The following is a 57,671-nucleotide window of genomic DNA, read 5'->3' as shown; positions in this document are numbered from 1 at the left end:
CCCCTTTTTGTTGTATGATAGAACGTACGGTTTTATTTCGGAAAACAACCAGAAAGGAGGATGTCATGATGGGGAAAAGCGAAGTGATGAACTGCCGGCTCGATATGACACAACGGGCGCGCAAAGAAATCGGAAACTGGGCGATTGACGAAAACGAGCTCTTTTCCATGCAGGCAAATTACTCTGTATACATCGAAAAACTACCCGCAAAACAAGACAACATGACATTCTCCTTCTACTTTGGCCCAGAAGAAAATCCACAGCTCGCCAACCACTTAAACGAACGGGTCGCCGTCATGGAATGCGTCTACAAAAACGAAGGCTTCCTCGCGACAAGCTTCAGAGTGAAAGGGCGGAAAGAGCCTGTCCGGACGAATCGCCGACTTGGTGTCCGCTTGGCATTCGCAGTCAACCGGCGTACAGGTATTCCAATGCCGATCGAGCTATATACGAGCCTTCGGGAGCTTCCAATCGCTCAAGAGCGTTCAGCATATGTGGAAAAACGGATCAAAAGTTGGGAAGGATACTTACGGATTGAGGAGAAAAATGCAGATGTCGCGGATGTAACCGCCCATTTTTCACAACCTATCATCAATGACTCGTTCAGTCAGCTGACGATCATTTGCAGCGGATTGGAAGCGAAAGATTGGAGTGCGATCACCGGATTCAGTGCAAAATTGAAAGGTTCGAACGATGATCTTGGAACGGTCGTTGATGTAAATCGCGGAAGACGGTCGGTGAAGATCGAACTGAGCCGGAAATACCAAGCGATTGCTAGACGCAGCTCTTTATTGCCGAAGGATGCGAGAGAAATCACTTTCAGCAATTTCGCCGAGCTAAGCCAAATTCGTCGGCTGCGGAAAGGGTTCAAGGATCTGCAAGACGGATTTGCGGCAAACGCCAATTTGGAGAAGGTGCTGTTTGAGGAACGGCCTGTCGTCCAAATTACGAATAAGCGGCAGGAGCTCGAGTTCCATCATCCGTTGAATGAGTTCCAACGTGAGGCCGTCACTGGCGCGATGTCAGCACATGACTTGTATGTCATTCAAGGACCACCAGGGACTGGGAAAACGACTGTCATCTCGGAGCTTTGCCACCAGCTCATGATGGCGGGGCAACGGACGCTCGTCGCCTCGCAGTCGAATTTGGCGGTGGACAATGCGCTCGGCAGGCTGCTGTCCGATCCGGGCATCCGGATTTTGCGTTATGGGCGGACGGAGAGCATCGAAGAGGAAGGGAAGCGGTTCATCGAGGAAAATGTCGCTTCCTACTGGCGGGATGAAACATTGGCTGCGGTCAATGAGCAACGGGAAAAGCGAGCAACTCGAGAGCAGGAGATCGCTGAGGAAATCGGACGTCTCGAAGAGGAACTGCAGCGTCTGCAGGCGGAACAGGATGAAACGGACCGGCGCATAGCCGAGAAACAAGCCGCCGAGATGGAAAGCAAAAACCTGAATGGACAGCAGGACTCCTTGAAGAAGTTGCAGTCGGAACTTAAGGAGAGACAGGATTCGCTTGCCCGGCAATTGGAAGAAGAGACCGGGAATCTTGAAAAGCTGTCCAAAGAAAAGGACAGATTGCAACAGGAAAAGGAAGTTGCTTCAATTAGTCCGGAAATGCATGAAAAGATGGCTGAAGCAGAGCTCGAATTGGCTTTGAATCGCAAAAAGCTTCGTTATTTCCAAACGGTCGAAGCGATCGATTACGCGGAAATGGAAATCCGGAAATTGACGGAAGAAGCGGCAACGAACAGTTTGAAGGTGGGGTCGATGCCTCATTTCATCGAAGACTTATCGGACGTGCGGAAGCTGCAGGAGCTGGAAGGACTTTTCGCGGCACACAACATCGAACCATCGCTTCCGACGAGTCTTGAAATCAATACGCTCCGTCGTTTGCGTGTGGATATTCAAAACGGTACGTATCCGTATGCGCTTCTGGAATGGAAAGAAGTGGCGGAGCGGCTGATGAATGGCATCAAGCATGCGGAAAATCTGCTTCGGAAGCATCATTTCGCGGTCGAACAGGTCTGCAGCAAACAGGACGATACATACAAAACGGCTGAAGAAATGCATGACATGCTTGATAAAATTGGCCGATTCTTTGTGAACCCTGCGACAAAACGGATTTTGGCAGCGCCGGCAAATGCCGAAAAGGCGACTCTTTTGCATCGGCTTGCCGATAATCTCGCTTATTTATACGGCAAAGCGGAGGACGTGCGGAAAATCTCCGCGTCGATCAAATCATCATCCGATCGTGAAGCGGCGGGCCGATTCACCGCTTTGAAAAATGAAATAAAAGATGAAATGACTGCTCATATTCGAGAGATTGAAGAACAGGTGGCAGCCGCCGAACGAACAATCAAAGAACATGAAGAACAGCTTCTAGAGTTGAAGGAAGAAACTTCGGAGCTAGCTGTACTTGTTGACGAACAAGTTTATCGGCAGGATGTCGAGGACGAGATTGAAAAGCTCGAAAAGACGCTTGCCGACTTTGAGGAGCGAAAAGGTTTATTCCAAAGGATTGAGCAGGCTGTCGAAGAGAATTCCACTGAATCGATCCGTACTTCCAAACAGCTTGCAGCTTTACGGACTGACGAAAAAGCATTGCTGCTAGAGATAGCGGAGGCAGAAGACCGGATGAAACAACTTGAGCAGCGGATTCTTACTCTACAGGAAATCATCCTTTCCGAACCGGAAAAGCGGAAGAAGGAATTGATTGAGGAAATCGATCAGAATTCTGTAAAAGCCGCCGAATTACAGCAGGAGCGTGACCGGATGCCGGTCGCACGGCTGCTGCAAGATGAGTGGAGTGAAATGCTTGCAGAAGCAGGGGAGTTTGACTTGGATGAAATCCGCAAGCTGTATGTGAAGCATGCGAACGTCATCGGGACGACTTGTGTTGCTTCCGCGAGGCGTGATTTCATGGAGGATTATCCAGAATTCGACGTCGTCATCATTGACGAAGTGTCAAAAGCGACGCCGCCTGAACTATTGCTTCCGATGCTGAAAGGGAAGAAGATTGTCCTCGTCGGGGATCATCATCAGCTGCCGCCGCTTGTCGGCCGGGAGACGATGGAGGAATTCATCGAGGAGATCAAGGACGAGGCCGAAAAGGAAGAACTGAGCGGCATGCTGAAGGAGTCGCTATTCGAGCGGCTGTTTAGAACATTGCCGAAGCAGAACAAGACGATGCTTGGCATCCAATACCGGATGCATGAGGAGATCATGGAGACGATTGCGCCATTTTACGTGGATGGCCAATACCGTCTGCAGTGCGGTCTTGCGGATTCTGATGCAGCTCGCGATCATTTGCTATCTTCCGCCACTATTAAACGGAATGATCATCTTCTATGGTTTGATATGCCGAATGAGCCTGCGTACTTCGAAGACAAAGTGAAGGGCGGTACGAGTCTCTACAATGAGGCTGAGCTGAATAGAATCCGAGAATTGCTAGTGGATATCGAAGAAGCTACGTCGCTCGCGAAGCGGGAAGGCCGGATGCAGCCGAACGAGAAGAAAAGCGTCGGTGTCATCAGCTTCTACGGGGAACAGGTGAAGCGAATCGACCGGCTCATTGAACAGGAAATTAGGCCGGAGCATTTGCATTGTCGAACTGGCTCTGTCGATAAATTCCAAGGGATGGAAATGGACATTATCATTTTGAGCTTCGTTCGGAACCACGCGCAGCCGAGCGGCACTATCGGCTTCGCGGAGGATTACCGCCGCTTGAATGTCGCATTGTCGAGGGCAAGGGAATTGTTGGTCATCGTCGGCAGCTCGGATATGTTCACCAAACGGCCGAAGAAAGCCGGGACGAAGGCAATGTACGCACGGCTAGTTGAACAAGTGAAGCTCAAGGGCGGATTCAGGGAGCTAGTAGGTTCAGGAAGGAATGATTGAAGGAAAAGGGGGTGGATGAATGGATGCGTTGGAAAAACGGCTACGTGATGATTTGCTGCGCGACTTGAACGTGAAATTGCTCGAAACGGTGAAATGGTCATTGCCGATCCAGGTGATTGATATCGAGTACGAAACGGTGAAGCGCACGAAGATGGACATTTTGATGAAAATGCTTTTGGTCGCCTTCCGAACGTCGCAATTTACTTCTGCTGAAGAATTAAGCGAGATGCTCGTTGTCGAACCGTTATTCATTGAAGACATCATTGAACGAATGGTACGGGCAGGCATGATTGTGAAGAGCAACGGTGCTTATTCATTGACGGAAACGGGAAAACAACAGCTCGAAGCGGGTATTTACGTCCAGCCGCCGGAAATGGAGGAGTCGACCGTCCATTATAGCCCATCCCACGGAAGTTTCCTTGTTGGGGAGCCGACGGATGGCGAGAGGGAGACGTATCGACATGCAGTGGATTCCCGCAAGCTGAACCATTTCCGTGATGAAGAGTGGCGGGAAGCGCTCGATAAATTGGACGTCGCTTATACGGATGGTAATGTCCAACTCGTTGTCCAGGCGATTACGGCAGTCAATGAACTCGAACAAAAATCCGCCCCCTGCATTGAATTCCGTCTTCATCAAACCACCGACGACAGGCTGTATGCACGCGTTTGGAATATGATGACAGGCGAGTGGGACGAGACGCTTGAGAAGCAGATCATGGAATATGAGTTGGTGGAGTGGCGGGAGAAGTACTTTGCAAACTAATCACCACCTATGAAGTGGCCACCATTTTTTACTAGTTACTAAAACCTTTTTATGCAGCCAGTTGTCGGTATTGTACCGACAATTGGCTGTTTTTCATTTTCCTGCGCCTTTCATCACTACTAGTAGTTGAAAACTGATTTGAAAAAATGGAAGTTAAATTTATCAGAATACATTTGCTTTTTCGATATCACTGCACTATACTGACTTTATATATAACACTATGAATGACTATCGTTAAAATGTTGTTATGCGGGGCGGAGCGATTTCATACGTTAGGCAAAGGGGGATTTTACATGTCGGCTTTACACAATACGGCTGAAGAGGAACAGTTAGCACACTTCATGAAACGTATTGAGGCGGGGGAGAAGATTGAAGCAGATGATTGGATGCCTGAAGAATACAGACTGACATTGATTAAGCTGATTTCCATGCATGGGATGAGCGAAATAATGGGAGCACTCCCCGAGAAAGAGTGGGTCCCGAAAGCCCCGTCTCTTCAACGGAAACTTGGCATAATGGCAAAAGTGCAGGACGAAATGGGCCACGGCCAGCTGCTGCTTCGAGTTACAGAAGACTTACTAGCTCCCTATGGAAAAAATCGTGGAGATTTAATGCAGGACTTATTTAATGGAGACTTGAAATTTCATAATGTGTTCCATATGGAAACAAAAACGTGGGCGGATGCTGGAATCATAGGCTGGCTTGTAGATGGAGCAGCCATAATTACGCAGACAGATATGCTTGGGGCTTCTTATGGACCTTATGCAAGAGCGCTGCAACGCATTTGTGCGGAAGAAGTGTTCCATGCCCAACATGGAGAGTCAATTATCATGGCATTAGCAGAAGGAACGGATGAACAAAAAGCGATGATCCAAGAAGCTTTGGATCGCTGGTGGGAATCATTACTTATGTTCTTTGGACCGGCAAGTAAAGAAACGACGGGTTCATCGAAGCAAGACGTAACAATCAAATATAAAATCCGTACGAAAACAAATGAAGACTTCAGGCAAATCTTTTTTGACAAATACATTCCGCGTATTTTGTCGCTCGGATTAACAATTCCAGATCCGACTTTCCGCTACGATAAAGACAGTGGTTTGTGGTCATACAAACAACCAGACTGGGAAGAGTTTAAGAGAATTATTAAAAATAAAGGACCTCGTTCAGAAGCACGCCTTAATTTACGCAGATCTTCTTACGAAAATAGTGCATGGGTGCGTGATGCATTGAGTGCGACAGTCAACTAACGAAAGGAGTCAGAAGGAAATGGCCGAAGAGAAAACATTTTATCAAGAATATGAAGTTTTTAGCAAACGGACGCCAACTTCGACATTCCAATACCAATTCAGCTTATTGGCTCCAAACGAAGAAATGGCACTCGTTTTGGCTCAGGAGAATTTCATGCGCCGTGAACCGGTTACTGATATTTGGATCGTGAATCGAAAGCATATTAGGAAGATGAATGCAGAAGAAAAATTGATGCTTCGCAGACTGGACAATAAAGATTATCGTACGACAAAAGGCTACGGCTACTTAAAGAAAAAGTGGCGTCACTATGAACAGGAAATCTTGGATGAAAAAGAAATCTTGTCATGGGGAGGAAAACGGAAATGAGCAATATCGACAACGGAGTGACCGAGGCTGCGGAAAACAAAGAAGCGATAACGAGTTTGTTATTTCAATTGGCGGATGATGATTTCTTGTATGCCTATCGAGGATCTGAATGGCTCGGACTCGCTCCCCACATTGAGGAAGACGTCGCTTCTTCATCAATTAGCCAAGACAGTATGGGCCATGCAGCTATGTACTACAAACTTCTTGAAGAGTTAGGGGTGGGAAATGCAGATGACCTGGCTCATTTGCGTCCAGCACATGAGAGAAAAAACAGCATTGTAACAGAGCGGGTAAACGGTGAAGGCTACTATATGGAAACACCTAATTATGATTGGGCCTATCAAGTTGTCAGAAGTTATTTTTACACACAAGCCAAAAAGGTGAAAGTAGAATCTTTATGTAAAAGCTCGTATCGACCAGTTGCTGAAGCTGCAGTAAAGGTGAAAATGGAACTTTATTATCACAGGCTACATTGGGAAACTTGGTTTAAGCAATTATTGAGTTCCACCGATGTTGCAAAAAAGAAAATGAATGATGCCATTACGCTCGTTATGAATGACTTTGGAGATATGTTCTCTTTTGGGAATCAAAAACAAGCAATTGAAGAATACAAACTAATAGACAGTGAGGAAAAATTGAAAGAAAACTGGATAGCTAGCATTGAACCAGTGTTTGCTGCACTTCGACTTGATGTACCGCCGATTCCGGAAAACCCTGCGAATAACGGGAGGAATGGAGAGCATACAGTAGATTTGGACGAAGCTCTGCTTACACTTTCTGAAGTTTACAAAGTAGACCCGGTGGCTTCTTGGTAGTGGATAGGAAAGAGGTGAATTTATGGCTATTTCTGAAAGCGTTTCCATTGATCGCGTCTATAAAATACTGATGAACGTGAAGGACCCTGAAATTGATTCGGTTAGCATTATTGACCTTGGCATGGTTGAAAAAGTCACTCACTCGGGGAATAGCGTAAAAGTAGTTTTACTTCCGACTTTCTTAGGATGCCCGGCCTTAGAGATTATCAAAAAGAATACGATTGATGCAATCAAACAACTGCCCGAAGTGGGAGAAGTCGAAGTGGAATTCGTTTTTCATCCGCCGTGGACGTCAGATCGTATTACTGCAGAAGGGCATGTGAATCTGCGTGCGTTTGGAATAGCCCCACCTCCCCGACATTTTGAAGAAGATGGCTCCTGGCATGTGGATTGCGCCTATTGCGGATCCACTTATGTGACGATGGAAAACATTTTCGGACCGACAGCGTGCAGAAGTATTTTGTATTGTAAGAGCTGTAAAAACGTATTCGAAGCAATGAAACCTGTTTCAACACTACTGTAAAGTGAGGAGAATACTACATGGCTAAGTTAATCGCGTTATACAAACACCCGGAAAACAAAGAGGAATTTGATAATCATTACTTCAACGTTCATGCACCGATCACAGCGGAAATCCCTGGACTTCGTGAAATGAAAGTTACGAAATTCACAGGATCTCCGATGGGGGGGGAGGGTAAATACTACCTCATGTGTGAGATGTGTTATGACAGCTTGGAAGACTTGCAGCAGGGGTTACGTTCACCTGAAGGGAAAGCATCCGGTAAAGATTTAATGGGTTTTGCGCGTGATCTTGTGACATTAATGATAGGTGAGGACGCGTAATGGATCGATTCGACTTCATTGAAACTTCCATGGAGGAAAACGGCGTAGCAGTCATCTGTTTAAATCGTCCTCGTCAGTTAAACTCATTGAATCGAAAAATGGTTAGAGAAATTGTTGTAGCAATGGAAGAATATGATCGAGATGAGAACGTTCGCGTCATTGTGCTTACAGGCCAGGGTCGAGCTTTTTCGGCGGGAGCGGATATTGATGAAATGAGGAATGATGACCCAATCAGCCTTGAGTCGTTGAATCAATTTGCGGATTGGGACCGTTTAGCTCTCATTAAAAAACCAATTGTCGGTGCAGTAAAAGGTTTTGCCTTCGGAGGAGGATTCGAGCTTGCCCTTTGTTGTGACCTAATAATCTCAGCTAGCGGAACAGAGTTTTCATTTCCGGAAGTCTTTCTTGGCGTCATGCCAGGTGCAGGAGGAACGCAGCGGTTGACGAAGCTTGTAGGTAGAACGAAAGCGATTGAATGGCTATGGACAGGAGAGCGTATTTCTGCGGAAACGGCTCTTATGCACGGAATCATTAACAAAATCGTTGCTCCTGAAATGCTAATGGAGGAAACGATGAAGTTTGCAAATCGGCTCGCTAAACAACCGCCGCTTTCGCTTCGCCTCATTAAAGATTCGGTCAATAAAGCAGTGGATTATCCATTATATGAAGGAATGCAATATGAACGGAAAAATTTCTATCTACTATTCGCTTCACAAGATCAAAAAGAAGGTATGAATGCTTTTGTGGAAAAAAGAAAACCAGATTATCAGGGGAAGTAAGGAGGTTGCTGAATGTTTGAGACGATTCGCTATGAAGTTGCAGATGGAATTGCGTGGCTCTATTTAAATCGACCTGACAAATTAAATGCATTTATCGCACAGATGAACCGGGAAGTGAAAGACGCAGTCAAATCCGCTTCGAATGACGATGAAGTTCGTTGCATCGTCATAACGGGCGAAGGACGTGCATTTTGTTCCGGACAGGATTTATCGGAAGTCGATGAGAACATGGATCATGGTCAAGTGTTACGAGACCATTATGGACCGATGGTGAAGCAACTGAGAGCTTGTGAAAAACCGATTATTGCAGCTGTCAACGGAGTTGCTGCTGGAGCTGGATTTAGCCTTGCCCTAGCATGTGATTTCAGACTGATTTCAGAACGCGCAAGTTTTGTAAACGCGTTCATCCATGTGGGACTTATTCCGGATTCCGGCAATCTCTATTATCTGACACAACTCGTAGGACATGCCAAAGCAACGGAACTAGCCATGTTAGGAGAAAAAGTATCAGCTGCTGACGCCGTGGAAATGGGACTTGCGAATCGACTGATTCCAATTGATACATGGGAAGAAGACGTTACCGCATTCGCAGCTCGACTAGCCGCTTTGCCAACAAAAGCACTAGGGCTGATCAAACGTTCAATGAAGGCAACAACCTTACTCTCTTTTGATGATTATCTAGAGCAAGAAGCTCAAGGACAGCGAATAGCGGGTCTAACAAAAGATCATCGTGAAGGTGTCAACGCATTCATGCAAAAAAGAAAACCTGTCTATTCAGGGCAATAGGAGGAATCATCCAATGACGACAATTCAAGAAGGAACGACAGAGCGAGAATCAATGAAGCGTGACTACTACAAACTGTTCATTAACGGTGAACAAGTCGATGGCAGCAGCGGAGAGCGCACAAAGATTTATAATCCCGCGACAGGTGAACTACTGGCTGAAGTAGCTAAAGCGACGAAAGAAGACGCTGAAAAAGCTGTTCGGGCAGCGAGAGATTCATTCGATAATGGGAAGTGGAAAATAACTCCCGCAGGACGTCGTGCACGTGTCCTGAACAAAATTGCAGCCATTATGGGCGAACGCTTTAATGAACTTGTGGAATTGGAAATTTTGAATACAGGAAAATCACTTGCAGCTGCGAAAGGACAGATCGCTCAAGCCATTGAAGACTTTGAGTTTTACGCAGGCGCTATCGTAGCACACGGTGGATCTGTAAATAACGTACCTGGACAATTCCACAACTATACAGAAAAAGAACCGCTTGGTGTGTGTGCGCAAATTATTCCGTGGAACTATCCACTGATGATGGCTGCTTGGAAAATTGCTCCGGCTATTGCTGCAGGGTGCTCGGTCGTTATTAAGCCGGCGTCACTCACGCCACTGACGGCGATTATTCTAGGGGAAATCTGTCATGAAGCGGGCGTACCGGCAGGCGTGATAAACATTCTACCTGGATCTGGATCCGAGATTGGCAACTACTTGGTAGAACATGAACTAGTGAATAAAGTTGCTTTCACAGGATCTACGTCCATTGGTAAAGACATTATGACAAGAGCAGCAGGAACAGTAAAACGCGTAACACTAGAACTTGGCGGGAAATCTCCAAGCCTAGTTTTTGAGGATGCAGATATTGATGCAGCCGTCGATGGCTCACTCTACGGTGCATTCAATAATACGGGCCAATCTTGTGATGCACGTTCACGAATCTATATCCATGAAAATGTATACGATGAGTTCGTTGAAAAGTTTATTGCGAAAACTGAAAAACTAGCAATTGGAGATCCATTCAGTAAGGCAACGCATATGGGCGCAGTTATCGATCAAACTCAGTTAGACACTGTGAAAAGCTATGTTCAATCTGCAATCGACGAGGGCGCTGAGATTCTAACGGGCGGTAAAGAATTGAAACCGGAAGGCTATGAAAACGGCTTTTGGTATGCGCCAACTATTATCGGTAACGTCACACAAGACATGAAAGTTGTGCGTGAAGAAATCTTTGGACCCGTTGTCGTCGTATCGAAATTCAAAAACGAAAAAGAAGCAATTGCCTTAGCGAATGACTCGGATTATGGGTTAGCCTCTTCAATCTGGTCAACAAATACGGCAACGACAACACGTGTTGCGAACCAAATTCAAGCGGGAATCGTAATGATCAACACACCGTTCTCCGCATTTCCAGGCACGCCATTCGGGGGCTTTAAACAATCCGGATTCGGCCGTGAGCTGTCAGCCGGATCACTCGATCTTTACACTGAAACGAAAAGCATCATGTCCTACTTCGGCAGCCGCCCAGTCAACCCATTCGGGCTTTAAGAAAAAAACGTATATCTATTAGTAAAAATTTGCGGACAGGGATGTATGATCTCCTGTCCGTATTCGTTCATCATAAAAAGGAGGAATACGGATGATTCAGCATATAGTTGTGGTTGGTTCAGGCGTGATGGGTAGAGGAATTGCCTATGTTGGTGTCCTTGGTGGATACACAGTTACACTTGTCGATATAAATGAAACTGCACTACAAAATGCTAAGAGTGAAATTGAAGTTATTTTTGAAAAAGGGCTGAAGTATGGAAAAGTCACAGCGGACGCAGCTGAAAAGGCGCTCCAAAAATTAACCTATGAAAACAATCTGGAAAAAGCAGCAGGAAATGCAGATTTAATCATCGAAGCCGTGCCTGAACTGGCATCTATTAAAAAACAAGTGTTTGAAGAAATAGAACAATATGCTTCAAGAGACTGTTATTTTGCAACAAATACATCGACGATGAGTCCGACAGAAATCGCTTCTTTTGGCAAACGTCCGGATAAAACAATTGCTATGCACTTTTTCAATCCGGTACATAAAATGCCACTTGTTGAAATCGTCCGGGGGTTGGAAACAAGTGATGAGACGGCAGAAGTCATTAGAGAAGTGGCCGTAAATATGGGGAAAGAGACGGTCGTTATTAATGAATTTCCTGGGTTCGTCACAAGCCGAATTAGCGCACTTGTTGGCAATGAAGCATTCTACATGCTGCAAGAAGGACTTGGAACGCCAGAAGAAATTGATAAAGCGATTAAGCTTGGGTTGAACTACCCAATGGGCCCGTTTGAACTCGTCGATTTGGTCGGACTTGATACACGGCTGAATAATTTAAACTACTTACATGAAAAGCTAGGAGAGAAATATCGCCCCGCGCCTCTATTGGAGCAATATGTAAAAGCAGGCCGCCTTGGCCGGAAAAGCGGGAAAGGCGTCTACGACTATACCTCTGGAAAAGAGTTGGTTCCGAAATGATAGAAGTCGTCATAGTGGATGCTGTCCGTACACCAATCGGAAGATATAACGGTGCGTTAAAAGACGTCCGTCCAGATGATCTAGGCGCTGTCGTTATTAAATCGCTCGTCGAACGGAATCCGAGGCTGCCGGTAGGGGAGATCGAAGAAGTAGTCTTAGGAAATGCGAATCAGGCTGGAGAAGATAACCGTAATGTAGCTCGAATGTCCAGTTTACTAGCCGGGCTTCCTGTCGAAGTGGCCGGCACGACGATTAACCGTCTTTGCGGCTCGGGGCTTGACGCTGTTATGTACGCTGCCAGGGCAATCGCAGTTGGTGATGGCGATATTTACATTGCAGGCGGAACAGAAAGCATGACGCGTGCACCCCTAGTCATGGCAAAGCCTGATCTAGCATTTCCGCGCGGCAATATGGAATTACAAGATACAACAATCGGTTGGCGCTTTACAAATAAAAAGCTAAAAGAAATGTATGGTGCAGATACGATGCCACAGACGGCTGAAAACGTCGCACAACGGTATCAAATAACACGAGAAAATCAGGATGTATTTGCTAATGAAAGCCAGCAACGTGCGAAAAAAGCGATAGCAGAAAACCGTTTTGCTGAAGAAATTGTTCCGGTTATTTATCAAGACCGTAAAGGGAACGAAATCATTGTGGATCAGGATGAACATCCGCGACCGGATACAACGCTAGAAAAGCTTGGAAAACTGAAACCGATATTTGAAGGTGGCACCGTAACTGCAGGCAACGCCTCGGGTGTCAATGACGGTGCGTCCGCTTTACTTCTTATGAGTGCAGAGAAAGCGAAAGAACTGAACCTCACCCCCCTTGCGAAATATGTTATCGGGGCAACAGCTGGACTAGAACCAGCCGTCATGGGCCTTGGTCCAGTTTACGCCTCAAGAAAAGCACTTGAACGATCAGGGCTCACTACAAATGACATCGGACTTGTCGAATTAAATGAGGCTTTTGCGTCCCAAGCACTTGCATGTATACACCAGTTAGAATTAGACGATAAAAAAGTGAACGTTAACGGCGGAGCAATCGCTTTCGGCCACCCATTAGGAGCAAGCGGCGCCCGAATCCTAACAACACTTCTCTACGAAATGAAAAGACAGAACGTTAAATACGGACTAGCAACGATGTGTATTGGAGTAGGTCAAGGGATTGCGGCAATCATTGAGAATATAACTGAGTAATAGGTTTTCTTTTATTGATATAACGATATAATGGAAGGCAGGGAATATTATGATACATCTTTAAAAAAGAAAGAGTGAAGTTAATTGGCAAATGCACAATCAATGATTTTTACAATATACGGAGATTATATCCGTCATTATGGCAATAAAATATGGATTGGCAGCCTGATAAGATTAATGAAGGAATTTGGTCATAATGAACAATCAGTTCGTGTTGCTGTTTCCCGAATGATGAAGCAAGGATGGCTTGATTCTGAGAAGAAGGGAAATAAAAGTTATTATTACCTGACACCTCGTGGAGAAACTCGTATGGAAGAAGCGGCCGTCCGTATCTTCAAATTAATGCCGCACGAGTGGGATGGTAAATGGCGTATGCTTATGTATACGATTCCAGAAGAGAAGAGGCAGATCCGTGATGAACTTCGTAAAGAACTACTATGGAGTGGATTTGGCAGTTTTTCAAACGGGTGCTGGATTACACCGAATAATCTCGAAAAAGAAGTGAACCTGCTCATTGATAAATATGACATCCAAGGGCATGCCGATCTATTCCTGTCCGAATATAGAGGACCACAAGCAGACAGAGAACTTGTCGAAAAAAGTTGGCCGCTTCAAGAAATTGATGGGAAATATAAAGAATTCATTTCGACGTATAGTAATAAGTACATCATTCATCAAAGCCTGATGAGTGATGGGCAAATGACGGATGCCGAATGTTTCGTGGAAAGGACAAATCTAGTTCATGAATATCGTAAGTTCCTCTTTGTAGATCCTGGCCTACCGAGAGAGTTGCTGCCGGAAATATGGAACGGCAATCATGCAGCTCATTTGTTTGAACAACATTATAAGTTGCTGGCGCAATCGGCCAGCCGTTTTTTCGAAGAAGTCTTTCAAGAAGATAACGATATGAGGCGAAAAGATAAATCATATGATGCGGATAATCATCCGCTAATTATCGAATAAGATAGGTCTCAAGGCAATTCAAGGCGATGCCGAAAAAGGAGGGATTAATTTTCATCCCTCCTTGGCCATGTTCGTTACTCTAAAACATGGTGCGTCTTTCTATCTTACTTAACTTCTTCGTCTTTAAAAATCTCTCGGTAGTCATATCCTTTTTCAACGTATGAATCTATCGATAGTTGAATAATCTCGAAATCCTTCTCGTTCAGTTCCCGCACTACTTTTCCTGGTGAACCGACAACGAGTGAACGGGGAGGGATTTTCTTACCGGGTGGTATTAGCGTATTTGCACCAATAATGCACTCTTCACCAATTTCTGCATGGTCAAGAATTGTAGATCCCATACCAATAATCGTGCGTTTTCCGACTTTACAACCATGTAAGATAACGTTATGTCCGACCGTAACCTCATCTTCTACAACAACTGGAGCACCTTCATATAGATGGATTGTCGAATTGTCTTGGATGCTACATCTTTTACCTATCGTAATCGGTCCTTCATCTCCCCGCAGTACAGTATTAAACCAGATGGTAGATTCTTCTCCTACTTGAACGTTCCCAATCACTTTCGCTCCAGGAGCAACAAAAACAGTAGGATGCAACTCGGGTTTATCCCCTTTATAAGGCACTAACATATAAATCCCCCTCATTTTAAGTAATCTAAATTGTTATTCTATTGAATCTACTATAACATAATTTTGCGGAGGTGTATAAAAATGAAATATCTATGTGAAAAGTTACAAATTGACTTCCCGATCATCCAAGGAGGTATGGGGAATATAAGCAATGCACAACTCGCTGCTGCTGTTTCTGAAGCAGGGGGACTTGGCACGATTGGATGCGGCACTATGACGCCAGAGGAAGTAGAAACAATAATCCTTGAAACGAAACAGCGAACGAAAAAGAACATTGCGGTTAATATTGCAGTTGGTGTATCCCCTTATGTTGACAAAATGATTGATCTCGTCATTAAACATAAAATTCCAATCGTATCCCTATCGGCAGGAAATCCAGCTCCATATATACCTAAACTTCACAACCATAACGTAACCGTACTTGCAGTCGTAGCTTCAGTGAAGCATGCACAAAAAGCGGAAGCTGCCGGAGCGGATGTATTAGTCGCAGAAGGGTTTGAAGCAGCAGGCATTAACTCCAACTTGGAGCTGACAACATTCGCGTTAATTCCACAAATCGTGAAGCATGTAAATATCCCTGTTCTTGCTGCAGGAGGAATCGGTGACGGTAAAGGATTGGCGGCTGCCCTTTTGTTAGGAGCGAGTGGTGTGCAAATAGGTACTCGTTTAATTGCAACGAAGGAAGCGCCGTTTCATGACAAGTACAAGCAAAATCTTGTGGAAGCAAGTGATACGGAAACGTTAATTATCGGACGAAGCGTTGAACGGCTGAGAAGAGTTCTAAAGACACCTTATACAATGAAACTTAAAGAATACGATAAAGCGGGTATGACACTGGAACAATACGGAGAACTAACGTCAGAAATCCAGCATGTTAAAGGCGCGATCGAAGGTGATATGGAAAACGGATTCTTAAATAGCGGACAGATTGCAGGGTTAATAGAAGACATTCCAACTGTGAAAGAATTGTTGGATAGTATGATGGAAGAAGCGGGAAGTCAGTTGGAGAAATCCACAGAGGAATTTAGAAGAGTAATGAAGAGATAAAGTATATAAAGAGGTTTTTTCCTCTCAGCTTTATTTGACTGCCGCAGCCTTTATGGTTGCGGTTTTTTTTCGGCCTGCCCCGGGCACCAGCTCAGTAGGTTATCCATCAACCTATTCCGAAATTACGGAGTTTTCCAACTATAATATTGACTTTAGTATTACAAGTCGGTAATATTACGTATAAATAGTGTTATATGAATTCGGTTTAGTAAAGCATAAATGTAAGCGCTCTCATTCAGCCGCTTAGTTCGTGATGAATTTGCAGTAACAATAGTAGTTTATAGGTGAGAATCATAGGATACAGGGGGGACGCGATGAAGCAGGGGATGGAAGTTGGCAGATCAGAAACGATTGAAATAATAGTGACTGAAGACATGTTTGCTACGTTTGAAGGCGAAATTGTGCACCCCGTCTATTCAACAGTAGCGATGACTTATCATATGGAATGGGTTTCCCGGAAAATTATTCTTCCCTTTTTGGAAGTACATGAAGAAGGAATGGGGGCGTCTGTTCAGCTACAACATCTAGCACCTTCCCCGCTAGGTTCAAAAGTGACGCTCACCGCAGTGTTAGTCGAATTACGGAATAATGCTGTAGTTACGGAAGTTACCGCGCACAACCACGTAGGGTTAATCGGTCAAGGTATTGTAAAACAAATCATTCTTCCAAAAGAAACGATTGCACAAAAGTTGAGGGATGCTTCGTTATCTTCCTAGGAAGAGATGCTATTTAGTAGGTTGACAGCAAATGCTCAGGGGGCAAAATCTATGAAAATTGAAGAAGAAAGAGTTTCAGTGACAAGTAATTTCGATCTCTTTGAAAAAATGGCCGGGCATGAACAAGTCGTATTCTGTAATGATCCATCGACAGGTTTACGTGCGATTATAGCAATCCACAATACAACACTTGGACCTGCGCTAGGCGGCTGCCGCATGCATCCTTACGAAAGTATGGATGCAGCGCTGGAAGATGTACTTCGTCTATCCAAAGGGATGAGCTACAAATGCGCCGCTGCTGATGTGGATTTTGGCGGCGGAAAGGCGGTCATCATCGGAGATCCCAAAACGGATAAAACGCCCGAATTGTTCCGTGCATTTGGTCAATTCGTAGAAACTCTTGGCGGCCGGTTTTACACCGGTACCGATATGGGAACGACCTTGGAGGATTTCGTCCATTCAATGAAGGAAACGAATTGCATCGTAGGTACTCCTGAAGCTTATGGAGGCGGAGGGGACTCTTCCATTCCGACAGCAGAAGGTGTTCTGTACGGGATAAAAGCGACAAATCTAGAGCTATTCGGAAATGATGAGTTAGGAGGGCATTCTTACGCTGTCCAAGGTTTAGGTAAAGTGGGATTCAAAGTTGCAGTTGGACTACTTGAGGCAGGTGCCCACGTCTATGTAACGGATATTAATGAAAAGAATCTGCTGGCCATCGAAGAAAAAGCGGCCACAACAACCGGTACCGTGAAAGTCGTTGCAAGCGGGGATATTTATTCACAAGAAGCGGAACTATTTGTTCCTTGTGCACTCGGCGGAATTATTAACGACCAGACGATAAATCAGTTCAAAGTAAAAGCGATTGCAGGTTCGGCGAACAATCAGTTACTACATGAAGACCATGGGAAAAAGCTACAAGAGAAAGGCATTCTCTATGCTCCGGATTATATTATCAATTCCGGCGGTCTCATTCATGTGGCGGATGAATTGTACGGCTTCAATCATGAGCGGGTACTGGCAAAAACAAAACATATATATGATGCGATTTTAGAAGTTTACAAGCTGGCGAAAATGAGTGGTACTTGCACAATGGAATCAGCTAATACAATGTGTGAGAAAAAAATGGAAAGTAGAGGTGGGCGGAACAGCTTCTACACCCCATCCATAAAACCGAAGTGGGCGATCCGCAAATAATCGTGAGTGGGGGTACTGTAGTTGAAAAATCACTTTCCCATTAAGAAAGTAATGGACGATGAAGGAGTTTTACTAGATTCATTCTACGAGAAGCAGATTGATGAGCAACTTGTCAGAGATTTTTATTACAACATGGTTCGAATTCGAACATTCGACAGAAAAGCGATTAACTTGCAGCGGCAAGGACGTCTCGGGACATATGCTCCATTCGAAGGGCAGGAAGCTTCACAAGTTGGCAGTGCACTTGCATTAGGAACTGATGATTGGATTTTCCCGACTTATCGCGACCACGGTGCGACGTTGACATACGGTGCTGATATGGTGAGGACCTATTTGTATTGGAATGGTCGAGTTGAAGGGTGTGTCCCTCCGAAAGGGAAGAAAATCTTTCCTCCGGCCGTCCCTATTGCGACGCAGATTCCACATGCAGTAGGAGCTGCATGGGCAGAGAAGAGGAAAGGGACCAGAAATGGATCAATCGCTTACTTTGGTGACGGTGCGACTTCAGAAGGTGATTTTCATGAAGGGCTCAATTTCGCAAGTGTATTCCAAGTGCCTGTCGTCTTTTTCAATCAAAATAATGGTTATGCGATTTCAGTCCCGATGGAAAAACAGATGAATTCTGCAACAATTGCTCAAAAGTCAGTCGCATATGACATTCCCGGGGTTCGACTTGACGGCAATGATTGTTTTGCCGTCTATTTTGAAACGAAAAAGGCATTTGACTATGCGCGGAACGGGAATGGCCCGACGTTGATAGAAGCGGTCACATGGCGGACAGGTGCTCATACGACTGCGGATGATCCATCTAAATATCGCCCTGAAGAACAAGGAAAACATATTGTCGATCCGCTAGTCCGTTTGGAAAAATTCATGCGGAATTATGGCTACTGGGATGAAGAATGGGTCGCAGAAGTAAAAGACAAAACAGCTATTGAAATTGAAGCGGCAGTAGAAGAAATGGAGCGCTTCCCAGCTCCAAACGTCAGAGATCTTTTTGATCATGTCTATGCAGAGCTGCCAGCAGACCTGGCTGCACAAAAAGAGTCCTATCTCGCACAGTTAGGGGGCCAGTGACATGGCGATTGATTTTAAAAAAACAGCCGGGCGTACAGAGACGACTAAACTAATGACGATGATCCAAGCGATCAATAGTGGGATGGAAACAATGCTCGAAGAAGATGAAAGATTAATTCTTATGGGGGAAGACATCGGTAAAAATGGTGGTGTGTTTCGAGCGACCGAGGGGCTTGTGGAGAAATTCGGGGAAGATCGTGTGGTGGATACACCACTCTCAGAAGCTGGTATTATCGGGACGTCCATCGGTCTTGCCGTAAATGGCTTCAGACCAGTGGCGGAAATTCAGTTTCTTGGTTTCATCTACCCTGCATACGAGCAGATTATGACGCATGTTTCTCGTATCCGAATGCGGACGATGGGGAATTTCACGGTACCGATGGTCATCCGTGCACCCTATGGAGCAGGCATTCGAGCCCCAGAAGTCCATTCGGACAGTACAGAATCCTTGTTCACGCATATGCCAGGAATCAAGGTAGTCTGCCCATCAGGACCTTATGATGCAAAGGGTTTATTGATTGCTGCAATGGAAGATCCTGATCCAGTGCTTATGCTGGAACCGATGAGGAATTACCGTGCACAAAGAGAAGATGTACCCGTAGGTAAGTATACAGTTGAAATCGGTAAGGGGAAAATCGTGTGTGAAGGTACCGATGTGACAATCATCGCATGGGGTGCAATGGTTGCAGTGGCAGAAAAAGCAGCCGAGCAGGCAGAGGAAATGGGCATAAGCTGTGAAATTATTGACCTTCGAACGTTGTACCCGATCGACCGTGAAATCATAGCACAATCCATACAGAAAACGACAAGGGCGGTCATCGTCCACGAAGCACATTCAACTGGAGGACTCGGCAACGATATCGTTTCAATTATTAATGACACCTCTTTCCTTTATTTGCGTGCTCCGATTGAACGGGTGACAGGGTTTGATGTGCCAGTTCCGTTGTTTGCGCTAGAAAATCATTATCTTCCAACACCTGCACGGGTCGTAAAAGGGATTGAAAAAGTTGTCCATTTTTAGGGGGGAATGAAGTGCTAGACGTAAAATTGCACGATATCGGTGAAGGGATGACGGAAGGAGAGATTCTCCAATACCTTGTACAGGTCGGGGATCAAGTAGCGGTCGACCAACCGCTTGTTGAAGTACAAACTGACAAAGTAGTAGCAGAACTTCCTTCGCCTTGCTCCGGGATTGTGAAGGAAATCATAATTGAAACGGGCGAAACCGTCCAAGTTGGAACTAGCCTTCTTTCCATTGAGGAGGAATTCAGTGCGGAAATCGGGAATAAGCCACTACCTAAAAGAGAAGCAACGAACGAAGTTGCGGCGACTGTCAGTGAAAAAGTGGTGAAACCTTCGCCAACTCCATTTAGACGTGTATTAGCTGCACCTTACACACGTAAAATCGCACGTGAAAACAACATTAACATTGAGGATGTCCCATCTAGTGATCCTTCAGGACGAGTGACTGAGGAAGATATCTACCGTTTTATAGAAGGGAAACAGGCTGTCATGGAACCAATTATTGAAGTACAGCCTGTATCGTCATATGAAAACCCTCCCCATGAACTCCCTTTCAGAGGAATCCGAAAACAGATTGCTAAGAAAATGACACAATCCTATTTTACAATTCCGCATGTAACGCATTTCGATGAGGTGAACATGACGAGATTAATTAACATGCGTGATGAACTGAAAATGGCGGGGGAATCAGTGTCTCTGTCCGCATTTTTCATTAAAGCGCTCACGATTGCATTGAAGGAATTTCCGATTTTCAACGCGGAGCTTGATGAGGATAACGATCGTATTTTGCTCAAGAAAAATTATCATATCGGCATCGCGACGAACACGGATAATGGACTGCTAGTTCCTGTCGTTCATGATGCGGATAAAAAAACAATTAAAGAGATTCATCGGGTGATTAAAGATTTGACCGAAAAAGCCATCACTGGGAGATTGAAACCGTCTGAAATGCAAAACAGTACGTTTACGATGAGCAATGTCGGTCCACTTGGCAGTACGGGTGCAACACCAATGATTAACCACCCTGAGACGGCGATCATTGCATTCCATAAAACAAAAAAACAACCCATTGTCAACGAGCATGATGAAATCGTTATCGGTCATGTTATGACACTGTCCATGTCATTCGATCATCGCGTTGCAGATGGAGCAACGGCCGTTGCATTTACAAACCGCTTTTCCGGTTTACTTGAACAGCCACATAATTTGTTGTTGGAGATGATATGACATGGTTGTGGGGGAAATCAGTCAACAAAGAAACCTCGTTATTATAGGCGGCGGGCCGGGTGGCTACACTGCCGCAATACGAGCGGCTCAATTAGGGCTTACCGTCACGTTGGTTGAACAGAGCAGCATGGGCGGCATCTGTTTGAACGAAGGGTGCATACCGTCTAAAATTTTTACACATGCGGCAGGGAAACGCTCTGAAACAGTTCATTTGAGAGAGATTGGAATTGGCGAAGGCGAGGACACGTTCAATTTACAAACGTTGCAATCCTATAAAACAAAGGTAATCGATGGGCTCAGAGCCGGCGTTGAACGTCTATGCCAGGAAAATAAAATTGAAATCATCCGTGGGAAAGCTACATTCACCTCTGTAGATAGAATCGGCGTAGAAAATGGGCATCAGTTCGACATTTATGAATTTAAACAAGCAATCATAGCAACTGGAAGTTCGCAGGTCCTGCCATCTATTTTGAAGGAAAAAGGAAATCGGATTCTGCTGTCCCGGGAGGTCTTCGAGCTTGAAGAAGTGCCGGAACATCTACTTGTGCTAGGACACGACACAATTGCACTTGAAGTGGCTTCCAGCTATGCAGCCTTTGGAGCGAAGGTCAGTATTCTTCTACCGGGAAATACTGGCCTTCCATTTGATGAATCAGTCAATAAAGAACTGTTGCGGATTTGTAAAAAGAGGAAAATAAACGTCGTCAAAGATGCAGATATAGTTACTGTAACTGAGCAGGATAACGGAATTACAATTGTATGTAAGACCGGGAAGGACGTGCATGAAACAATACATGGGTCGGATCTATTCATTTCCGAAGGAAGGAAACCAAATCTGGCTCCGTTAGGCATCAACCGCTTCGGAATTGAATTGACAGCTGAAGGTTTCGTCAAAGTGGACGGGAATATGCAATCGTCAATCCCATCCATTTATGCGATTGGTGATGTGACGGAAGGGCCGCTTCTTGCGGTTAAGGCAATCAAACAGGGGAAAGTGGCCGCCGAAGCAATTGCCGGAGGAAAACCGGAAGCTGATCTTACTTTCTTGCCAATTGTAGCTCATACACTACCGCCAGTTGCTTCCGTCGGTCTTACGGAGAAACAAGCACGTGATTTTGAAATCGATGTTCGCGTCAGTCAATTTGTACTTGGAGGGAATGGCTATGCGGCAATCACCGGCAAAAAAGACGGATTTGTCAAAGTGATTTCTGATTCAACGACAGATCTCGTAGTGGGGATTCATATGATAGGGGATGGAGCCATTGAAATGTCGGGCTCTTTTGTCCAGTTGTTGGAGATGGCGGCGAAAGAAGAAGATATAACATTTCCGACGTATGCACATCCGAGCTACAATGAAGGGCTGCTAGAAGCGGTGGAAGGATTAATCGGACAGGCGATTCATGCTGCCCCAGCCAAGAGAATACCACAAGATTTGTCAAGAAAGTGAAGGAGGGGCGGAGTGGCACGCTTTGTTCATAAAATGGACTCTGTGTACGCTCTGAAAGGGTAATGAAAAATTTAACTGTTTCAAATGATGGGATAATCATGTATTATATTCTGTAATATATAGCTTTACAAGTTGAAATATTCAGTCTAGTTAACCTTGGAGCAAAGGATGTCAGCCGCTTGGAAGACGTCTAGCGTGAAATGGTTTTAGACACTCGTTTGTTCAACTTGTATAGCGATGTAATTGATAATAGGGGGAGAAAGAATGAAGAGAAAATGGAACAAAGCGTTGGCTGCGATTTTTGGTGCTACCCTGCTTCTTTCAGCATGCGGCACCTCATCAGGGGGAAGTACGACCACTGCTGAAAAAGAAAAGACCTATAAAATCGGTGTCACGCAAATTGTCGAACACCCATCCTTGAACGCAGCATACGACGGCTTCAAGAAGGCGCTTGAAGATGCAGGAGTTAAAGCTGAATATGATGTTCAAATTGCTCAGGGAGATAACAGTGCAAATACGACAATTGCTACTAACCTCGTAAGTTCCGGAGTTGATTTGATCTTTGCAAATTCGACGCCCAGTGCACAAGCTGTAGCAGGCGCAACGCCAGACATTCCGATTGTTTTCACTTCGGTAACGGATGCTGTCGGCGCTGAACTCGTTGACTCAATGGAGAGTCCGGGCGGGAACGTAACGGGTACGATTGATAATCATCCCGATGCAATTCCGAATACAATGAAGTTCCTTAAAGAGGAATTGGGTGCAAAAAAGGTCGGCATGGTATTCAACTCTGGAGAGGCAAACTCCCGTGCCCAAGTGGATGCAGTAAAAGCAATGCTGAAAGACATGGATATGACTGTTGTTGAGGCATCTGTTGCTACGTCCGCAGATGTAAAGCAAGCGACAGAATCATTGATTGGCAAAGTCGATTCTTTATACATCATTACGGATAATACAGTTGTATCTGCACTAGAATCAGTCGTTCAAGTAGCCAATGAACAAAAACTACCAATGATGGTCGGAGAATTTGACTCTGTAAAACGTGGCGGTTTGGCTGCATATGGATTTGAGTATTATGACATCGGCTATGAAGCGGGTCAAATGGCTGCGAAAATATTAAAAGGTGAAAGCAAACCTGCTGATTTACCTGTCCAAGTTCCACAAAACTTGAAACTGATCATGAACGAAGATACAGCAACAGCATTGGGACTCTCCATTAAAGATGAGTGGAAAGTCGAATTTAGTGAATAAGTAGGAGATGATTCTTTATGTTTGCATCACTTTTTGGCGCTTTTGAACAAGGAATCATCTTTGCAATCATGGCACTCGGAGTGTATTTATCATTTCGAGTGCTGGATTTCCCGGATCTGACGGTGGATGGAAGTTTTGTCTCGGGAGCTGCAGTTGCTGCTACCATGATACTATTCGGCTATCATCCAGCCATTGCAACGGCAGTAGCACTTATCGTCGGTTTCATGGCAGGCTGTGTAACGGGACTACTGCATACAAAAGGAAAGATTAATGCGCTGCTTGCCGGGATCTTAATGATGATTGCTTTGTATTCCATTAATTTGCGCATTATGGGCCTTACAACTGAAAATTCTATTGGTCGCCCTAATATACCTTTGTTAAATGCGGAGACGCTATTTAGTAAATTTAAAGCGTTTCTAGCTCCACTGGGCATTGACAATGCACTCAATCAATTACTTAGTATGATGGGTGTCCGCTATTTACCTTCTACTTGGGCAACATTATTCATCGTGGCAATCATCGTTATAATCATTAAATTCATTGTAGATTGGTTCTTGAAAACAGAAGTGGGACTAGCGATTCGTGCAACCGGAGACAATAAAAAAATGATAAGGAGCTTATCAGCAAACACGGATACACTCGTCATCATTGGGCTTGGTTTCTCGAATGCGCTTGTCGCCTTTTCAGGGGCGTTATTCGCGCAATACACAAAGTCTGCCGATATTAGCATGGGAATCGGAATGATTATCATCGGTTTAGCCTCTGTCATTATTGGTGAAGCAATCTTTGGAACCAAGACAATTGTGCGAACAACGTTAGCGGTTATTGTAGGAGCAATCATTTATAGGATTGTACTAGCGCTTGCGCTGCGGGTTGATTTTCTTGATACAGGAGATATGAAGTTAATTACAGCAGCAATTGTCATCTGCGCTTTGATTTTACCTCAGTATTTTGAAAAACGGCGTGAAAAGGCGAGAAAAGCGAGGCGTCACGAAGAACGTTTGGCCGAACGCAATTTTTCTCTCAACAAGGAGGGGAATGCAATTGTTGAAGCTCGAACAAATAAATAAAATCTTCAATGAAGCAACTCCTGATGAAAAGATTGCGTTAGATGAAATCAATCTCGAGTTGAAATCCGGTGATTTTGTGACCGTAATCGGAAGCAATGGTGCTGGAAAATCGACAATGTTAAATATGATTTCCGGAGCCCTTACCCCTGACTTCGGGAATATTGAAATTGCGGGTAAAGAAGTTACAAAATTGCCGGAGTATGTCCGTTCACGAATGATCGGAAGGGTTTTCCAAGATCCGATGGCAGGTACTGCCCCTTCGATGACCATTGAAGAGAACCTGGCAATGGCGTATTCACGGGATAAAAAACGAGTGTTGCGGAGAGGTGTTGATAAAAAACGCCGGGAATATTTCCGCAGCTCGCTTGAAACATTGCATTTGAATTTAGAGAATAGGTTGAATGCAAAAGTAGGCATGTTATCTGGTGGAGAGCGTCAGGCGCTATCTTTGCTAATGGCGACATTCACCCAGCCGTCGATTCTGCTGCTAGATGAGCATACAGCCGCTCTAGACCCATCCCGTGCAGAATTGATTACAAATTTAACAAAACAACTTGTTGAAAAAGATCAATTAACAACGCTGATGATTACACATAATATGCAACAGGCACTGGACCTCGGGAACAGACTGATTATGATGGATAAAGGCCAGATAATATTGGAAGTGGGAGCCGAAGATAAGAAGGGACTCACAATTGATAAACTGATGTCTGAATTCCAACGCATTCGCGGTGAAAAATTAACGAGTGATAAAGCCTTACTAGTAGTTTGATTAACTAGTTCACGAAACTAATAAGGGGCGTCACAGAAAGTCAGATTTCATGGACTTTCCGGGATGCCCCTTTTTGCATCAGCTATCAGGACTTGCCTCGGTTTCATCCAATGGAATCGGTTTGTAGCCTTCATATTGTCTTTCAACCGCAATCGGCTCATTGTTGTGTTCTTTTTTCAGCTGCCCGTTGATATAAAGCAGCAAAGCGCCTTCCTGAACAGCATCGAAATACCGTTTCGCTTCGTTGTCGGAGAAACCGGCGTCCTTCAGCAAGCGACGTACGTTATGTTCGCCGGCAAGAAACCCCATGAAGTGATTGAAAAGGTTATACGGTGAGTCCTCACCTTCTTTCAGCGCATTGCTCCGCAGTTCGTCAATTGCCAAGTCATCCTTCATGACAATATACAAATCCTCTTCCTCCACACCTTCATGCTTCAACTCCACTATTTTAGACATCAATCGCTCGCTGTTCGGGAATGATCCGATGAATGTTTTATTCATATTGTTCCTCCTCTACTGTCTTTGTCTTCGGAAAATACCCTTGTTGGCGGAAAAGGAAACAAATATGATAATCCTTTCAAGTTAAAATGCGAACAATAGGCGGTCCTGACGACATAGTATAGGAGAAAGACTCGGTAGAGGAGCTTGCAATTTGGATAGTTCGAAGATTCATCATAGTGATAAGCCGACCGCTTTTCCGGCGAATCAAGATCGATTCGTCTGGAATCCGCATATGGAATTCATCAAGAGCCAAAGTGCGGTCAATGCGCAGCTTTTGACTGCGGTCGAAAAGTTGGAAAAAGTTTGTTGCAAAATATTAGATATTGTTTCTAACCAACAGCATGTCCATCGGAACCGCTATCTTCATTTGCGGGACAGGATTTGGGAAGTTCATGAAAAGTTGAGATCAGAATCAATCAGGCAGGAAGCCATACGTGAAGAGATCGGGAAACAAGGGCAAGCCGTTTTCCGCTTGCGCAAAAGCTTTCAAAACCACCGGATGTCGATGCGCCAATTCACGATCCACCAATACGATGATCTGCATGATGTGCTAGACATGCTCGAGCGGATTAATGCGAACCATGAGCAGATACTTGCAAACCAACAGTTCAATTCGGGCGACGAGTGAATCGTCCCCGAGTTGAACTTATTTTATGGTTCCCCCTCCAATTGTCTCGATTTCGAGAATTAATTAAGGACAACCAAGCACACGTCCTATATGTCGAGAAATTATAGTAATACAGTATAAGGACCCTTGAAAAACAGATGGGATTTGATAACGTCAAGGAGGTGAACAAGCCATTAGTTACACATCTGGTAAAAAATATTATAGAGAATCGGGCAGAGACAGCATCCTTGCCAATTTAATCCCTTCATCAAGCGGTCGAAAACGTAGTAACTACGCATCATCTCAACACGAAAAAGTGTCTCACCCCAAATTTAGACACTTTTAACACAGAAAAACCCGCAGAGTATTTCCACCTCTGCGGGTCCATATTGCTCCGCTTACTTAAAAGCGTTCGTCATCCCATTTCTTGCGCATCGTAAGCTCATCGACAAATTCATCTTGTACATCAACTTCACCTGATTGCTCAAAATGAGCTTCTTCGCGTCTAATGGTTTCATTTACTGATTCTGTATCTGCGACTTGTCGTTTTCCAACGACGATTTCCTCCGTAACATACGGCTTTTTAGTCACTTCCAAGCGTTCCTCAGTTATCGGGACGCGGATCGTTTCTTCATCCTGCATCATTTTGAATTCATCAACATCCGATTCGTACTCATTGACAGGACGGCGTTCAACGTAAACTTCTTCACGCATTACAGGGACATCGAAGGACTGTTCTTCTTCAACGACGTCCTTGTGAAGTGTGACTTCGCCTCTTTCGACCTCTTCTTTGTCCACGCTGAGTCGCTCTTCACGCAAGCGCATTTTTTCCTCTTGCATCTTCCTATCGAATTGACTCGTTTCATTTAAGTTGTTCGTATATCCATACGCGCTGTTCGGAGGTGTTTCATAGTCAGACTGGCTGCGCAGCGCTTCACCACCGACTCTCCCGAAAGTATCATTGGATCCTTCGTATAAATTGGAATCTTGGAATGCTGCAGATGTTGCATCATAGTGAGATCGATTCAATTCATTTTCCTCAAACTCGGAAACGCGGTTTGCGCCTAAGTTCGGATCGACGCCAACATCAGCAACGCCGAATCGTTCGCTACTATTCGTATGAAGTCGATTTAATTCGCCTTCATCGACATACAGTAGCTTCCCGCCATTTTGGATTTCAGTATAATAATTGTCCATGTCGCCATCAGCGACGCCGGCTTCATGCAACATGCTGCGGACATGATTTTCACCGGTCAGGAAATTCATGAAACGGTCAAACCATGATTCCGGGGCCGTCTGTACATCCCCGTATTTCATTCCTTGGAACATCGTCACATCTGAATCATCTTGCGCAATGACATAGATATTTTCTCCATCGATTCCTTGAGTTTTCAAGTCATCTATTTTCGTCATCAATTCCGAGTCGTTGTGATACATACCGATAAATTTTTTATCATTCATGTTATATCTCTCCTTCTCTATAATTGATGGTACAGTCTTTTAAATACCCATTCTGACAGGATGGAAACTTCCCTGAATGAAAGACCTACTATGCAATCAATTATGAATAGAATATTATTAGTAGAGCAGGGGGGAGAATTTTCATGCAGAAGAAAATAATAGCTTTCATAATGATATTTTGTTTATTCATCACTTTCAACGATCCGTCGGCGGCTAGAGTAATAGATGAATCGGGCACCAAGCAATCCGGAAAAGCCGCTCCAGTGCACTATGCAATCAGCGTTCCGGTGACGAACGTGTGGCGTGTGCCGAATAAGACACGTAAAATCGATGCGGTTTCCATCGTCGCGATGCCGGATATGGCGAAGTGGACGAAAGGTCTGACAGTTGCGGAGAAGAATTGGCTGATCGGTCGGACCGATACGCAAGCTCTATACGGGGATGAAGTTGAAGTGTTAAAGTCGAGCGGGGACTGGCTCTATATTGCAGTGGTCGACCAGTTTAATAAAGGCCAGGCGAAAGGCTACGAGGGTTGGGTGCCTAAATTGCATGTAAAAGCTTATTCTCCCGGTGAGGGCGGTTCGGAAATCGCGGTCGTCACTACGAAAATTTCTTCCTTATATAATAAACCAAAACTTTATGATAACTATAAATTCATCGATATCAGCTATACGACGATACTCCAAGTTGTGAAGGAGGAAAGGGAGTGGCTGCAAGTACAGACGAAAACTGACGGCTTGAAATATGTCCGCAAGAAGGAATTCAAAGTTTACAAGGACTTTGCATCCATTCCGAAGCCGACACAAAAGGAGCTTGTCGACAGCGCGAAGCAATATATCGGCCTGCCGTATTTGTGGGCGGGTGTATCAGCGTATGGATTTGATTGTTCGGGATTGATGTATTCGGTCTATAAAAATCACGGCATCCTCATCCCCCGCGATTCATCCGTCCAAGCAACACAAGGGACCGCGGTGAAACGTAAGGACTTGCAGCCCGGTGATCTCCTGTTTTTCGCGCATGATAAAGGAAAAGGGAAAGTGTATCACGTCTCGATGTATATCGGCGGCGGCAATATGGTGCACGCCCCGAACTCATCACGCAAAGTCGAAATTGTGAGCATCAACTCAGGCACGTATAAAACAAATTACGCCGGCGCCCGTAGATACTTGAAATGAAATGAAAAACGGCCCTTTCCGAACTGGAAAGGGCCGTTCCGCGCTCAAAGCGATAGGTTTCGCGCTCAAAACGAAAGGTTCCGCGTCCGAAGCACAAATCCGATTTGCTCTTCCAGTTCTACATTCCGGTGCTAAGCATTATAGTATAACAACGCCATGGGAGGGATGCTGTGTTAATTGATGGGGTATTTGCAGGTGGCGGATTGAAGGGGTTTGCTTTGGTCGGTGCGTATCAGGCATTGGAGGAGAAGGGGTATCGTTTCAAGAGGGTGGCGGGGACGAGTGCCGGGGCGATCCTCGCGTGCTTCATTGCCGCAGGATATACGGGCAAAGAAATCGAACAGATGATGCAGGAAGAGGATTTGAAATTATTGCTCGATCCCCGAAAGATGATTCTTCCAATACCATTCATGAAATGGCTGCTGCTCTATTTGCGCATGGGTCTTTATCAAGGAAATGCCCTCGAGGACTGGTTCTTTGAAAAGCTGTCGGCAAAAGGGATTTACAATTTTGCGGATTTGCCAGAAGGATCGCTTAAACTGGTGGCGTCAGATCTGACAAACGGAAAAATGATTGTACTGCCCGACGACCTCGTCCACTACGGCATCGAGCCGGGAATGTTTTCAATTGCGCGCGCGCTTCGGATGAGCTGTTCTATTCCGTTTTTCTTTGAACCGGTCCGTTTTAAGGCACCTACTGGAGAAACGATTGTTGTCGATGGTGGGGTGCTAAGCAATTTCCCGATGTGGATTTTCGATGATGCGGAAGGCAGGCGGGAGCGCCCATTGATTGGCATGAAGCTGAGCCATCGGAAAGATCAGATGGGCGGCAAGGAAATCAGCAATGCACTCAACTTGTTCGAAGCATTGTTTTCCACGATGAAGAACGCGCACGACGACCGTTATATTTCTCGGAAGCACGAAAAGGACATCATATTTATACCGGTCGAGCAATACAGCGCGACACAATTCAATATGGAGGACGAACAGAAAGATGCACTCATGTCGATCGGAAAGTCACGTGCAAATGAGTTTCTAAGAACTTGGCCACATTCAATGGAAGGAACCCGGAAATACAGAATGATTGTCTAAAGCGAAAAAAACCGCCTGCACGTTAGTGTGCAAGCGGTTTTGCTTATATTATAATCTTTTGAAGCTGTGGAATTTCGATTTCCAATAGCTATTGTTCAAGCTTACGACTTGAGATTGCTTTCCACCGGCATGGACGAACTTGTTGTTGCCGACGTAAATGCCGACGTGGGAAATCCCTTTACGGTACGTGTTTTGGAAGAATACCAAATCTCCCGGTTGCGGCTTGCTCACTTTTTTCGATTGCGCGTATTGTCCTAATGTATCCCGGGCAACCGATTTGCCGGATTGCTTATAGACGTATTGAACGAAACCGCTGCAGTCGAACCCTTTTGTAGTCGTTCCGCCAAAACGATAAGGAATGCCTGTCATTCCAGTTGCACGTTTTACAACTTTGTCTGAAAGGGCGACATTCGTATTGCTTTTCGCTACTGTTACTGATTGCTTTGTCAATAAAGTGCTGAGTGCCCAGCCTGTTTTGCCATTCACTTTTACTTGGTACCATACTTCTTTGCCGACTTTCTTTTCGCTGACGTAAGTGGCTTTTGTACCTTTTTTCGCTAATAAAACAATTTTATGGTTTGTTCCTGCTCCGGAACGGATATTTACATTGTAAGCTGTCGAATATGTTCCTGTATGTGCTGATACGGATTGTGATGAAGGAGCACTTGCCTCCGCATCTGCTGCCGTAAATCCAAATGCCAATGAACCTGCTACGAATAACGATAAAGCAACTTTCTTCACACTATTCCCCTATCTACCATTATCTCTATGGTTTAAGATTTTTATATTGTCCTGCTGATCACTATTCCAATTGTAGAGACCCAATGTTACAAGACAGGGGCAATGATATTACAAAAGTGTTACAGCGATATGACAGTTCCTTAATAAAAGTAGATAATAGAGATAGAGGTTAGTATTTCCACATATAATCCTCCGAAATAAAGAAAAGCGGCCAAATGGGTGATACATCCATTTGGCCTTTTTGGTTGAGGGATGAGAATGGATGCATTTTTGAAAGGGGTGCTTCATTTTAAGGGGCGGTCTTTTTGTGTAGGGCTCCGCAAAGTCCATTCTTTTTACTTTAGGTCCTATTCCTAAAATCAGCCTTAACTACCCTGAAATTAAATATCAAAAATAGTTTAATAATTTAAAAGGTAATTTCAAAGCTTCGTCGAATCTCTATTGGTAGCAACGAAAATACCATACCATTAATAGAGAGGATGAGTGATTGGATGAAAGTCCTGAAGTATGCGGCAGCTGCCCTGATGGCGTGCACATTATATTTTCAAGGGATAGGAGGGAACCCAGCATCTGCACAAACCGGCGATGATCCGACAATCCGCATCGGGGTCGTGCAGAGCGTCGGTTCATTGACTGTCGGCGGGCAAGGATCATTTGAATTGATTGACAAGTATACGGGCGAGGTTTTGTTTACCGGAAATGATGAAGAAGTGTTCGTGGAACTCGGCTCCGCAGCTACTGTTCAAACCCATTACCGATTGCAAGTTGCATTCACGACGAGTCAAGTATATTTAGATGATTGGCTTCGACGGGCGCACGCCGAAGGGTATCCGACGTACGTCGAAGACTATAACGGCGGTTGGCGTTTGTATCTCGGAGAGTTTCCGACGGATGCATCCTTTGCAGTACGGACCGCATTCAAAGATGAAGTAGTTGCCAAAGGATTGGCAGCAAGTGACGCATTTTGGAAAGTGGTGACGATTGCTGAAGGCGAAACACAATTGAAAGTGACAAAAAACGGAAAGGAAAAGGAAACTTCAAATCCAGTTCAACTCGTGGCTTCGTCAGGGTTTGTCACAATCAACGGGCAAACGTACCGGGGTCTCGCTGAAGTCGGTTTCAATAGTAGCGGAACGTTGGCGGGCATCAATGAATTGAGCATCGAGCATTATTTGTACGGTGTCGTCCCGCGTGAGCTTCCACCAGTTCCTTATGCGGAAGTCGAAGCGCAAAAAGCACAGGCGATTGCTGCGCGTACGTACGCTTTATCCAATATGGGCAAGCGGAGCGCGGACGGCTATGATCTTTTGCCGACAACTTCCGATCAAGTCTATGGCGGATTCGGAGCGGAACATCCGATTTCCAATGAAGCTGTAGACGGAACAAGAGGGATTGTCGCCACATATGAAGGCAAGCTCATTACAGCAGTTTTCCATTCGACGAGCGGCGGATTTACGGCGAACAATGAGGATGTATGGACTGCCGAAGCGACTCCTTATTTGAGGGCAAAGCATGTCGGGCAGAAAGGGAACGATTTGAAATACGTCCCGGCGTTGGACATTTATAAGAATAGTGACGAAGGCGAGTCTTTGCGTGAAGTGAAAATGGGCGATTTCGAGGCGGACTGGTCCCGGTATTATCGTTGGCACTTCGAATGGACGGCAGAAGAAATCAGCCAAATAGTTGGAACCTACTTCAATGCAGAAGTCGGTCGAGTGTTGGAAATTAATGTGACAGAACGCTCCAGCTCAGGTCGCGCGGCTGTCATTGAATTCGTCACGGAAAATGGCACGTTTTACGAATACAAAGACCGCATCCGCTGGGCACTCCAATATATTAATGCGAATGGCACGCCAGCAGTTTTGTTAAGTACGTTGTTCATAATCGAACCTGTTGTCGACGAAGAAACTGATGAGACAATCGGTTATAAAGTGGACGGCGGGGGATGGGGTCATGGCGTCGGAATGTCCCAAGTTGGAGCAGTCGGAATGGCTGAAAAAGGATATACGTATGAAGTGATTTTGAAGCATTTCTACACGGGAATCGATTTAGAGACTAGATATTAATTCATCATTGAAAAAGGCGGTAGTCAGCAAATGTATGTATTAGGAATTGACGGCGGGGGCACCAGGACGACGGGGATTGTTGCCGATGAACTTGGAAACGTTTACATGCATGCGGTAACCGGACGGAGCAATCCGAACACGTTGCAGCAGTCGGAATTCGAAGAAGTGCTTAGCGGATTGATGAAAGAGTTGAAAAAGCAGAACGATACTATTTTCGATCAACTGTCCGTCTGTTTTGCAGGTATTGCGGGTGTCGGGGAAAGTGGACGCGATGCGGAAGTGGCAGCTCTGTTGGCTCGAGGGCTGCCCGTCGGAACGAAAGTCACCGTCCGCAATGATGCGTTCAATGCACTGTATTCCGGCACGCTCGGCGGACCTGGCATTGTCCAGATTGCCGGTACTGGCGCCGTCACATTAGGCATTAATGAAGATGGCGAAATCGCCCGTTCAGGCGGTTGGGGTTATTTATTTGATGATGAAGGAAGCGGGTTTTATTTAGGGAATGAAGCGTTGAAAGCGGTATTCCGTTCTTTTGATAATCGCGGCGGGGGCACAAGCTTAACGGATCGGGTCACGGAGTATTTTGCTGTACAAAACGTCCCGGATATTATTGCAAAAGTATACGGAAACGAACACCCGCGTTCGGTCGTCGCGCCTCTTGCACGCCTAGTCATGCAGGAGGCCACGACGAATGACGCCGTTTCGAAATGGATAGTAGAGAAGGCGTGCAAGGAAATGATGCATTCCATCGAAGCTTGCCATCGTCGTTTATTCGATGAAAATCATCGGACAGCGATCATCCTGTCTGGAGGCGTTTTCACTGATGAGAAGCTGTTTATCTCGCGGTTCCGAGAGTTGGCCCGTCATTCCATTCCGAACGCCATTTTCCAAACGACTCAAGTACCGCCTGTCGGAGGGGCGGTGCTTGCGGGATTAGCGGTAAAGCAAACGGCCATCAATCCGGGATTCGCCAACTGGATGAATGAACAGCTTCAAGAGAAGGTGACGCCATGACTGTCGTGCCTTTATCTGAAATTCATGTCTCTGATATTGTCAGGCTGTGGAATGAGGAAATCGGCGATCGTTTTCCAATGAGCATCTCGTTATGGAACCAAAATACAACAACGGAGCCGAATGTGCTTCAAGAAGGCTCGCTCGCCGTCGTTGAGGGAGGAAAGCTGCGCGGAATCATCATAGTGAAGCGGTATATGGAAAAGCTTGACGTCCGGATGCCGGAGACGGTCGGATGGATTCAATTCATGCTTGTCGAAAAGTCGTTCCGTAACGAAGGGATCGGTTCGGAACTTCTAAAAAAGGGGGAACAGGCACTCATTAACGCCGGAGTCGATGAAATCCGATTAGGGCGTGATCCGAGGCATTACTTCCCAGGTATCCCGCTTGAAGACAAAGCAACAATCAGCTGGTTTGAAAAGCGGGGATACGTCACAGGCGAGGTTGAAACGGATTTGATAAAGGATGTAAGCGGTGGGGAGCTCTATAAGCTGATGAACCCGAGCGAGCATTATCGTCTGTTGACGAAAAAAGACATTCCTTTGCTGCTGCATTTTTTGGAACGCGTCTTTCCAGGCAGATGGCATTATGAAGCAGTTCACTACGAAATGATTGGCGGTACGGGAAGGGAGTTCATGGGGTTTTTCGTGGATGGTGAATTGAAAGGATTCTGCCGGCTGAATGATCCGCAGTCTCCAGTCATTGCGCAAAATGTCTATTGGTCGGCATTATGCGACGGAGAGATGGGAGGCATCGGCCCTTTAGGGATTGACCGAAAAATCCGCGGGAATCATTTTGGAATCGATTTAGTGAAGGCGGCGGCGAATGAATTGATTAGTAGGGGCGTGACGGACATCGTAATCGATTGGACCCAGCTCATCACATTCTATGAAAAGCTCGGATTTACCACTTGGAAACAGTATCAGTCGATGGCGAAAAAAGTGGGAGTGTGAAATGAATGAGAGAAATGGTGCGGACGTTTTTGCAGCGGGAAATCGACCTGCAGGTGACACCGGGTGCAGTTATTCGTGTCCGGCATAAAGGGGAAATCGTTCTAGACGAGGCAGTTGGGACGAATAGTTTGGAAGATGACCGTGTTCCTATATCGAACAGCCATCTGTTCGATATGGCCTCGTTGACGAAGGTGATGGTGACGTTGCCCGCCATCCTACAAATATGTGAAACGGGCGAAATCCATTTGCATGATAAGGTTGCGATGTTCATCCCTTCCTTTCAAAAGCACCGGAAAGAAAGCGTAACGATCAAGCAGCTGCTCACCCACTCTTCAGGACTGACTGCACATCGGCCATTTTTCGAAAGAAGGCTATCGGCGGTTGATGTACTGAAGGAAATCGTAGAGGAAAAGCTGGAATATGCACCGGATACAGATGTCGTCTATAGCGATCTTGGGTTCATTCTCTTGATGGGAATTATCGAAAAGGTTACCGGGCAGAAGATTGACGAGTACGCAAGCCGGCATTTATTCAGACCGATGGGAATGAAAGATACCGGATATAAACCGTCAGTTGAGCGGCAGCGGTATGCGCCGACCGAGTATTACGACCATTTGCAAGATCATAAATATGGAATCGTCCACGATGATAATACGGAATTCATGGGCAGGATAAGCGGTCATGCGGGATTGTTCTCAACGATGGAGGATTTGTCTGTTTTCACGAAGATGCTTGAGAATGACGGAATGCATGAAGGGAAGAAAATTTTAGATCCGTATTGGCTTGCGGTCTCACGGCGGAATTTTACGCCGTTTACCGACGAAAGCAGAGGTCTCGGATGGCAATTGAAAGGGGGTGGGGCGAGTCCGGCAGGTGATTTAATATCGCAAGGTACGTATGGACATACGGGATTCACCGGAACTAGCTTCTATATCGATCCGGAAAGGGAATTGACGGTCATGCTGCTGACGAACCGGGTGTATTTCGGACGACATCTCGCCATTCTGCGCTTGCGGCCCCGCTTACATAATATCATCTATACATCATTGTTCTGATAGGGGGAAATTGATATGCAGAGTGTCTTAATAGTCGGAGCGCATTGCGGGGATGGGGAAATCCAGGCCGGCGCAATCGCACATAAATATGCACAAGCGGGTTATCGGGTGACGTTCCTTCATTTAACAGCCGGGGAGAAGGGAGCCCCGCCGCATATAGATGTGGAAGAGTACCGTCTACAAAAGATCCGAGAGGCTGAGGCTGCAGCGGCTGTTTTAGGCGGGACGAGCATCACACTTTCGCACAGGGATGCCGAGTTGACGTTCAATGAAGAGATTGTCAAAGAAGTTGCAACGATTTTCCGGCGGGAGAGGCCGGAATTCGTCATTACGCATTGGGAGAACAGCATGCATCCCGATCATGCACTTTGCCAAAAGATTGTACAGGATGCATGGCTGAAAGCTTCCTTGCCCGGATTCGATCTCGATGGATTGCCGCCGCACGGTTTGCGCCGCGTGTTCCATAGTGAGAACTGGGAAGACATGGACGGGTATGAGCCGGATATTTACGTCGATGTGACGGATTCATTCGACGCCTACTTGGAGGCGTTATCCTGTTATTGGTTCATTATGAATTCTACGAGCTTCCGTTACTACGATTATTATAAGGCGCTTGGAACGATGCGCGGCTGTTTGGCTCGCACGACGTATGCGCAGACATTGAAGAACTCGAGGGGGCTGCATGTGAGAAGGGAAGGGCATATTCCTGGATTCCCTATTTAAGGACAAAAAGAGTTTAAGAGGGGGAGCATCATGAATTTGCAAAAGAAGGTTGGCCGATTACTGATCGCCGGATTCAAAGGCATAACGATGTCGGAAGAAATTAAACATATGATACACACATATCATATTGGAGGAATCATCCTGTTCGGGAGGAATATCGGCACGCCTGAAGAAATCCTCGCCTTGACGAACAGCCTCCAAGCGGAAGCGAGGAAGGCCGGGTATGAAACCCCTTTGCTCATCTGCATCGATCAGGAAAATGGCGTTGTCAGGCGATTGGGCGAAGGGGCGACGATTATCCCTGGAGCAATGCTGCTCGGAGCGACACATGAATCAACGAACGCAAGGAAAGCGGGCTTCATGACCGGAAAGGAATTGAAAGCGCTCGGGATCAACTGGAATTTGGCGCCTGTCGTGGACGTAAACAATAATCCGGAAAATCCCGTCATCGGCGTCCGTTCTTTCGGGGAAATTCCTGTTGACGTTGCAGAAATGGCGAAGAATTCCATGCTTGGCATGCAGGAGGCAGGGGTCATGACGACATTGAAGCATTTCCCGGGTCACGGCGATACGAGCGTCGATTCCCATCTTGACTTGCCGGTAATTAATCATGAACTTGAGAGGTTACATGCTGTTGAACTCGTGCCATTCAAGGAATGCATGGCGGCTGGAGCGGATGCCATCATGAGTGCACATGTCTATTTTCCGGCTTTGGAGAAAAAGGAGAATGTACCGGCGACGTTATCACACTCGGTCATGACGGGACTTCTCCGGGAAGAGCTTGGATTCGATGGCGTCATTACGACGGACTGCATGGAAATGGACGCGATTGCGAAGAGAATCGGCACGGTGGAAGGGTGTGTGCAGGCGGTCGAGGCGGGGGTGGACTTCGTCATGGTGTCCCATTTGCATCATCTGCAGGAGCAGGCGATACTCCGATTGGCGGAAGCTGTCGAGAGCGGTCGGATTTCCGATCGGCGGATTGATGAATCTATAGAAAGGATCGAAAAACTCGCGCGGAAGTACACGTCATGGGAAGAAATCGATTCGAACAACACAGTTGCTGAATTTGTCGGCTCCCAGAAACATCATGATGAAATGAAAGAGATTTACCAACAAGGTATAACGGAAGTGAAAGGTCCAGAGATTCCAATCGAACCGGATGACCGTGTACTTCTCATCCATCCGAAAAACGAATACGCGATGATGGTGGAGGATAAACGATATGCGACGTTGACGATGGCGGAGCAATTGAAAAAGATTCACGGGAACGTTGTATCGGTGGAGGTCGATAAGGAAACTCCGGATGATGTCGACATAAAAGGCCTCGCGAACGAGTATGACCATATCGTCGTACTGACGTTGAATGCAGATAAGCATGAAAATCAACGGCAACTCGTCAATGAATTATTGGCTAGCGGAAAGCCGGTCGATGTCATTGCGGTCCGTTCGCCGTATGACGCTGCGTTTTTCCCGAATGCGAATCGGGTGATCTGCACATACGAGTTTACGGAATCGGCGTTTGAAGTCGTCGCTGCGTATTTGACAGAAAAAACATCCATCAATGGTAGGTTACCAGTAACTATTGAATGAGTGAAAATTCTTTTTATAAAAATAAATTAGTATTGATATTTAATTTCAGAACGGCTAAAATTGAAGAAAGCGTTTGCAAAAGATACTGGAAAGGAGTATGCCCGTGAAACCAATGCGTGTGTGTGGATTAATGTCAGGGACATCCTTGGATGGCCTCGATATCGCAATTGCCGATTTCTCGCATGAAGAAGGACAACTGCGGCATAAATTGATTCATTTTACGACAATCTCTTATGACGATGGACTTAAGCAGGAACTGCATAAGTTGATGGATTCGGCGGCGCCTTTGCATCTTGTATCCTCTATGAATATGTATCTGGGGGAAAGCTATGCAGGTTCGCTTACGAAAGTTTTACAGGAAGCGGATATCGGTTTGGAAACGATCGATCTAATCAGTTCGCACGGTCAGACGATTTGGCATGAGCCTTCGGTTGAACCCGATCGTTCGTATGCTCGTCCGAATACGATGCAAATCGGTGATGTCGGCGTGCTGGCGGAGCTTACGGGTAAAACCGTCATCGGGGATTTCAGGACTCGCGACATGGCTGCGGGCGGGCAAGGCGCACCATTAGTACCGTTTGCGGACCAGGTTTTATTCCAATCGGAAACGGTCGGGCGCGTCCTTCTGAACGTTGGCGGCATCGCCAATTTGACAGTGCTGCCGCGGTTCGGATCGGAGCAGCCGATCGTCGCCTATGACACTGGTCCCGGAAACATGGTGATCGATGCTTGTGTTGCTCGGCACACCGGCGGGAAGAAATCATTCGATAAGGATGGCGAATTGGCGAAGGGCGGAACGGTTGACGATGAATGGCTGGATTGCCTGATGTGTCACGAGTATTTTGCCGCATCTGCGCCGAAAAGCACCGGAAGGGAATTATTCGGGACCGTTTTCGTTGACGCATTCTGGGCGGAAGGGGATGAGCGCGGGCGATCATCCACCGATAAAATCGCGACTGCAACGATGCTGACGGCAAAAACGATAGCTACAGAGATTCAAAGATATATACAAACGCATGACGTGAAGGAAGTGATCATTAGCGGAGGTGGAGTGCACAATCGGACGTTGATGGGATTCCTGAAGGCGCAGCTGCCTGAAGGCTTAGAGTTCGCGACAACAGGCGATCTAGGAATCGATGCGGATGCGAAGGAAGCTTTCGTATTTGCATTGCTTGGCTATTTGGGCATCCACAAAAAGCCGAATTCATTGCCGGCGGCGACGGGTGCGGGGAAGGCGACAGTTATGGGGAAGATTGCTCACGGCGGTTGAAGCGTTTATGCGTGCATTTTGAGATTTATGCGTGATTGGCAGCGTTTATGCGTGATTTCCACGATTTATGCGCATTTGGCCGTGCTTATGCGTGAATCCTGCGATTTATGCGTGTTTGACGGAATTTTTGCGTATTTGAACAAGACTTTTACCTGCTGGGAATAAATAATGGGGAAGTTCACTAGAAAAATAAATAGGGGGTCAAGAAATGAAGAAAGTTTGGAAAAAATCCGCTCTTGCGGCCTTAACATTAGGGCTTGCAGCAACAGTGCTTGCAGCTTGCGGTGATAAGGAAGAAGCCGGAAATGCTGAAGAGTTCAAAGGGAAAATCACTATTTGGGATGGACCAAGATGGCCAGACGCGGACGATAACAAGTTCCATTGGCTAGAAGAGAAGATTAAAGAATATGAAGAAGCCAATGAAGGCGTTGAAATCGACTTGGTGCAAGTACCATGGGCAGAAATGGGAGATAAGCTTGGAGTCGCCATCGCAGGGAAGGCTTGGCCGGATATCGCACCTGTCGATATTAGCGGCAGTTCGGTAAGCATCGATCATATCGAGCAAGGCGTCGTTGAATCATTGGATCCATATTTCGATAAAGATGCGAAAAAAGACTTCTATGAAAATGCATTGGATGCATATACGTATGACGGAAAGCTATACGGGATTCCGAATAGTATTACGCTGCATACGATGCTGTTGAACTTGGATTTATTCAAAGAGGCTGGCGTTGAACCGCCGAAAGACGGTAAGTGGACGTATGATGAGTTTTTGTCAGCAGCAGAAAAATTGACGTTCGACCGGGATGGCGACGGCAAGACGGATGTACACGGCTTCTCGACGTACATCATGCCTGGCTATTATGAAGCATGGCCGTTCTTCTATAAAAATGGCGGATCGCCGCTGAACGAAGACTTGACGGAGTTCACATTCGATTCTCCTGAAGTGGTCAAGGCAATTCAAGATTTGGCTGATTTGAAATTGAAGCATAAAGTAGCTCCAGAAACGCATGGCGGCAATGACGTCGGCGGCACATTCCAAGCGTGGGCGAATGAAGAGCAGCGCACAGTCGCAATGCAGCCGTGGGCAACTTGGGCAATTGGTGCTGCGCAAGGCAAATATCCGACAAACTTCATGGTTGCTGAATATCCTTCCGGTGATAAAGATGCGTCTACTATCGGCGGTGTCGGCGGTTGGGTCATGATGCATCAGGAAGATGTAAACAAGAAAGCGGCTGTCGCTGATTTCATGAAATTCATTTCGACAGCTGATGAGCAGTACTTAATGGCGCAAAACTATGGTATCTTCCCGGCACGCATCAGTGCTTCAGAAATGGATCCATTCAAAGACAATCCGGAAATGACCCGCGCGATGGAAATGTCCGACCAAGTCGTCATGCTTCCACGTCATCCGGAATGGAGAAAAATCGACGAAGCAATCCAAAATGAGCTGCAACTCGTGTTCAATGGTGAAAAGACCGCAGAACAAGCGATGGCGGATGCTAAAAAAGCAGTAGATAAGATTTTGGAATAACCGAAAACCAAAAAGTAGACCATATAGTTGAAAAATAGAATGGAGCAGGCTATGCATCGCGTACGCCTGCTTCACTTTTAGGGGGTGTCAACATGACTCAGATGCCTATGGGTGCAGTGCCAAAAAAGAAAGACGAAAAACTGAAAGTAATCGGGAAATCGAATGGGAATCCGAGAAAGTTATTCTACGAGATGAAGCGGAATTATAGCGCATATCTCTTCCTCCTGCCGAAGCTCATTCTTTTCACGCTTTTTGTTGCAATCCCTGTTTTGTGGGCATTCGTCCTTTCCTTTCAGAAATACAAGATCTTCGGCAGTGAATTTGTTGGGTTCGCGAACTACATAAAAGTGTTCGAGAGCGATGCATTCCGTATTGCATTGAAGAACACGTTGCTCTTCACGGTCGTGACGGTTCCGTTTGGCGTCATAAGCGCCCTCGTGCTTTCTACACTCATTTTTGAATTGGGTAAAGTGTCTCAGAGTCTATTCAGGTCGGCGTTCTACTTGCCGACGGTCACTTCGATGGTCATCATCGCGATGGTGTGGCGCTGGATGTATAATTACGATTTTGGCCTTTTCAATTATGTGTTGGGTTGGTTTGGCGTCGGTCCCGTCAACTGGCTCGGACAGTCAAGTACAGCATTGTGGGCATTGATTATCATGCAATGCCTCATTCCATTCGGCGTCGGCATCATCATGTATTTGGCTTCGATGGGATCAATCTCTCAATCACTTTATGAAGCTGCGCGGATGGATGGAGCCAGCCGGTTCAAGCAATGGATCCATATTACGATCCCTTTATTGAAACCGACGACGTTGTACTTGGTGCTATTGAGCACGATCGGTTCATTCCAAGTATTTACGCAGATCATCATGATGACAGGGGGAGGACCAGGGAGCGCGACGGAGACGCTCGTCCATCTCATTTACAAAACGGGCTTCCGGGATTTTGAATTCGGTTTGGCAGGGGCCCAATCAGTCGTTTTATTTGTCATTATCCTCATCTTTTCTGTCATCCAATTCCGGGTGCTTCGCCATGATGAGTGATTGGGGGATAGGAAATGAAGAAAAAACCGCTTGATCGTTTAAATAAACTGATTATATTCGGATTGCTCACTGTTTTCGCTGTTGTTTCTTTGCTTCCTTTATATTGGGTGTTCTCGACTTCCCTTCAATTAAGCAGCTACCAATCCCAAGACATGGAGCGGCCGGTTTCGTACGTCGATTCCAATCCGCCGAAAATGTATCCGATGGGGATCCCGCTTTATTTCAAACATTGGGGCGAGGCGAGGGAAGCGGCGAAAGCGGGAGATGCCAAAGAGGAAGAATATCATCGCGACATGATGGACCATATCGTTTCAAATTCGTTCGGAAGCTTCAAGAACTTGTTCAAGAAGCACGATGTCGGGAAGTGGTTTTTCAATAGTATTTACATTGCAGTCGTCGTTACGATAGGCATCTTGCTCATCGACTCAATGGCGGGATATGTTCTGGCAAAGAAGAAGTTTCCGGGGAGGAACCTAATCTTCTGGATCATCATTTCCACGATGATGATTCCCGGTCAAGTGACGCTTGTGCCGCTGTTCATCATGGTCGGGAACCTTGGCCTCATGGATACGCATTGGGCGTTGATCCTACCCGATCTTTCGATGGTGTTCGGCGTATTCCTCATGAGGCAGTTCATGTATTCCATTCCGGATGAATTGCTGGAGGCTGCAAGAATGGATGGAGCAAGTGAATGGCGGACGTTTTGGACTGTCGTCCTGCCCCTTGCAAGACCAGGACTTGCTGCACTCGGCATCTTTACATTCATGAACGTGTGGAACTCGTTCCTCTGGCCGATTATCGTACTGAATACTGCTGAGCTGTACACTTTGCCTGTCGGGTTGAAAACATTGCAGGACGCAAACTTGGCCAGCTTTAAATTGCTTATGAGCGGTGCTGCGGTTGCGGCAATTCCTATGATTATCGTCTTCATCCTATTCCAACGCTATTTCGTCAAAGGCTTAACACTAGGCGGCGTGAAGGAATAATGATGGGGCTCAATCAAGTGAAACTTGGCGTTGATGTTTTTTTTGACAGGAATCTGTCGGAGTTGAAGGGAAAGCGGATTGGTCTATTGACGAATCAAACAGGTGCGAATTCCGATCTTATCTCTACAATCCGATTATTCCATGAACATCCGGAGCTGCAGCTGGCAGCCCTCTTCGCACCGGAGCACGGGCTGTTGACGAATGCGAAGGAAGGTGAAAAATTCACTGATGCCGTCCATCGTTCAACGGGCATTCCGGTATTCAGCCTGTACGACAAGTCGAAGAAACCGACAGAAGAGATGATGGGGCAAGTAGATATCGTCGTCTTAGATATACAGGATATCGGCGCAAGATATTACACGTATATCTACACGATGGCCTATATGATGGAAGCTTGCGCGCGAATGGGGAAAAGGATGATTATCCTTGACCGGCCGAATCCGATTGGCGGAGAGAGAATCGAAGGGAGTGTAGTCGATCCGGATTTCACATCGTTTGTCGGACTTTATCCAATTCTGAATAGGCATGGTATGACAGTCGGTGAGCTTGCTTCCTATTTTAATGAAGAGTTTCACATCAGATGCGAGTTGGAAATCATCGAAATGGAAGGTTGGAAAAGGTCTTCATTCCACACGGAGACTGGCCTTCCATGGATTCCACCTTCGCCGAATACGACAACGCTCGATATGATGTTGTTGTATCCAGGTACGTGTTTAGTGGAAGGGTTAAATCTTTCCGAAGGGCGCGGGACGACGCAGCCATTTGAAATTATCGGGGCTCCTTTCATTGACGGTGAAAAGTTGCAGGACAACGTAAATTCGCTCGGATTGGAAGGAATCCGCGCACGCGCACTCGCTTTCACGCCGACATATCAAAAGTACAATGGACAGCTTTGTGAGGGAATCCAGCTTCATATTACAGATCGCCAGGCGTTCAAACCGGTTGAATCGGTCATCCAAGTGCTTGCAGTCATTGCATCAGTGTATGCCGAAAAAATCAAGTTTTTGGAGTACGGCAATTTGCGGCATCCGATGTTCGATCTGCTAGCTGGAAACGATGTATTGCGTCGCGGTTTGCTAAAAGGGGATATTCATCCGTTTTTACAGCAATGCAAGAGGGATACAGAGAGATTCATGGAAACGAGAGAACGTTACTTACGATATAGATAGGAAGGCGGACGATGGAAAAATTATCACTTCTGACGACTGAAAGATCCAATCCGAAAACATTGCGATTGGATGAAATGTCAATCGCAGACATACTGAAAACGATGAATGAAGAGGATCAGACTGTTGCCATCGCTGTCCGTCAAGTAATCCCGCAAATTGAAAAGGCGGTTGAAAAAGTGGCGGAGGCTTTTAAAAATGGCGGCAGGCTCCTTTATGTAGGTGCCGGAACGAGTGGGCGGATCGGCGTCATGGATGCGGTGGAATGTCCTCCCACATTTGGTACTTCTCCAGATCTCGTCAAGGCAGTACTTGCTGGAGGAGAAGGAGCGATGTATGAGGCTGTTGAAGGCGCCGAAGACGATGAGGCATTAGGAGCGAAGGATTTAGCAGACCTTCACATAAACTGTCAGGACGTCATCATCGGCATTGCAGCTAGCGGCCGGACCCCTTATGTAAAAGGGGCTCTCGTGTACGCTAATTCATGCGGCGCAACGACTGTCAGCCTTTCCAATAATGAAAACTCGCTTATCAGTAACTTTGCGGATATACCGATCGAAATCATCACCGGGCCAGAAATATTGACAGGATCGACACGGCTTCGTGCAGCAACATCTCATAAAATGGTGTTGAATATGATTTCGACGACGGCAATGGTGAAGACTGGCAAAGTGTATCAAAACTTGATGGTCGATGTGAATGCGAGCAACTTTAAATTGCGTGAGCGTGCGAAAAAGATGGTTTGTACGATTACCGAAATGGATGAAGATAAAGCTGAATCCGTACTGCAACAGACCAGCTATAACGTGAAGCAAGCCATCGTCATGATTCTTGCGGAAGTTGATCAAGCTCAAGCTCAAGCTTTAATTGAGGCAGCGGATGGTTTCGTAGGCAAAGCTGTTAAACTAGCTTCTACAAAGTAGGGGAAGAAGGGTGATCATGATGTATCGCGCGTTTCAAAGCGGGGATGAAAATGGGATTGTCGGATTATGGAATGATGTATTGATTCACGACCCGATTCATAAAAATCGTTTTAGGACACAAGTATTGCTCGATGCGAACTTCGATCCTGCAGGCCTGATCGTTGCTATTGATGGAGAGCGGATTGTAGGAGCAATCATGGCCATTACACGAAAGCTGCCGATGATCGGAACTGAACTTGAACCTGATACAGGATGGATCACCTTTTTCATGGTGCATCCCGATGTCGGAAGGCAAGGGATTGGCCACGGACTTATGGAAAGGGCTTGTGATTACATCCGGAGTCAAGGAGCGGAGAAAGTGTTCTTCTCTTCTTACGCACCGAATTATTTCCTTCCAGGAATCGACGAAGCAGCCTATCCAGCCGGTTTCGAATTCCTCCAGAAAGAAGGGTTTAAGCGTGCTTATTCACCGGTAGCCATGCATCGGACGTTGACAGATTATGTATATCCTGAAGCCGTCAAGGCAGTGAAAGCGGAGCGTGAGCAGGAAGGATACGTATTTGAAACCGTTCAAGACGGCGATTTACCTGCTGTTATCACGTTCGCCAATACAGTTTTCAATCCTGATTGGGGCCGTGCGATTCGCGAAGGTTTATTGCAAGGGATTGATCCTTCCCAAATTCTCATTGCTAAAAAGCAAGGAAAAGTCGTCGGTTTCGCGATGTACGGCGGCTATGAAGGGATTCGGGAACGTTTCGGGCCTTTTGGTGTGGATGATAACGAGCAAGGAAAAGGGCTTGGAAAGATTTTATTGCACGAGGCCCTTTATTCAATGAAACAGAGGACGATCCAAGGGGCATGGTTCCTCTGGACGAGTGAAAAGAGTTCAGCGGGACATTTGTATTTGAAAAATGGATTCAAGACATACCGGACATTTCATGTGATGGTGAAGGACTTGGCGGAATGAAGAAAAAGGAGGGATGGAAATGGCAATTGCAAGTGGCGGCTTAGTGCTGCTGAAAGAAATGAGGCATGCGCTCCCTCCTTCGGAACAGAAAATTGCTGACTATATTTTAGCGAACCCGGAAGATATCGTAACGATGACCGTTTCTGAACTCGGGGAAGTGAGTCAAACGAGCGGTGCTGCTGTTACGAGGCTATGCAAATCACTGCAATTGAAAGGCTTCCAGGAATTGAAATTACGGATCAATGGCGACCTTGGACGGAAACTGGAAATTACAACAAGGGATATTCAGCCGAATGAACCGGTTGCAACGACAATCCAGAAGGTGACGGAGCAGGCAGTTCATACTTTGCTGGAAACTGCTGAATTGCTTGATCCGAAACAATTGGAACATGCTGTCGGTGCGATTGTCCAAGCGAAGAATATCCACTTTTTCGGCGTGGGGGCTTCCGGGATTGCCGCAATCGACGCTCAACAGAAGTTTTTGCGGATCCATAAAGCTTCCACCGTGAGCACGGATTTACATATGGGGGCAACCATCATGGCGAATGTCGACGAGGAGGATGTCGTCGTCGGCATTTCTTTCTCAGGAGCGACGTTTGAAGTTGAGAGAATCCTCGAGCTAGCGCAAGCGAACGGAGCGACAACGATTAGTCTGACAAAATTCGGGCAGACGCCAATTTCGCGGATTTCGGATATACAGTTGCATACGTCGCCGGCGAAGGAAGCGAATTTCCGGAGTGGCGCGACCTCGTCAAGGCTTGCCCAGCTGCATATTATGGACATTCTATTCATGTCTGTAGCCTCGAAGCAATTTGATACGACGATCACTTATTTGGATGCAACGCGTGAAGCGATTGATGAAATCCGGAACGAGACATTCAAGAAACGAAAAAGATAATTCGGGAGGTGACAGCTTTGACGTCATTGCTAATTCATAACATCCAAATCGCATTGCCGGACGGAAGAGTGATGGACGGCGAGATTGTTGTGGAGAACGGTATGATTGCAACTGTTTCCGAAGTCGCAAACGTGGATTTCTCGGGAAAACGGATGGACGGTCAAGGCTGTATCGCGCTTCCCGGATTCATTGATATCCATATCCATGGAGCGGATGGCGCCGATTTCATGGATGGTGATAATGGTTCATTTGAAAGGATTGCAAGCGTATTGCCGAAGGAAGGGACAACTTCATACCTCGCAACGACGTTGACACAATCCGAAGATGATATTGCGAAAGCCGTCGATGCAGGCAGTAGATTTATGGAACAAAATGAAACAGGTGCTGAAATGCTCGGGTTTCATTTGGAAGGTCCTTTTATTCATCCCGAACAAGCAGGTGCGCAGCCAGTCGAATTTATCCAAAAGCCTTCCTTTGCGCTTCTAGGAGGGTGGTTTGGTAAAGAACTTGGCCATTTGAAAATTGTTACGCTCGCCCCGGAATGTGATGAAGGGCTAGATATGACTAGGCGACTCACTGAACGTGGCATCATCGTTTCAGCAGGACATACAAAAGCATCTTTCGAGGAAGTGAAGAATGCGGTCAATCATGGACTGTCACATCTAACCCATTTTGGCAATGCGATGAGCGGCTTGCATCATCGTGAAATCGGAGTAGTCGGAGCCGGTATTTTGCTAGATCAGCTTCATTGTGAAGTGATTGCGGATGGGATCCATTTGTCTGAGGACATGCTGCGCCTCATCTATAAACGAATCGGACCTGAACGTATAATCCTCATTACAGATTCGATGCGGGCGAAAGGCTTGCCGGACGGATCGTATACGTTGGCGGGTCAGGACGTGAAAGTGGTTGGTTCGAAAGCGACATTAGCTGATGGAACATTAGCGGGCAGTGTTCTGAAAATGGATGAAGCGGTTCGGATGATGAGGTCCATTGGCGCTGACTTGCCGAATTTGATAAGAATGTCTTCAGCCAATGCGGCAAAACGGTTAGGTGTGTTTGACCGAAAGGGAAGTATCGAGGTAGGGAAAGACGCTGATCTCGTGCTCGTGAATGCTGATTTTGAAGTCAGGACAACCATTTGCAGGGGGATGGTGAGCGTCCCGTGAATGAAGTTTATGAGTTTGAATGGGTTGAAGTGGCTGATTTTGATGATATGAGCAGCTATGCCGCAGAATTGTTTGAACGTCAGTTGCTCCGAAAGCCGGATAGCGTTTTAGGCCTTGCAACAGGGGCAAGTCCTATTGGGTTTTATGAAAAGCTTGTAGAACGGCATGCGCAAGGAACGTTTTCCTTTGCGCAGACATGGACGTTCAACTTGGATGAATACATCGGGGTTGAGCCTTCGCATCCGACGAGTTTCCATAATTATATGAAGGAACATTTATTCGAAAAAGTCAATTTGCCCGTGACCAGGAGGCATTTGCCCGACGGAATGGCTGACGACTTGAATGAAGCATGTTTACGATATGAAATGATGATACGTACTAGTGGCGGAATTGACATGCAATTGCTTGGCATCGGGGTGAACGGCCATATCGGTTTCAATGAACCGGGTACGTCGTTCCATTCTCGGACGCATATCGTCGACCTTGCGGAATCGACACGTACAGTGAATGCGAAATATTTTCCTTCCAAGGACGCTGTTCCAAGGCAGGCGATTACAATGGGCATCCAAACAATCCTCGAGGCAAAGCAGATCGTCCTTCTTGCTTTAGGGGAGCAAAAAGTCGAAGCGGTGGAGCAGTTGAAGAGAGGCGTTATATCGGAGGATTTTCCGGCGAGCTGTTTGCATAGACATCCGCATGTCACGGTATTCTACGGGAAGTAAGCAGTCAACGAAGTAATTGAGGGGGGATTTATGATGGCTGAACTGAAATTGACCAATTTGACGAAGGAATATGACAAAGGTGTTGTTGCCGTCAAAGACTTCAATTTGAATATAGAGGATAAGGAATTCATCGTTTTCGTAGGACCTTCCGGTTGCGGAAAATCGACGACACTGCGAATGATTGCCGGACTGGAAGATATATCAGACGGCGATTTTGAAATCGACGGCAAGCGGATGAATGATGTCGCTCCGAAAAATCGAGATATCGCGATGGTGTTCCAAAACTATGCGCTATATCCGCATATGACTGTCTATGAAAATATGGCATTCAGTTTGAAGCTCCGCAAAGTGAAGAAGAAGGAAATTGAAACGAAAGTCCAGGAAGCCGCCAAAATCCTAGGATTGGAGGATTATCTGGAACGCAAACCGAAAGCTTTGTCGGGTGGACAGCGTCAACGTGTCGCATTGGGCCGAGCGATTGTACGAGATGCGAAGATTTTCCTCATGGATGAACCGCTTTCCAATTTGGACGCAAAACTCCGGGTACAAATGCGCGCCGAAATCCAGAAGCTGCATAGACGTCTTCAGACGACGACGATTTATGTGACACACGACCAGACCGAAGCGATGACGATGGCGACACGTCTCGTCGTCATGAAGGACGGCTATATCCAGCAAGTCGGGACGCCGAAAGAAGTTTACGATTTCCCGATAAATGTATTTGTCGGCGGCTTCATAGGTTCACCGGCTATGAATTTCTTCAAAGGTACGATGACAGAAGAGGAATTTGCCATTGGGGACACGAAGGTTTTCATTCCGGAAAGGAAACGCGATATGCTTAAAGGGAAAGGATATGCTGGGAAGGAATTGATTCTCGGTGTCCGTCCCGAAGACATTTATACGAAAGTGTCTGATATCGAATCAAACGCGAAGGCAACTTTCCAAGCGACAATCGAAGTGGCGGAACTGATGGGAGCGGAAACGTATTTATACGCTTCATTGAACGGTTCCGACTTCATCGCAAGAATCGATTCTGACACATCGATCCGCCCGTCGGATACGATACCTCTAGCATTCGATATGGAGAAGGCGCATTTCTTCGATGCTGATACGGAAGAACGAATTTATTGAAGGAATTGGAAAAGGGTTGCTCTCACGAATGAGAAGCAACCCTTATTTTTATAGTAACTTTTATTGTTGAAGTTTATGTCCATCTAAAGATCCGTGATCCGGATTCTATTGAAAATGATCAATGCCGCGGTCATTTTCCACTGGGTGTCTTCTATCCTTAAGCAACGCAAGCCCTACCATCTCTTGCGTCCTTGCGACCCTTTAGCCGCGCCAGTGTGAATAAGTGTCCTCAAAAACAGTACGTAGAATGCCAAGTCAATTTAAAAGTTACTATGGCGTTAACTGATTTAGTATAGCATGGATGGAGGTGGATAGCAAGAGTAAGTTTTTTTCGCATATTTCCCGAGAAATAATCAAAATTCGACATAATAATGTGAAGCTTGTAAGAAATAGTTAATGATGTAGCGGATAGTCAATCATTAGTTGGTAAAATTGTATATTTTTATTATGGACTATAATAAGCTAGGCGGATAAAGTGCGCAAGCAAGCCAGTTAACGTAATAATATTGTCACTATTTCTATATCTTTCTTCTTGTTCAAATGGCTCTTTTTCTTATATAATAATAGTATCTTTAATAAGGGAGTTGGGGATGGCTTGAAGCCTAAGTCTACATTTGCAACGAAGATTGTCGTCCTTGTCATTTTAGTCATTGGAATCGCAACAAGTGTCGGATGGTACGTTGTCTCGGGTGCAAATAAAGGAATGGATATGTCGTTTACTGAATTTGAGAAGACGATCCAGGCTCAAGAAGGCCAATCCTTGTCTCTGAAAGAGAAGGCTGATGGCACTTTGCAATTAAAGACGCAAGATGGGCTATACGTGACCCAGGTCCGTCCGCAAAGCCAGCTTGCTGAACAATTAGTTGAAAAATATAACCTATCCTATACATTTGCCGATGCAAGCCAATACAATGGCCTGTTCATCGGTGGTTTGATACTCGCATCGTTTTTGACATTGGTGATTCTTCATAAGAAAGGGAAGCTCGGGGTCGGCGTTTCTTCGATGAAGAACGGGGCTTCGAAAGCGACACCGCTTCCGGAAATTACACTCAACGACATCGGCGGGCTTCCGGAAGAAATGAAGGAAGAGATTCACCAGACGCTGTCCATCATAAAAGATCCGAAAAAGGCAACACAAGTTGGCATCCAAGCGCCGAAAGGGATCCTTTTATACGGCCCTCCTGGAACCGGGAAAACATTGCTTGCCCAAGCAATCGCCCGTGAAATCGGAGCTACTTTCTATTCATCCAGTGGTTCTGCGTTTACGGAGCTGTTTGTCGGAGTAGGTGCTTCGCGTGTGCGTACTTTATTCCAAAATGCGCGAAAAGCTAGGCCTGCCGTCATTTTCATTGATGAAGTCGACGCACTTGCAGGGAAGCGGAAAGAGCATGGCGGTGAAGAGTCCGAGAAGACTTTGACGGAGCTGCTCGTTCAGTTGGATGGCGGCAACGATAATGAAGGGATCCTTTTCATTGCAGCGACGAACCGGAAAGATATGCTTGATGAAGCGTTCCTTCGTCCGGGGCGTATCGATTATACGTTCAATGTACCGCTGCCTGACACACATGGCCGTCGTGAAATCATCGACATTCATACGAAAGGCCGGTTAATGGCAGAAGAAGTATATGCGTCACTCGATGTGTTAGCAGAAAGTACATCAGGTTTTTCGGGTGCGGAACTTAGTTCTTTATTCGAAACCGCAAGTAAACGGGCAATCCGTGACGGCCGTGAAAAGATCGGCAAAAGTGATCTCGATTTCGCGATTGACCGGACAATCCTCGGCAGTACATCGCGCACGCTGAATGATCCTGATACGAAAAGAAGGGTTGCAATCCACGAAGCTGGCCATGCATTAATTGCGGCTCTCACGAAACCGGGCTCCGTCCGGAAAGCAACAATCATTCCTCGCGGACAAGCGCTTGGATATGTGGCGCCGATCCAGAAGGAACTCCATTTGCAGACGGCGAGTGAGCTTCTTGACCAAGTGAGCATGATTCTTGCAGGAGGCGTTGCGGAGCGACTTTACCTACGCGAGCATAGCATCGGCGTTAGCGGCGATGTCCAGCAGGCGAAGGAAATCATCGAGCGGATGGTTGACACCGGTTTGCTACAAGACAGTTTTATGCTGACGTTCAATAAAGGTGAAAAAGAGTTGAAGATGCAAGCTATTTTCGGCGTGGCACTGAAAAATACTGAAACGTTGATTCAGGAAAATGCTGCGCAATTCGAGGAGTTGGTCAATGTCTTATTCCAAAAAGAGACATTGGATGGCTCAGAAGTACAGGAAATCGTCGATGGCAAAGGCGTAGAAGAAGTGAAAGAGCTTGTCATCATCGTTTAATAAGTGAAAAACTCCTTGGTCCGATTGGGCTAAGGAGTTTTTTTAATGCAATGAAAATGAAGTTTAATCATCATCTCCCGCAATGTAATCAATGAGCATCGCCACACAATCATTACCCCGAAAATCACAACCAACGCGCCGGGCAATACAACCAATATCCCTACAACCATTGTGTCTAATCTCACAAATCCATCAGATGCATACGTGTCAAAAGTTTGGTTTAAAAGTCATGAAATATTGCAAAAAGTCGCATAGTCATGCTAATAACGCAGTGGTACGATAAATATGAAAACTTTTACTCTACTAACCTAGTGATGAAAGGGAGCGGTCACTGACGATCTACTCGCAATGCACCATACCAAATTTTTCAAATATGAAAGGAGAATGGTTTCATGCGGAGTAAGAGATGGAGGAAACGTTTGAACGGCTTTTTGGCGGCTGGATTGGCTGTAACGATGGTTGTGCCATCGATTCCAGCGGTTGTGAAAGCTGAATCGGTTGCTGCAGATTTGTTCATTTCCGAGTATATCGAGGGTAGCAGCTTCAATAAGGCAATCGAGCTTTACAATGGAACTGGACAGGCTGTTAATTTAAGCAATTACACGTTGGAGCTGTATGCGAACGGTGCAACTACCGCAACTGCCAAGCTGACGTTAGCTGGAACTTTAAACCATGGTGAGACGTACATCTTGTATCATAGAGATGCTGTTGCTGAACTAAAGGCTAAGGGCGATTTTGAGAATAGTAGCGTAATCAATTTCAATGGTGACGATGCGCTTATCCTCAAAAATGGCAGCGCGGTCGTTGATTCATTCGGACAAGTCGGAGCCCGTGCCAATTGGGGGACGGATGTGACGCTTGTCCGGAAACCATCCGTTGCAAGAGGGGATTCGACTCCTGGAGATGCATTTACCAACGGTGACGAATGGATCTCTTATCCGAAAGACACATTCGATTATATTGGGTCGCATGAAATGGATGGGACACCGACGGATCCGGGAGAGCCAGGAGATCCGGATGATCCGGGCGACATTTCCACTATCGGTGATGTACGTTCCAAGGCGCTCGGGCAAACGGTGACGATCCAAGGAACCGTTGCAGCCAAGTTAAAAAATACGATTTCAGTCCAGGACGGAACGGGCGGAATCGCTGTCAGGCCGACAAGCTTGAACGTTCAAGTCGGCGACAAAGTGACATTGACAGGTACGCTTCAAGATTATCGCGGCTTACTCCAATTGGACGGGGCTACAATCATTGAAGTAACGAAAGATGCAGGCGCTCCGGAACCTATCGTCATTACAGGTTCAGAAGTCGGCGAAGCAATGGAATCCCAGCTCGTCACGGTCCAGAACACGATTCTTTCCGATGTACAAGCAGGCAGTGGATGGGCAAACTATATAGCGACTGACGGAACTGGTGACTTCCTCGTCCGTGATGAGACGGCGTCATTAGGACTCACTGTCGGGACAGCCTATGATTCGATCACAGGAATTGTTCAGCAGTTCGACAATGATTATCAAATCATCCCACGTTCAACGGTCGATATTGTTGTTGATAGTTCTGTCATCCAGCCGGTCGTTGCGAGTCCGGGAGGAGGCACGTTCGTTGGCGGTGTGAAGGTTTCATTGAAGACAGGCACGCCTGGAGCAAAAATCCTTTATACATTGGATGGTACAAGTCCGTTCGAAAACGGTTCGACATACGCAACGCCAATTGATATCCAAGAAGATACGATAGTGAAGGCGGTCGTGAAAACGGATGACGATCGTTTCGGCGACGTATCTACATTTACGTATACGATTACGGAAAGCTTGAAGATCCACGACATCCAAGGGGACGGCCACACATCTCCTTTTGATGGACAAACCGTAGAGGGTGTCGAAGGGATTGTTACGTATAAATATGAGCTGAACGGCTCGACGTACTACCATATTCAAACTCCGGACGACAAGCGGGACGGCAATTTGAACACATCCGAAGCAATTGTACTTTACAGTGGAAGAGATGCTTGGAATCTTTCCGTCGGAGATTTTGTATCCGTCACCGGAAAAGTGAGCGAGTATGCGATTGATGGATATGTAGACCGCCAGGATACGGACTTGAAGACGACGCAGATCAACGTCCGTAACGACCAAGGCGGCAAAGTTCAAATTCTCAAGCGTAATGTTCCGCTTCCAACTCCATTCACTATCAATGAAGAAAACTTACCGGGTGAGAAAATCGCGAGTCATCAGTTCGCTGAATTTGATCCCGCGAAATATGCGGCGGATTTCTGGGAAAGCCGTGAAGCGATGCTTGTGCAAGTCGGCAATGTGAAAGCTGTCGGACCTCAGGAACACGGCGATCTTGTCACTGTATTCGAAAATGCGGAAACGGAAACGTTGAATGGCGGCATCCTGTTGAAGGAAGACGACCAGAACGCAGAACGGGTCCAATTCCGGTTGGAGCCGAACGGGTCTGCACGTGATTTTGAAGTCGCGACAGGCGACCGTTTTACAGGACCGATAACGGGGGTTGTCGGTTATTCATTCCAAAACTATAAAATCTTTACGTCTTTGAGTGGCATGCAACAAGCGCATTCAAAGGGCGATGCAGTGCCGGAGAAGACGACGATTGTAAAAGATGCAGACAAGCTGACAATCGCTTCCTACAACTTGGAGAACTTCTCGAACAACACAACAACGACTACGAATGATAAAGCGAAGAAACTGGCAAGGGCATTTGTTCAGGATATGCAAAACCCTGACATTATCGGCGTGACTGAAGTACAGGATAATAATGGACCTGATGCCGGCGATTCCCGTGCGAATGAAAGTTACGGGCGCCTTATCCAAGCGATCGTCGATGCAGGCGGAGTGCAGTACGAATACGTCAATATCGACCCTGTGAACAATGAGGATGGCGGCCAGCCGAATGCGAATATCCGCGTCGGGTTCCTTTACAATCCTGCACGCGTATCATTGACGGAAGGCATGCCAAAAGGGGATGCGACGACTGCTGCTCATTATGAGAACGGCAAGTTGACGCATAATCCGGGACGCATCGCTCCGAATGACGCAGCTTTCAACAGCAGCCGGAAACCACTCGCTGCGCAATTCGACTTCCAAGGCGAGTCGGTAGTCGCTATCGTCAACCATTGGAATTCAAAAACCGGAGATTCGCCATTATTCGGCTCCAAACAGCCGCCGGTCTATGGCAGTGAAGCACAACGGAAACAGATTGCACAGCTCGTTTATAACTTCATTTCCGAAATTAAAACGGAAAATCCGGATGCAAACATCGTTTCCCTCGGTGACTTCAATGACTTCCAATTTGCGGAGCCTTTGAAAATCCATGAAGGCGACCTGATGACGAACATGATTAACCATGTCGATAAGGCTGACCGTTATTCGTACGTACATCAAGGAAATTCCCAAGTGCTAGACCATATTCTCGTGTCGAATAACTTAGTGGATCAAACAGAAATCGATATTTTGCACATCAATGCAGACTTCACGGATATGGCTGGTCGTGCAAGCGACCATGATCCGGTCATGGTGCAGATCGGTTTCGAAGCGCCAGTCGTATGGGAGCCAGTTCCGATTAAGAAAGTGTACAACCTTATCAATGAACATAAAAAGCAAGTGATGATTGCGGAACCAAGCGTCTCCGTCTATATGGATGCGCAATCATCATTGAAGGATGGCATGTACTTGAAAGGGGACTATGCTGAGCTGACAGGTGAAGGATTCAAAACGAATACCGTCATTCTGCAGCCGAAGAAAAAAGGTTTGATCGTTGATTTGAAAGGTACAGAAATGGGCCATGTAATTGTGGAAGGCTCGCATCCGATCGAAATCAGAGGCGCTGAAAACATTAAGCGAATTGACTTTATCAAAGGGGCAGATGCATCCGAAGTCATCTTCTACAACTCAAAAGGGAAGCGTATCGGCGCGCCGACATTGAATAATGCGCCAATCGTCACGAAGCCGATCCCGAATCAGGAAGCGAAAGCCGGGGAGACGATTTCAATCGTCCTCTCCGGACATTTCAGTGACCCGGACGGTGATAACCTGACATATTCCGCTACGAAAGGGACAGTCGATCTAACTAAGAACGTCTTGAACTTACAGTTGGAAGAAGGCAGCCATATCGTTGGAGTGACGGCGACAGATGGCGATAAATCCGTAACGGCGAGCTTCTCGGTCACAATTACGAAAGCGGAAGTTCCTGCTGATGGATATTATAAGGATGCAATCGGCAAGGAAGGGCAGGCGTTGAAAGCGGCGCTTCACGACATCATCTCCGACCAACGACAGCTGACTTATGCGCAAGTATGGGACGCGTTGAAGGAGACGGATAAAGATTCAAACAATCCGAACAATGTTATCCTGTTCTATTCAGGTGAATCGCGCTCCAAAGATCGGAACGGCGGGAATGTCGGCGACTGGAACCGGGAGCATGTATGGGCGAAATCGCACGGCGACTTCGGCACGAGCATTGGACCTGGAACGGATATCCACCATTTGCGTCCGACCGATGTCCAAGTGAACAGCGCACGCGGCAACTTGGACTTCGACTATGGCGGAAGTGCAGTGAAAGGCTGTGACGGCTGCTTTAGGTCCACTAACTCATGGGAGCCGCCCGATCGCGTAAAAGGCGACGTAGCAAGGATGCTCTTCTACATGGCAACCCGCTACGAAGCGGGCGACAAAGTGGACCTTGAGTTGAATGAACTGCTGAACAATGGCAGCAACCCATACCACGGAAAGCTTTCCGTCCTATTGGAGTGGCATGAGATGGACCCAGTTGATGCATTTGAAATGAACCGCAACAACATCATCGAACAATGGCAAGGCAACCGCAATCCGTTCATTGACCATCCTGAATGGGTGAAGTCCATCTGGAAAAAAGCCGGTTCAAACAATTTGCAAAAAGCTTCAT

49 protein-coding genes (1 of these 49 only partly in view) are annotated in these 57,671 nt (G+C 46.2%); 45 read left to right on the top strand and 4 right to left on the bottom strand.

Annotation, left to right across the window (positions count from 1 at the left end; genetic code table 11):
* Nucleotides 1-68 precede the first annotated feature (68 nt).
* From OC538_RS07390 to paaX, 13 genes are all read left to right on the top strand, one after another.
* Nucleotides 69-3,899 carry an AAA domain-containing protein gene (locus OC538_RS07390; protein ID WP_262174017.1) on the top strand — a complete coding sequence of 1,277 codons (3,831 nt, stop codon included), beginning with the start codon at nucleotides 69-71 and terminating at the stop codon, nucleotides 3,897-3,899.
* A gap of 19 nt (nucleotides 3,900-3,918) precedes the next feature.
* A complete protein-coding gene (locus tag OC538_RS07385; RefSeq protein WP_262174016.1) occupies nucleotides 3,919-4,662 on the top strand; it encodes a hypothetical protein in 744 nt (247 codons plus the stop codon).
* A gap of 293 nt (nucleotides 4,663-4,955) precedes the next feature.
* Complete coding sequence (gene paaA / locus OC538_RS07380) at nucleotides 4,956-5,909, top strand: 1,2-phenylacetyl-CoA epoxidase subunit PaaA (RefSeq protein ID WP_251693745.1); 954 nt, start codon at nucleotides 4,956-4,958, stop codon at nucleotides 5,907-5,909.
* A 19-nt stretch (nucleotides 5,910-5,928) separates the two neighbouring features.
* A complete protein-coding gene (gene paaB / locus OC538_RS07375) occupies nucleotides 5,929-6,276 on the top strand; it encodes a 1,2-phenylacetyl-CoA epoxidase subunit PaaB (RefSeq protein WP_262174014.1) in 348 nt (115 codons plus the stop codon).
* Entirely contained in the window at nucleotides 6,273-7,091 is an 819-nt protein-coding gene (paaC, locus tag OC538_RS07370; RefSeq protein ID WP_262174012.1) for a 1,2-phenylacetyl-CoA epoxidase subunit PaaC, read from the top strand. The genes paaB and paaC overlap by 4 nt, the downstream gene beginning before the upstream one ends.
* Nucleotides 7,092-7,113: 22 nt before the next feature.
* Complete coding sequence (gene paaD / locus OC538_RS07365) at nucleotides 7,114-7,614, top strand: 1,2-phenylacetyl-CoA epoxidase subunit PaaD (RefSeq protein WP_262174010.1); 501 nt, start codon at nucleotides 7,114-7,116, stop codon at nucleotides 7,612-7,614.
* Between the two features lie 17 nt (nucleotides 7,615-7,631).
* Nucleotides 7,632-7,934, top strand: coding sequence for an EthD family reductase (locus tag OC538_RS07360; RefSeq protein ID WP_262174008.1), 303 nt, complete (start codon nucleotides 7,632-7,634; stop codon nucleotides 7,932-7,934).
* On the top strand, nucleotides 7,934-8,713 hold the full coding sequence (locus OC538_RS07355) for an enoyl-CoA hydratase/isomerase family protein (protein WP_251693750.1): 780 nt from the start codon (nucleotides 7,934-7,936) through the stop codon (nucleotides 8,711-8,713). Before OC538_RS07360 ends, OC538_RS07355 begins: the two co-directional genes overlap by 1 nt.
* A gap of 12 nt (nucleotides 8,714-8,725) precedes the next feature.
* Nucleotides 8,726-9,499, top strand: a complete 774-nt coding sequence (locus OC538_RS07350; protein WP_262174006.1) for an enoyl-CoA hydratase-related protein — start codon at nucleotides 8,726-8,728, stop codon at nucleotides 9,497-9,499.
* A gap of 13 nt (nucleotides 9,500-9,512) precedes the next feature.
* Entirely contained in the window at nucleotides 9,513-11,030 is a 1,518-nt protein-coding gene (locus tag OC538_RS07345; RefSeq protein WP_262174005.1) for an aldehyde dehydrogenase family protein, read from the top strand.
* A 91-nt stretch (nucleotides 11,031-11,121) separates the two neighbouring features.
* Nucleotides 11,122-11,994, top strand: a complete 873-nt coding sequence (locus OC538_RS07340; protein WP_262174003.1) for a 3-hydroxyacyl-CoA dehydrogenase — start codon at nucleotides 11,122-11,124, stop codon at nucleotides 11,992-11,994.
* A complete protein-coding gene (locus OC538_RS07335) occupies nucleotides 11,991-13,196 on the top strand; it encodes an acetyl-CoA C-acyltransferase (protein WP_262174001.1) in 1,206 nt (401 codons plus the stop codon). Before OC538_RS07340 ends, OC538_RS07335 begins: the two co-directional genes overlap by 4 nt.
* 102 nt (nucleotides 13,197-13,298) lie before the next feature.
* A complete protein-coding gene (gene paaX, locus OC538_RS07330) occupies nucleotides 13,299-14,159 on the top strand; it encodes a phenylacetic acid degradation operon negative regulatory protein PaaX (RefSeq protein ID WP_262175187.1) in 861 nt (286 codons plus the stop codon).
* A 104-nt stretch (nucleotides 14,160-14,263) separates the two neighbouring features.
* Here paaX and OC538_RS07325 read toward each other — a convergent pair whose 3' ends face one another.
* The gene (locus tag OC538_RS07325) at nucleotides 14,264-14,791 is read right to left on the bottom strand and encodes a gamma carbonic anhydrase family protein (RefSeq protein WP_251693755.1); all 528 of its coding nucleotides are present in this window, start codon (nucleotides 14,789-14,791) and stop codon (nucleotides 14,264-14,266) included.
* Nucleotides 14,792-14,872: 81 nt separating this feature from the next.
* Here OC538_RS07325 and OC538_RS07320 point away from each other — a divergent pair, with 81 nt between their 5' ends.
* The 10 genes from OC538_RS07320 to OC538_RS07275 all read left to right on the top strand — a co-directional run bounded on the left by OC538_RS07320 (nucleotide 14,873) and on the right by OC538_RS07275 (nucleotide 25,618).
* Complete coding sequence (locus OC538_RS07320) at nucleotides 14,873-15,838, top strand: NAD(P)H-dependent flavin oxidoreductase (protein WP_262173999.1); 966 nt, start codon at nucleotides 14,873-14,875, stop codon at nucleotides 15,836-15,838.
* A gap of 314 nt (nucleotides 15,839-16,152) precedes the next feature.
* Complete coding sequence (locus OC538_RS07315) at nucleotides 16,153-16,554, top strand: thioesterase family protein (RefSeq protein WP_262173997.1); 402 nt, start codon at nucleotides 16,153-16,155, stop codon at nucleotides 16,552-16,554.
* 51 nt (nucleotides 16,555-16,605) lie between these two features.
* Nucleotides 16,606-17,751: a Leu/Phe/Val dehydrogenase gene (locus OC538_RS07310; protein WP_251693758.1), complete on the top strand. Its 1,146-nt coding sequence runs from the start codon at nucleotides 16,606-16,608 to the stop codon at nucleotides 17,749-17,751.
* Nucleotides 17,752-17,772: 21 nt separating this feature from the next.
* A complete protein-coding gene (gene pdhA, locus OC538_RS07305) occupies nucleotides 17,773-18,828 on the top strand; it encodes a pyruvate dehydrogenase (acetyl-transferring) E1 component subunit alpha (protein ID WP_251693759.1) in 1,056 nt (351 codons plus the stop codon).
* Nucleotide 18,829: 1 nt separating this feature from the next.
* Nucleotides 18,830-19,849, top strand: coding sequence for an alpha-ketoacid dehydrogenase subunit beta (locus OC538_RS07300; protein WP_262173991.1), 1,020 nt, complete (start codon nucleotides 18,830-18,832; stop codon nucleotides 19,847-19,849).
* Between the two features lie 11 nt (nucleotides 19,850-19,860).
* Nucleotides 19,861-21,078: a dihydrolipoamide acetyltransferase family protein gene (locus OC538_RS07295; protein ID WP_251693761.1), complete on the top strand. Its 1,218-nt coding sequence runs from the start codon at nucleotides 19,861-19,863 to the stop codon at nucleotides 21,076-21,078.
* A gap of 1 nt (nucleotide 21,079) precedes the next feature.
* Nucleotides 21,080-22,525 (top strand): dihydrolipoyl dehydrogenase, encoded by a 1,446-nt coding sequence (gene lpdA, locus OC538_RS07290; protein ID WP_262173988.1) that lies wholly within the window; start codon nucleotides 21,080-21,082, stop codon nucleotides 22,523-22,525.
* Between the two features lie 264 nt (nucleotides 22,526-22,789).
* Nucleotides 22,790-23,776: an ABC transporter substrate-binding protein gene (locus tag OC538_RS07285; protein ID WP_262173986.1), complete on the top strand. Its 987-nt coding sequence runs from the start codon at nucleotides 22,790-22,792 to the stop codon at nucleotides 23,774-23,776.
* A 17-nt stretch (nucleotides 23,777-23,793) separates the two neighbouring features.
* Nucleotides 23,794-24,846 (top strand): ABC transporter permease, encoded by a 1,053-nt coding sequence (locus OC538_RS07280; protein ID WP_251693764.1) that lies wholly within the window; start codon nucleotides 23,794-23,796, stop codon nucleotides 24,844-24,846.
* Nucleotides 24,821-25,618 carry an ABC transporter ATP-binding protein gene (locus tag OC538_RS07275; protein WP_251693765.1) on the top strand — a complete coding sequence of 266 codons (798 nt, stop codon included), beginning with the start codon at nucleotides 24,821-24,823 and terminating at the stop codon, nucleotides 25,616-25,618. The genes OC538_RS07280 and OC538_RS07275 overlap by 26 nt, the downstream gene beginning before the upstream one ends.
* Before the next feature lie 78 nt (nucleotides 25,619-25,696).
* On the opposite strand, the gene OC538_RS07270 is transcribed toward OC538_RS07275, so the two are convergent.
* Nucleotides 25,697-26,119 (bottom strand): general stress protein, encoded by a 423-nt coding sequence (locus OC538_RS07270; protein ID WP_251693766.1) that lies wholly within the window; start codon nucleotides 26,117-26,119, stop codon nucleotides 25,697-25,699.
* A gap of 151 nt (nucleotides 26,120-26,270) precedes the next feature.
* On the opposite strand from OC538_RS07270, the gene OC538_RS07265 reads away from it, so the two are divergent.
* Entirely contained in the window at nucleotides 26,271-26,747 is a 477-nt protein-coding gene (locus OC538_RS07265; RefSeq protein WP_262173982.1) for a hypothetical protein, read from the top strand.
* A 381-nt stretch (nucleotides 26,748-27,128) separates the two neighbouring features.
* On the opposite strand, the gene OC538_RS07260 is transcribed toward OC538_RS07265, so the two are convergent.
* On the bottom strand, nucleotides 27,129-28,187 hold the full coding sequence (locus OC538_RS07260) for a YsnF/AvaK domain-containing protein (protein ID WP_251693768.1): 1,059 nt from the start codon (nucleotides 28,185-28,187) through the stop codon (nucleotides 27,129-27,131).
* 143 nt (nucleotides 28,188-28,330) lie between these two features.
* Here OC538_RS07260 and OC538_RS07255 point away from each other — a divergent pair, with 143 nt between their 5' ends.
* Together OC538_RS07255 and OC538_RS07250 are read left to right on the top strand one after the other, a co-directional pair.
* Nucleotides 28,331-29,362, top strand: coding sequence for a C40 family peptidase (locus tag OC538_RS07255; RefSeq protein WP_262173979.1), 1,032 nt, complete (start codon nucleotides 28,331-28,333; stop codon nucleotides 29,360-29,362).
* Nucleotides 29,363-29,532: 170 nt separating this feature from the next.
* Nucleotides 29,533-30,453 (top strand): patatin-like phospholipase family protein, encoded by a 921-nt coding sequence (locus OC538_RS07250; RefSeq protein ID WP_262173978.1) that lies wholly within the window; start codon nucleotides 29,533-29,535, stop codon nucleotides 30,451-30,453.
* Nucleotides 30,454-30,501: 48 nt separating this feature from the next.
* Here OC538_RS07250 and OC538_RS07245 read toward each other — a convergent pair whose 3' ends face one another.
* Complete coding sequence (locus OC538_RS07245; RefSeq protein ID WP_251693771.1) at nucleotides 30,502-31,194, bottom strand: C40 family peptidase; 693 nt, start codon at nucleotides 31,192-31,194, stop codon at nucleotides 30,502-30,504.
* 491 nt (nucleotides 31,195-31,685) lie between these two features.
* Here OC538_RS07245 and OC538_RS07240 point away from each other — a divergent pair, with 491 nt between their 5' ends.
* From OC538_RS07240 to OC538_RS07150, 19 genes are all read left to right on the top strand, one after another.
* A complete protein-coding gene (locus OC538_RS07240) occupies nucleotides 31,686-33,260 on the top strand; it encodes a SpoIID/LytB domain-containing protein (RefSeq protein WP_262173975.1) in 1,575 nt (524 codons plus the stop codon).
* A gap of 30 nt (nucleotides 33,261-33,290) precedes the next feature.
* Entirely contained in the window at nucleotides 33,291-34,274 is a 984-nt protein-coding gene (locus OC538_RS07235; RefSeq protein WP_262173974.1) for an N-acetylglucosamine kinase, read from the top strand.
* Complete coding sequence (locus tag OC538_RS07230) at nucleotides 34,271-35,224, top strand: GNAT family N-acetyltransferase (protein ID WP_262173972.1); 954 nt, start codon at nucleotides 34,271-34,273, stop codon at nucleotides 35,222-35,224. Before OC538_RS07235 ends, OC538_RS07230 begins: the two co-directional genes overlap by 4 nt.
* A 5-nt stretch (nucleotides 35,225-35,229) precedes the next feature.
* Nucleotides 35,230-36,279: a serine hydrolase domain-containing protein gene (locus OC538_RS07225; protein WP_262173970.1), complete on the top strand. Its 1,050-nt coding sequence runs from the start codon at nucleotides 35,230-35,232 to the stop codon at nucleotides 36,277-36,279.
* Between the two features lie 15 nt (nucleotides 36,280-36,294).
* Entirely contained in the window at nucleotides 36,295-37,002 is a 708-nt protein-coding gene (locus OC538_RS07220; protein WP_262173968.1) for a PIG-L deacetylase family protein, read from the top strand.
* 30 nt (nucleotides 37,003-37,032) lie between these two features.
* Nucleotides 37,033-38,595, top strand: coding sequence for a beta-N-acetylhexosaminidase (nagZ, locus tag OC538_RS07215; protein WP_251693777.1), 1,563 nt, complete (start codon nucleotides 37,033-37,035; stop codon nucleotides 38,593-38,595).
* Between the two features lie 112 nt (nucleotides 38,596-38,707).
* On the top strand, nucleotides 38,708-39,865 hold the full coding sequence (locus OC538_RS07210) for an anhydro-N-acetylmuramic acid kinase (protein ID WP_251695233.1): 1,158 nt from the start codon (nucleotides 38,708-38,710) through the stop codon (nucleotides 39,863-39,865).
* A 208-nt stretch (nucleotides 39,866-40,073) separates the two neighbouring features.
* Nucleotides 40,074-41,399 (top strand): extracellular solute-binding protein, encoded by a 1,326-nt coding sequence (locus OC538_RS07205; RefSeq protein ID WP_251693778.1) that lies wholly within the window; start codon nucleotides 40,074-40,076, stop codon nucleotides 41,397-41,399.
* A 92-nt stretch (nucleotides 41,400-41,491) separates the two neighbouring features.
* Nucleotides 41,492-42,445 (top strand): carbohydrate ABC transporter permease, encoded by a 954-nt coding sequence (locus tag OC538_RS07200; protein WP_262173966.1) that lies wholly within the window; start codon nucleotides 41,492-41,494, stop codon nucleotides 42,443-42,445.
* A gap of 14 nt (nucleotides 42,446-42,459) precedes the next feature.
* Nucleotides 42,460-43,431, top strand: coding sequence for a carbohydrate ABC transporter permease (locus OC538_RS07195; RefSeq protein WP_262173963.1), 972 nt, complete (start codon nucleotides 42,460-42,462; stop codon nucleotides 43,429-43,431).
* A 2-nt stretch (nucleotides 43,432-43,433) separates the two neighbouring features.
* Nucleotides 43,434-44,600: a DUF1343 domain-containing protein gene (locus OC538_RS07190; RefSeq protein ID WP_262173961.1), complete on the top strand. Its 1,167-nt coding sequence runs from the start codon at nucleotides 43,434-43,436 to the stop codon at nucleotides 44,598-44,600.
* An 11-nt stretch (nucleotides 44,601-44,611) separates the two neighbouring features.
* Nucleotides 44,612-45,520, top strand: coding sequence for an N-acetylmuramic acid 6-phosphate etherase (gene murQ / locus OC538_RS07185; protein WP_251693782.1), 909 nt, complete (start codon nucleotides 44,612-44,614; stop codon nucleotides 45,518-45,520).
* Between the two features lie 16 nt (nucleotides 45,521-45,536).
* Nucleotides 45,537-46,487: a GNAT family N-acetyltransferase gene (locus OC538_RS07180; RefSeq protein WP_262175183.1), complete on the top strand. Its 951-nt coding sequence runs from the start codon at nucleotides 45,537-45,539 to the stop codon at nucleotides 46,485-46,487.
* A 19-nt stretch (nucleotides 46,488-46,506) separates the two neighbouring features.
* Nucleotides 46,507-47,385, top strand: a complete 879-nt coding sequence (locus tag OC538_RS07175) for a MurR/RpiR family transcriptional regulator (RefSeq protein ID WP_262173959.1) — start codon at nucleotides 46,507-46,509, stop codon at nucleotides 47,383-47,385.
* 17 nt (nucleotides 47,386-47,402) lie between these two features.
* The gene (gene nagA / locus OC538_RS07170; RefSeq protein WP_251693784.1) at nucleotides 47,403-48,554 is read left to right on the top strand and encodes an N-acetylglucosamine-6-phosphate deacetylase; all 1,152 of its coding nucleotides are present in this window, start codon (nucleotides 47,403-47,405) and stop codon (nucleotides 48,552-48,554) included.
* Nucleotides 48,551-49,276 carry a glucosamine-6-phosphate deaminase gene (gene nagB, locus OC538_RS07165; RefSeq protein WP_262173957.1) on the top strand — a complete coding sequence of 242 codons (726 nt, stop codon included), beginning with the start codon at nucleotides 48,551-48,553 and terminating at the stop codon, nucleotides 49,274-49,276. Before nagA ends, nagB begins: the two co-directional genes overlap by 4 nt.
* A 33-nt stretch (nucleotides 49,277-49,309) precedes the next feature.
* On the top strand, nucleotides 49,310-50,407 hold the full coding sequence (locus tag OC538_RS07160; protein ID WP_251693785.1) for an ABC transporter ATP-binding protein: 1,098 nt from the start codon (nucleotides 49,310-49,312) through the stop codon (nucleotides 50,405-50,407).
* A 595-nt stretch (nucleotides 50,408-51,002) separates the two neighbouring features.
* Nucleotides 51,003-52,748, top strand: a complete 1,746-nt coding sequence (locus OC538_RS07155; protein WP_262173953.1) for an ATP-dependent metallopeptidase FtsH/Yme1/Tma family protein — start codon at nucleotides 51,003-51,005, stop codon at nucleotides 52,746-52,748.
* Between the two features lie 392 nt (nucleotides 52,749-53,140).
* On the top strand, nucleotides 53,141-57,671 hold the 5' portion of the coding sequence (locus OC538_RS07150) for an endonuclease (protein WP_262173952.1). The gene runs 2 nt beyond the window's last position; the window shows 4,531 of its 4,533 coding nt (coding positions 1-4,531); its start codon is at nucleotides 53,141-53,143; the stop codon is cut by the window's right edge — 1 of its three bases falls inside, at nucleotide 57,671.

The sequence above is a fragment of the Saccharococcus sp. Marseille-Q5394 genome, assembly GCF_946901335.1.
GTDB lineage: Bacteria > Bacillota > Bacilli > Bacillales_A > Planococcaceae > Sporosarcina > Sporosarcina luteola_C.
Note: the sequence above shows the minus strand (reverse complement) of the source record. Positions and strands in the feature narration are given on the sequence as shown.

Bases quoted from the DNA above. Each gene is read 5' to 3' on its own strand.
- OC538_RS07210 (WP_251695233.1), top strand. From the start codon at position 38,708: ATGCGTGTGTGTGGATTAATGTCAGGGACATCCTTGGATGGCCTCGAT.
- OC538_RS07320 (WP_262173999.1), top strand. From the start codon at position 14,873: ATGAAATATCTATGTGAAAAGTTACAAATTGACTTCCCGATCATCCAA.
- paaX (WP_262175187.1), top strand. From the start codon at position 13,299: ATGATTTTTACAATATACGGAGATTATATCCGTCATTATGGCAATAAA.
- paaA (WP_251693745.1), top strand. From the start codon at position 4,956: ATGTCGGCTTTACACAATACGGCTGAAGAGGAACAGTTAGCACACTTC.
- OC538_RS07335 (WP_262174001.1), top strand. From the start codon at position 11,991: ATGATAGAAGTCGTCATAGTGGATGCTGTCCGTACACCAATCGGAAGA.
- OC538_RS07355 (WP_251693750.1), top strand. From the start codon at position 7,934: ATGGATCGATTCGACTTCATTGAAACTTCCATGGAGGAAAACGGCGTA.
- OC538_RS07230 (WP_262173972.1), top strand. From the start codon at position 34,271: ATGACTGTCGTGCCTTTATCTGAAATTCATGTCTCTGATATTGTCAGG.
- OC538_RS07285 (WP_262173986.1), top strand. From the start codon at position 22,790: ATGAAGAGAAAATGGAACAAAGCGTTGGCTGCGATTTTTGGTGCTACC.
- OC538_RS07310 (WP_251693758.1), top strand. From the start codon at position 16,606: ATGAAAATTGAAGAAGAAAGAGTTTCAGTGACAAGTAATTTCGATCTC.
- OC538_RS07220 (WP_262173968.1), top strand. From the start codon at position 36,295: ATGCAGAGTGTCTTAATAGTCGGAGCGCATTGCGGGGATGGGGAAATC.
- paaD (WP_262174010.1), top strand. From the start codon at position 7,114: ATGGCTATTTCTGAAAGCGTTTCCATTGATCGCGTCTATAAAATACTG.
- OC538_RS07300 (WP_262173991.1), top strand. From the start codon at position 18,830: ATGGCGATTGATTTTAAAAAAACAGCCGGGCGTACAGAGACGACTAAA.
- paaC (WP_262174012.1), top strand. From the start codon at position 6,273: ATGAGCAATATCGACAACGGAGTGACCGAGGCTGCGGAAAACAAAGAA.
- OC538_RS07350 (WP_262174006.1), top strand. From the start codon at position 8,726: ATGTTTGAGACGATTCGCTATGAAGTTGCAGATGGAATTGCGTGGCTC.
- OC538_RS07345 (WP_262174005.1), top strand. From the start codon at position 9,513: ATGACGACAATTCAAGAAGGAACGACAGAGCGAGAATCAATGAAGCGT.
- murQ (WP_251693782.1), top strand. From the start codon at position 44,612: ATGGAAAAATTATCACTTCTGACGACTGAAAGATCCAATCCGAAAACA.
- OC538_RS07390 (WP_262174017.1), top strand. From the start codon at position 69: ATGGGGAAAAGCGAAGTGATGAACTGCCGGCTCGATATGACACAACGG.
- OC538_RS07205 (WP_251693778.1), top strand. From the start codon at position 40,074: ATGAAGAAAGTTTGGAAAAAATCCGCTCTTGCGGCCTTAACATTAGGG.
- OC538_RS07190 (WP_262173961.1), top strand. From the start codon at position 43,434: ATGGGGCTCAATCAAGTGAAACTTGGCGTTGATGTTTTTTTTGACAGG.
- OC538_RS07225 (WP_262173970.1), top strand. From the start codon at position 35,230: ATGAGAGAAATGGTGCGGACGTTTTTGCAGCGGGAAATCGACCTGCAG.
- OC538_RS07200 (WP_262173966.1), top strand. From the start codon at position 41,492: ATGACTCAGATGCCTATGGGTGCAGTGCCAAAAAAGAAAGACGAAAAA.
- OC538_RS07255 (WP_262173979.1), top strand. From the start codon at position 28,331: ATGCAGAAGAAAATAATAGCTTTCATAATGATATTTTGTTTATTCATC.
- OC538_RS07325 (WP_251693755.1), bottom strand. From the start codon at position 14,791: ATGTTAGTGCCTTATAAAGGGGATAAACCCGAGTTGCATCCTACTGTT.
- paaB (WP_262174014.1), top strand. From the start codon at position 5,929: ATGGCCGAAGAGAAAACATTTTATCAAGAATATGAAGTTTTTAGCAAA.
- OC538_RS07270 (WP_251693766.1), bottom strand. From the start codon at position 26,119: ATGAATAAAACATTCATCGGATCATTCCCGAACAGCGAGCGATTGATG.
- lpdA (WP_262173988.1), top strand. From the start codon at position 21,080: ATGGTTGTGGGGGAAATCAGTCAACAAAGAAACCTCGTTATTATAGGC.
- OC538_RS07385 (WP_262174016.1), top strand. From the start codon at position 3,919: ATGGATGCGTTGGAAAAACGGCTACGTGATGATTTGCTGCGCGACTTG.
- OC538_RS07240 (WP_262173975.1), top strand. From the start codon at position 31,686: ATGAAAGTCCTGAAGTATGCGGCAGCTGCCCTGATGGCGTGCACATTA.
- OC538_RS07315 (WP_262173997.1), top strand. From the start codon at position 16,153: ATGAAGCAGGGGATGGAAGTTGGCAGATCAGAAACGATTGAAATAATA.
- OC538_RS07235 (WP_262173974.1), top strand. From the start codon at position 33,291: ATGTATGTATTAGGAATTGACGGCGGGGGCACCAGGACGACGGGGATT.
- OC538_RS07175 (WP_262173959.1), top strand. From the start codon at position 46,507: ATGGCAATTGCAAGTGGCGGCTTAGTGCTGCTGAAAGAAATGAGGCAT.
- OC538_RS07260 (WP_251693768.1), bottom strand. From the start codon at position 28,187: ATGAATGATAAAAAATTTATCGGTATGTATCACAACGACTCGGAATTG.
- OC538_RS07280 (WP_251693764.1), top strand. From the start codon at position 23,794: ATGTTTGCATCACTTTTTGGCGCTTTTGAACAAGGAATCATCTTTGCA.
- OC538_RS07360 (WP_262174008.1), top strand. From the start codon at position 7,632: ATGGCTAAGTTAATCGCGTTATACAAACACCCGGAAAACAAAGAGGAA.
- OC538_RS07195 (WP_262173963.1), top strand. From the start codon at position 42,460: ATGAAGAAAAAACCGCTTGATCGTTTAAATAAACTGATTATATTCGGA.
- OC538_RS07340 (WP_262174003.1), top strand. From the start codon at position 11,122: ATGATTCAGCATATAGTTGTGGTTGGTTCAGGCGTGATGGGTAGAGGA.
- OC538_RS07180 (WP_262175183.1), top strand. From the start codon at position 45,537: ATGATGTATCGCGCGTTTCAAAGCGGGGATGAAAATGGGATTGTCGGA.
- OC538_RS07160 (WP_251693785.1), top strand. From the start codon at position 49,310: ATGGCTGAACTGAAATTGACCAATTTGACGAAGGAATATGACAAAGGT.
- nagZ (WP_251693777.1), top strand. From the start codon at position 37,033: ATGAATTTGCAAAAGAAGGTTGGCCGATTACTGATCGCCGGATTCAAA.